Source organism: Ensifer sp. YR511, assembly GCF_900103045.1.
GTDB classification, from domain to species: Bacteria; Pseudomonadota; Alphaproteobacteria; order Rhizobiales; family Rhizobiaceae; genus Ensifer; species Ensifer adhaerens.
In genome coordinates this window covers 1-57671 of record NZ_FNGR01000037.1, presented here as the reverse complement: position 1 = coordinate 57671, position 57671 = coordinate 1, and the positions used below count along the sequence as shown (strand labels likewise).

Below are 57671 nucleotides of genomic sequence, written 5' to 3'. Positions count from 1 at the left end.
AACTTGCGGATTTAGCCAACGCTAAGATGCCCTACGGCATTAAGTGACGCCGCCGCGATCGCCTCGTCGTAACCTGCATCCGCATAACGGATGATGCCGAGCGACGTGTCGTTGGTGATCGCATGCGAAATGCGCTCCGCGGCCGCTTCCGTGCCCTCAGCCACGATAGTCACGCCGGCCGACGTCATGTATCCGGCATAGCCGCCGCCGCCCGAGTGGATGACGACGAGATCGGCCATCGATGAGCACAGCGTCATGGCATTGATCAGCGGCCAATCGGCGATGGCGTCTGATCCGTCCTTCATGTTTTCGGTCATTATGTTGGGATGCGCCATGGCACCGGCATCGAGATGGTCACGCGAAAAGGCAATCGGGCCGGCCAGTTCACCGCTTGCCACCAGTTCGTTGACGGAAAGCGCCAGCTGCGTGCGCTCGCCATGGCCGAGCCAGGCGATGCGGGCCGGTAGGCCTTCGAAGGGCACGTTTTCACGCGCCAGCCTGATCCAGTTGGTGACGATGAAATTGTCCGGGAAGAGTTCTAGCACCAGATCGTCGATACGGGCGATATCGCTCTCCGCGCCCGACAGCGCCATCCAGCGGAACGGACCGATCGCCTTGCAGAACAGCGGCCGTAGATAGGCTTCGGTGAAGATCGGGATGTCGAAGGCGTTCTCGACGCCGCCCTGTTTCGCCTGGGTGCGGATGAGATTGCCGTTGTCGAACACTTCCGCGCCCCTTTCCTGCAGGGTCAGCATGGCTCGGACATGATCGACGATCGAGGCGCGGCTGGCCGCCATCAGCTCTCCCTGGCCTTCTTTCCGCAGGCGGTGGACTTCTTCGAGGCTCATGCCCTTCGGGACATAGCCATAGACGAGGTCATGCGCCGAGGTCTGGTCGGAGACGATGTCGGGCACGATGCCGAGCCTGACGATCTGCGGATAGATTTCGGCGGCATTGCCGACGAGACCGATCGAGACGGCGCGTTTTTCCTGGACGGCCGCGTCGATCATCGACAGCGCGGTCTCAAGATCAGGGGCGACTTCGTCAAGAAAACCGATCTCCTGGCGTTTTGCCACGCGCTCCGGATCGATATCGACCACCAGGATCGCCGCACCCGCCATGCGGCCGGCAAGCGGCTGCGCGCCGCCCATGCCGCCAAGGCCAGCGGTCAGGATGAAGCGGCCGGCAAGCGAGCCGCCGAACCGCTTTTCGGCGATCCGCATGAAAATCTCGTAGGTGCCCTGGATGACGCCCTGACTGCCTATATACTGCCAAGCACCGGCGGTCAGCCCGCCCCAGCAGATCAGGCCCTTTTCTTGAAGGTCGTAATAGTATTCGGCCTTGGCCCACTGCCCGACGATGTTGCAGTTTGCCATGATGACCAGTGGCGCCCTGTCATGGGTCTTGAGGAGGCCGACCGGCTTGCCGGACTGGATGATCAGCGTCTGGTCCTCGTCCATGGTTTTCAGCACCCGGCTAATCGCATCATGGGCAGCCCAGTTGCGGGCCGCCTTGCCGAGGGCCGCATAGACGATCAGGTTTTCCGGATCTTCGCCGACCGAAAGGACGTTTTCGAGGAGTCGTAGCAAAGCCTCTTGCCGCCAGCCCTTGGCGCGCAGCTCGGAGCCGCCGGGGATCGGGAAGTTCGGATGGCGCGGATTGGGCTTGGGCATGTGATCCTCTGATTGACGAGGGCTTCGCCCTCAAGTTTGATCTTAATACTGTTGCTGCAAGAGTCCCGGATCCTCAATCACAACGGAAGAAAATGCAGGACACGAAGCACTGGCACTTCCTGTCTCACGCGAGAGGGACAAAGTGTAGGTTAAAAGGCTTGTTCCAGGACAAGTTTCATCCCAGTGCATAATCCGCAATGCTGATCCCGAGCGCCTTTTCAACGATCGGGTAGACGGACGGGTCCTTAACGCTGGACGACAGCGGAATGATCGTCCTCGGAACATGGAGCAGGAACACCGACATTCCGACCTCGATTTGGCCGACGCTAAGCGGTTCGCCGTTCGGAGACAGCGTCGAAATGACGTCAGGGAATGTTGCTAGCCGCTCACCATCCGCAACGTCCGCTGCCATATATTCGTTCATCACATGGAGGGTAACCGCCTTGTCGCCACGGCCAAGCGTGATCCTGCCGACATCGAACGCTTCCCTCGTATAGGCTACCGACTTGGCGGTAACCTCTGCCTCTGTGAGGATAGTTCCGCCGGTAGTCTTCACGATTGCGTCGATGATTGCGTGGCCACCTTTTGCGTCGGCGGTAATGATCGCTTCGCCGAGTGTCAGCGCCAAGCTGATACCGCCGAGGGCTGCATTATTACGGACGTAGGACGCCCGCAGGGGATTGCGGCACGACGCGATGAAGCCGCCGGACATATCAGAGGCGGTTCGCAGAACCGGCGAGACCTTGGCGGTGGCGCCGCGGATTACGAGTTCCACGTAGCGGTTCTCGGCACGGTTGCCGCCGACGGCGACCTGAATCATCTGTTCCGGCGAATTCGCCATGCCGATCGAGCCCATGTCGCCGGTCGGATGAGCGCGCACATCGCCGACCGCATCCAGAACCTTGGTACCAAGAATGGCGGACGGCAGCCAGCCGTTGAGTGTCGAGGATTTGCCGTTTTGGCCGATCATCAGCGCCGAGACCTGTTCTCCAAGCGCCTCCTGCAGAAGCTGCACGGCCTTCACGTAGTCGATGCCCTGCATTTCCCAGCTGGTGGTCGAAGCCGGCGCACCGATCGCGGCGGCGGTCGCGACCCAGTCGTTGTCGTCGAGCTCATCGATGGTGATCAGTTCCGGGTTGCCAATTCTTACCGCCGCATAACCCAGCAACCGGCCATGATCGGCCCAGCCGCCGCCGCCGGCGGCATAAACGGAACCGCCACGCACTGCTGCCTCGACATCCTTTTCCGTCAGAATCCGACCCATGTTCTTCCTCCTTATTCCTTGTCCAGCTTCAAGACTGTTTCGTAGAGAACCGCGGCACCAAGGGTGATATCGTCGTTTTCTGCCCACTCCTCGGCGGTGTGGCTGCGCCCTTCGCGGCAGGGAATGAAGACCATGGCGGTCGGCGCCGCGCTGTTGAGATAAGCAGCATCATGTCCGGCACCGGAGACCATGCGGCGGCTCGACAAACTGAGCCCAGCCGTGCTCTCTTCCAGAAGCGCCACGACCTTTTCCGACATAAGCGACGGCGGATTATCGGAGATCCGGCGCGGCGCGGTGATCGATACGCCGCACTTCGACACCACCTCAACGCAAAGCGTGGCGACTGCATCGCTGAATGCTTCCATAACGGCCCGATCGATCGCCCGCGCATCGATCAACATGCGCACACGCGATGGCACCACATTGGCAGCGTTCGGCTCCATGACGAACTCACCGACCGTTGCCGCGAAATGGCTCGGGCCGCGCGACAAGTCGGTCGCGGTCCGCTCGATGCCAAGCACGATATGAGACGCCGCGCTTAGCGCATCGAGGCGCAGGCCCATCGGCGTCGTGCCGGCATGGTCCGCCCTGCCCTCGACGAGAATTTCGATGCGGGCAATGCCTGAGATTGCCGTCACCACGCCGATATCGATCCTTTCATTTTCGAGGACCGGCCCCTGCTCGATATGCAGTTCGAGAAAGGCCTTGATATCGTCCCGGCTGCCGATCAACGCCGGATTGCCACCGACAGAACGTATGCCCTCCGCCAGTGTCACGCCTTCAACCTGCCGCTCCAGCCATTCAGACGGGCGAAGGCCTAGCATACCACGGCTTCCGATGCAGGAGACGCCGAAGATCGACACCTCCTCAGCGAGGAAATCGACGATTTCCAGATCGTGCTCAAGTTGGACGCCCGCGTCGTTCAGGGAGCGCGCCACTTCGAGCGCGGCAGCGACGCCTGCAATGCCGTCGAACCGGCCGCCATTCGGTACCGTGTCCGAATGGGAGCCAAGCATGATCGTGCCGTTGCCGGCTTTTCCTTTGCGAAGGCCAACCAGGTTGCCTGCGGCGTCGATCCGCGTCTCCAGGCCCGCTTCCTTGAAGCGCCGGTTGAGATAATGTCGGCCTTTCAAGAACATCGGCGTGAAGGCCCTGCGCGTCCACGGTTTGTCTGGCTCTGTGAGACCGGCCAGCCCGTCGATATCGTCCGCTATGCGGTCTGCCCTGACCTGAAGGTTGCCGGGGAGATTGCGGGTCACGCCGCAAGACCTTGCAGCGAAAGGCTGGGCAGCGGTCGGACGAATTTTCCAGTGCCGGGCTCAGCTAGAACCTTCGAACCGTCATACGCTAGTCGGCCGCGCAGATAGGTGGCGGCGACCTTGTAAGGCAACGTCATGCCGTCATAGGGCGACCAGCCAACGACGTTGTTGCCTGTCTTGGAGGCGTCGAAGACGTGGCTTTCCAGCGTCAGCACAGCGATGTCCGCATGCTTGCCGATCTCCAGCGCGCCCTTGATATGGTCGATGCGGAAATGCCGAGCCGGGTTGAGCGCCATGAGCTTCGCCGCCCAGGTAAGCGACACCCCTCGCTCCAACGCTCCCTTGACGAAGAGCGGTACCATCGCCTCCAGTCCCGGCAGGCCAGAAGCGTTGGCCAGCATGTCCCGATTGGTCTTTCGGTCCAGCGACCAGCTGACGTGGTCGGTGGAGAGAAGCGTGATATTGCCGTTCGCCAGGTGCCGCCAAAGCTTTTCCACCTCGGCGCGTGGGCGGATTGGCGGATTGCATTTGGAGCGGCCGCCGAGGCGCTTTGCACCCGTCTCCTGGTCGAGCGTCAGGTAATGGATCAGGCATTCGACCGTCGCTTGATGCCCCTGCGCCCTATAGGATGCGGCGATCTCGTAACCGCGGCCGAGCGAGCAATGCACCACATGCGCGGGGCAGCCGGTGGCGACGCCGATCTCGTAGATTTCGTTCATCGCAAGCAGCTCGGTGAGCGGCGGGCGCGACATTTCATGCGCGCGGTAGTCGGTGACGCCGGAAGCCTTCACTTTCTCCATCGCCCAGCGGACATATTCGTCGTTTTCGTTGTGCACTCCAGCGATCATTCCGGTCGGCGCGATCGCCGTGAAGCACTCAGCCATCAGCGGCGCGAAAATGCGTGGGAAGCGCTTTGGGTCCGTGCCGAAGGTGGAGAACTTGAAGGCCGCGACACCAGCCTCCACCTGCTCGAGAATCCGCTTTGACCCCTCGGCAGGATCGACCGTGCCGTAGAGCGCGAAATCGACGCGCGCCTGCGATCCGGCATGGGCAGCCTTGCTCTGCACCGCTTCAGCGGAGCAGACTAGATTGCCTTCGTCATACGGCATGTCGACGATGGTGGTGATGCCGCCGGCAGCGGCCGTGCGGGTCGACCAGATGAAGTCTTCCTGGTTTTTCTGGGAGAGCGAATGCACCTGCGCATCTATCGCGCCGGGCAGAATCAAGGCCTCGCCGAGATCGTGGCTTTCCCGCGCAGACGGCGCTTTTCCTTGGCCCACAGCCACGACTAGCCCGTCACGCACGGCGACAAAACCACGTGGTACGATGCGCTCAGCAAGTACCAGGGTTCCTTTCAAAATGAGATCAAAATCTGACATTTAATTCTTTCGGTGGCCGTCTATTAAACCCGCTCGGCAGGTCTGCCTGCTCACCAGCTGATGCCGGGCTTGTTAGTCTAAACCGTTTTCGATGTTCGAGTCAGGCCGTCTGGCTATCAGATCGTCGGGCCGGAGACTTCGGGCTCCGACCCTTACGTGACTAAGCTGAGATAGGTTAGCCTCCGCCAACCAGTCCGTACCGATTGTGGCTGGCGGCATCTTCTTGGTTTGCCCAATCATCTTCCAGTTCGATTGGAAAGACGTGTTCAACGCAAGTGTAGTCTGCGTAACCAAGGCGGGCTAGCGGCTTGATCTTAGGAATATCGAGTTTGCCGTCCTTACCTATAACGCTATCATCTATGTGGATGCCGACCACTTTCCCAACGACGATATAGTGCGATGTCCCAATCGAATCGCCGGGGAGACACATAGTCGAGTAGAACTCACACTCGAACGCAACAGGAGACTCTGCGATGCGTGGTGTCTTAATCTTCCTACTCGGCGCCGTGGTTAGTCCGACAGCATCTACTTCGCTGATATTCCGATCGTAAATCTGGGAGCTGCGGGTGACGTACTGCCGAAGTTCCCAGGTCGCCATATTGTAGACGAACTCGCCTCGCCGTTCGGCATAATCGCTGGAGTCCTTTCGCCGCCAGTCCGGGGGGTGTCGGTTTGCCGAGAACATGACATAGCCCGGGTCAAACCCGACGATATTGAACTGCGAATACGGTGCCAAGTTTATTCTCCCATCATCCATGATGGTTGATATCCAGCCGATTGGTCTTGGCACAACGCAGGATTTGAAGGGATTGTACGGTAATCCATGGTCTTTTAGGATCGGGTCAAAGAACATGCTTCGCCTCCGTCGGGACATCGTTTTTATGTTCATGGCCCAGTATTTCTTGATCGTCATGGACCGGTTTGAGGAAAAGTCCTCCAATCACCAGAGTCAGGGCAAGCACCCCGATGCAGTACCAGAGGCCAGCGTAGATGTTTCCGGAGGCGGCAATGAGTGCGAAGGCTACAGGAGAGGTAAAGCCACCGAACCAGCCGTTCCCGATGTTATAGGCCGTCGAAACTGAACTGTAACGGATCCGCGCGGGGAACATCTCGACGAGTAGCGCCGCCATTGGCCCGTATACCATGGTTGCGAGCACCATCAGCAAAGAAAGAAGGACCACAATCATAGGTTTATTAACCTGTGCTGGGTCTGCTGCGGCAGGATATCCGGCATTTTTGACTACCGCGGCGAGGCCTGCGTAGAAATCTTTCTGCTTCGAAGCGAAGTCCGCAGAAGCAAGCGACTTGCCTTCAAAGCTGGCGACCGATTGTCCGCCAACCTCAACGCGCGCTAAGGTTCCTGTCGGAGCGGCCATATTGTCATAGGGAACGCCACTACGGCTTAGGAACGCCTTGGCGGTATCGCAAGAGGATCGAAAACTTGCGCTGCTCACTGGGTTAAACTGGAAGGAGCAATCCGCGGGATCGGCTATTACGGTTACCGGCGCATTTGCCTGTGCGGCCTCAAGAGCGGGGTTACCGTAGTGAGTCAAGCCGCGAAAAATCGGACCATATCCAACAATCGCCAACGCAAGGCCCGTTAAGATGACTTTCTTTCGGCTGACATGATCCGACAGAGCTCCGAACAAGACGAATAGAGGTGCCGTAACAGCTAGGGCGACTGCCAAGAGGATGTTGGCAGTTGAAAAATCAAGTTTTAATGTTTGTGTAAGAAAGAAGAACGAGTACGTCATCCCCACGTTAATAACAATTGCTTGGCCAGCAGCGAGGCCAAACAGTGCCACCAGAAGGATCTTTAGATTGCGCCATTGGAAGAACATTTCTTTCAATGGCTCACGGGAGACCTCACCTTTGCGCTGCATAGCCAAGAATACGGGGGACTCATGTAGAGTCGTGCGAATCCAGACCGAAATAAGCAGCAGAATGATTGATAATAGGAAAGGTATTCGCCATCCCCAGTCGGCAAAATCCTGCATCCCAACGACCGCCTGCGTCAGGACGATGACCATCATCCCTAGCAATTGGCCTAATGGGCTAGTTATCTGAATCCAGCTTGTATAGAACCCGCGACTACGGGGCGGCGAATGTTCAGCAACATAGATTGCAGCGCCACCGTATTCACCACCAAGAGCAAAACCTTGCAGAAGTCGCAGGCCGACAAGTAGAAACGCGGCAGAAACTCCCCATGTGGCATACCCGGGGAGCAAGCCTATGCAAAACGTCGCCCCACCCATCAAGCTAATGGTTACGAGAAAGGTCCGCTTGCGACCCCAGATGTCGCCAAGGCGTCCAAAAATGACCGCGCCTAGAGGCCGAATAGCTGTTCCCGCCGCAAACGATAGCAACGTCACAATAAATGCGGCGGTCTCGTTGACGCCCGCAAAGAATTGCCTCGCAAGAACCGACGCTAAAAGCGCATAAATAAAGAAGTCATACCATTCAAAAACAGTGCCGAGTGATGCCCCAACAATTACTTTGCGTAGATTAGTTTGGGAGCTTTCAGAAGCCGTTCTAGTCCAAGTCATGTCCCCATCCTTGCTTTTTGTTTGCCTCAACTCACTTTACCCAGAGGCACCCAATCTGTAAGCTCATTAATTCCGAAACTATGCACAAGCGGAACCGAACAATTGCCTCGGATTGGATAGCTCGCTTGGCCCTTATCGGGGAATATTTGTGCTCGAATTCAAGCTACTTCACTATTTCGATGCAGCGTTTCGCGCGCAGAGCTATCACGCGGCAGCAGGCGAACTTGGCATTGCGATTTCTACTCTCAGCGAAAGCATGAGCTCCCTCGAAGACGAGCTGGGTATCACTCTTTTCGAACGGTCAGGAAGAGGGTTGCAAGCCACTGAAATCGCCCCCTGGGTGTTTCGGGAAGCGTTTGGCATTTTGAGCGCTGAGTGGTTTGCAGCGAACTACGCAAGATATGGCAAAGCGCCACTGCGCACTGTCTTACTTCGTCTTGACCAATGCCTTGCCGGCGGAAAGCTATCACATGCCGTCGCACATTCCATTAGGGCCGTTGCTACTGTGGTTCCAGAAGTGTTTTTTGTCGTCGAATGGACAGGCGGGCAACCGAAACCTCGACCCAAAGATATATCTCAAGCCAACATAGTGATCCAAAACTCAGTTGAAATCTATTACGCCGACCGAGATGGGCCAACTTGTCATAGTAATCTAAGTCAAGTGATTGGAAGTGACACACTTGTTCTGCTGGGCCCCACGCCACTTGCCCCCGTCTCCATCACAGCTCAGGAAACATTTCGGGTTCACGACATTCCAGGACTGTCCTCTCGATACCTCGCAAAAAAGCTCAATCGTCGCAGCGACATAAATCACGCGCGACCGCTCGGTCAGGGCATATTGGAAAGTTTAAACCAGTTTCAAACGGACGTTTTCTGTCCGCCAATAATCGTTCCGGCGGAGTACCTTGCTGGTCGCTTCCTCCACTCTCGGGCGTCCGCGAAAGATCTTACGCCTCCGGTAGACCTAGACATCATCGCAACGACAAACCTCGACGACCCGGCCTGCAAAATGTTCGTGAGCAAGCTGAAGGAGGCTCTATCTTCGGACAAGCTATCTTCCACCCCCCCTCCGTCTGTAACAGCGAGGCAGCTTACTTACTTCAGACTTTTAAATGAGAATGGCTCGATCAAAGCCAGCGCGAGCATCGCTGGCATAGCTCCGACAGCTATCACCGCTCAACTTTCAGATTTGCAAAAGAGAATAGACGCTCCGCTCCTCGAACGGCGAGCGAACGGTCTTCAACTTACCGAAGCGGGCCGCAGATTCAGCGACGCAGCCGAGTTGATCCATCACTCGCACCGTAAGCTTGTTCTACATCGCCCGCGAGGCATCAATATACGAAAAGGACGCGTCGAGCTGGGAATCCTTCCGGCGGTAGGGCCGAACAGTTTTTTAATTTCAAAGGTCGCGCAAGCAGTAGAAGCTTGGCGACAATTCTTTCCTGACCAGCAATTGCGGATATCGGAAGAACCAAATGACGCCCTTCGAGCGCGAATTCGTCGAGGCAGTTTACATCTAGCGATAGTAGCCATTAAGTCACGTGATTTGCCGAGATTTGACGTTGGGTCATGGGAAAAATTGGCGCTGGTATATAGACGAGACTCTGGCCTTGCTCGTCCTGAGCTCCCGCTTAACTATGATGATTTAAGCTTCATACCTCTCGTTTTGCCAACGAGGCGATTTGGCCTGAGGCAACTTGTCGAAGCAGCAGGGCTGGGCCGGAAAACGTTTCTGCATCCTGTAGTGGAAGTCGAATCGCTCTCTATGTGTATCGCCATGGTGCGGACGGGGAAGTTAGCGACGATACTGCCGCCTTCCGATGTTGAAGGAGAAGCAGGAGACCTTTGCTCTAGCATTATTGAAAATCCGTCGATAGTTCGGAATATACAGGTCATTTACTCGTCGGACCGACAGCTAACTATTGAGGAGCGTGAACTAGTCGCACTGTTGAAGCATCATCTAAGAGGCTGATTTTTGATTAGCGATGGAAGCATTGTTTGTGGGCGGTGCGCGCGGCGCAGAGGCTTTCGCTGTGCTCGCATCGCTCGGCAACACGGCAAAGCTTAACGGGCGTGGATTCTGAAGTCTCACGGTTCTCATCATCGGCCCGAGGTTATCGACCCATGTCAGTGGATCCCGGAGGTCCTGAAGCTGGCAATGAATCGGCGAGCCTCGCCGAAAAGCCGAAAGACCACCAGCCCAAGTTCACCGGGATCTATGATCTAACCTTCGATGCCATGGACTGGGAAATCTGCTTTCTGATAGGAACCGGCTTCGCCCCCAAGCTCTAGTGGCTCGTCATTCGCGGCCATGCCGTCACCGGCGATATCATCGCGCCTATCCGCAAACTCAGCGAGAGGAAAGGGCCAGGTCCACCCACCCGCGACGATGCTGCTGCCGTCGCCAAAGCGCGCAAAGCAGAAGTTCTGAAACAACCGACGGCTCCTCGCGCATCAACAGACTAATGCCGTGGGCTGCGCGTCTCTATGGTGAGCGTCGGAGCGCTTTTTTTTGCTCGAGGCGTTGGTGTTAGTAAGCGGTTGCACTTGCCTCGTCGGCCTTGCTGGTTCATGAGAAACTCGCGGATTCCGCCATGCCATGTTCGTATGTCGGCGAGAAGCTCCTGGAGTCCCCCTACGCCATCGTCGTGCTGATCAAGGCTGGGCGAGACCGTCCGACCTGTGCAGCGCTAGATGCACTCGGCCTGGATCTCGCCGTCCCAACCTTGGCGCGGGACGGCGCTCGACTCTCGTCGGAATCTCAATCTGGCCCATGAAGTCACCCTTGGCTACGCTCCTAGCTACCGATATTAACAACGTAAGTTCAGGGCATCGGCCAAATCTCAAAGGCTGCTCCGGGTCGCGCACTGGTCGCCATGCCCGCTGAGTGCTCTTCGTCAAGATAGGTCCATCAATAGGAGTTTAATCAGCGGCTCGGAAATTCTCGAACAACGCCGGCAACGGAATCAATCAAATCTCGGGATCATCATCTTCCGCAATCTTGCGCAGAAGGAACAAAAGCGCCACGCGCTCAGCCGGATTAAGGCGCCGCATGGTCTTTTCACTGATAACGTGGCCCTGCGGATACATTTGCTCAACCACCGCTTTGCCCTTAGGCAAAAGCGAAATCACCACTTTGCGGCCATCGGCCTCATCTCTGGAGAGATCGATCAAACCGCGCGCTTTCAGCCTTTCAACGATGCCGCGGATCGTTGCCTGATCGACCGAGGTCGCCTTGACAAGCTCGACCTGCGAACTCGGACCAAGGTCATGCAGGGCACAGAGCGTCACGAATTGGACCGACGTCAGGTCGGGATCACTGGCATTGCTCTGGAAGATCGCGAGATGCCGCTGATAAGCCTTTCGCAGCAGATGTCCAACCTGCTCGGTGACAAGATAATGCTCCGGCCACCTCTCTTCCATCGTGTCTTTGTCGTCAGTCATGGTTGTGACGCTCGCTCTCACTTCAGGTCCTTATTCCTCCAAAACGCTGCAAATCGCAAGCAGGTCGATCTGCAATGTCCGGTCGGCATGAGCGGCGTCCAGCTAGGGCGACGTCTCGCGGCACGCTGCTGACGCGCCGCGAGATAGCAGTCGGCTTACTCGAGGACACGATCTTTCGATTCCGCGTTGATGAGCCAGACGCTGAAGGCGGCGACAACCAGCAGGCCGGAAATCACTCCTAAAGCAAGGCCGAAGTTCGACGTCATCAAAGGTGCCACGATCGAAGGTGCCAGGAGACCGCCGAAACGCGCGACCGACCCGGCCATGCCCATCCCGCTCGCCCGAAGCGTCGTCGGGTAAATCTCGGGCGTGAAGGCGTAGATCGCACCCCATGTGCCGAGCAGCGCGAAGCTGAGCAGCAAAGTCGCTGCCACCACGATCTCTGCCGTCTGCCCCAGCCCGTAGGCGAGCGTTCCGATGGCGCTGAGCAGCAGGAAGCCGATCAATGTGGGTTTTCTCCCCCATTTCTCGACACCATAGGCAGCAAGCGCATAGCCCGGAAGCTGGGCGATCGCCAGAATGACGAGAAAGACCTGGCCACGGACGAAACCGAAACCATCGGCCGCGAGCTTCACCGGCAGATAGACGAACACACCGTAGTAGGACACCGAAATCAGCATCCAGGCGAGCATCAGGAAAATCGTCCGGCGGCGCAGATCGCCGGAAAAAAGTGCACCGATGGACTTCTTTTGCGGCTTCTGCGGCATGAGCGGCGGAATTTCAACTTTCGTGCCGTTCGCGCTGGCAACCCTTTGCAGCACCTGCCTCGCCTGATCGGAACGGCCCTGCTGATTGAGATAGAGAGGCGATTCAGGAACGTAGAAGCGCAGCAGGACGCCGATGAGGGCCGGAAGGCCGGTCACGAAGAAGATCGTTCTCCATGCTTCGCCGCCTTGTGTTCCGGCAACGAGCGCCAGCAGGGCGAGTGCTACCGTGCCGATCGCCCAGAAGCCTTCGAGCAGAACCAGCCAGCGGCCGCGCCGGTCGGACGGAAGGAATTCCGCCATCATCGCATAATCCACCGGAAGCGTTCCGCCGACGCCGAGGCCCGTTAGGAAACGCGCCACTAGGAGCCATTGAAGATCCGGCGCGAAAGCGGAGGCAACCCCACATATCGCATCCAGGATGATGGCGATGAACAGCACAGGCCTGCGACCGATCCGGTCAGCGAGCCGTCCGAAGACGAACGCGCCGATCAGCATTCCGAAAAAAAACAGCGTGCCGGTCTGCAGGGCCTGCGGTACGGTGATGCCGAAACTCTTAGCGATCGACGGTGCGCTAAAGCCGATCGCTAAAACCTGCATGGCATCAGCGGCCCAGACAAGGCCGAAAATGATGAATAGCCGCTTCTGAAAACGGCCAACGCCGGCCGCTCTGATGCCTTCTTCAACTGTAATTGGTTTCTGCATAGTACCCCTCTTTTTTAAAACATGCGGGTCGCTGTTGCTCGAAAGTGGTGGTCTTTGCCACCTTGTATCTCTCGACAGCGAGCGCGCGGGTTTGACACGCCCCGACCGCAATTACGGCGACCGGAGCTATTGAAGTTTCTTCGTCTCCCAGAATATGATCCGGCCGGAGCCGAAGGCTCAGCCGAACTTGTACTGCATTTCCTTGACGGCGATGTCACCGTCAAGAACCATCGGCTCGTCATCCAGAAACAGCGAGCAATTGCGCATCGGAATGTCCAGGTGGCAAGCCGTGTCGTTCGGTCCGCCCAGCTCGTTGTTCGGGCCAGTCGAGAACATGACGTTGCCGTAGAACGAGCGGGCTTCCATGCCCATGCCTCCCGGGAATTCGCCGGGCACCATACGATGCCACTTGGCGTTCTGATTGAGGCCCCAGCCGACATGGCTCATACCCATACCGCGTGGATCCTTGAAACCGTCCATGTAGGATTTGACCAGCTCGGCGTCGAGGCCACCGCGAATGTCGGTAATCCAACCGTTTTCGATCGTATAGAAAATCGGGTCGCGCACGTAGATGTTCTGGGGCAGCAGGATATCGCCGGGAGCAACGACGATCGTACCGTCAACACCGTCATCATCCCCACCGGTGAACACGAAGCCGGATGGCCAGTGATCCCACCGGCCCGGCTCGTCGGTGCACGCATATTCGGTGATGGCGGGATAAGTGTTGAGCTTGTAGGTCACGTCAGTACCATGCGCCGAGGTGATCCGCATTACCTTGGCCTTGGAGAGCAGATCACCGGCAAATTCGACGCGCTCGCGCAGTTCTTTTGTCGGCAGCATGCGGGCGAGCAGCTCCGGCGGTTCCACTGCGGTCAGAATACGCGTGCCGGATGCCTGGATCGCCATCTGTTCCGGGCTGAAGAGCAGAAAGATGCAATCGATCAACATGTCGGCGGCCTTCAAGGCCTCCACCGCTTCCGGCATGGCTGCAAGGCCCGTCTGGCCGACCGCCCATGCACCGGCCGGCGGCACCGGCGGCAAACGCATGTGATACATCTTGGCGCCAAGGCGCATGCCCGCCGCCATGAAGGCATCGGCATAATCGAGGCGCTCGTTGCCCTGGGTCAGGACGATAAGTTTTTCGCCCTCGTGGACGCCCGACATCTTCAACTGATGCAGGCATATTTCCGTGAAGCTGAAGTGATCCATGCTTGTTCCCTTTATTGATTCAAGGCGTGGGTGTTTTGTCCCGTTACGGACAGCCGATCTTGACCTTGGCGATTTCGGCGATCGCTTCTTCCTTTAAGACGACATCGCCATATTTGCTGTCGATGTCGAAGAGGTTGGCATTGTGCGGGTCGGGATGCCGGTCGCCAACGCAATCACGCACGACGATGGGCCGGAACCCGTATTGAACCGCATCGACGGCACTTGCACGGATGCAGCCGCTGGTCGAGCAGCCCGCTATGATTACCGTGTCGATGCCCTGCGCGTGCAGATGCGACGCCAGGCTGGTGCCGAAGAATGCGCTGGCATATTGCTTGACGATAACGAGCTCACCCTGTTCGGGCTGCACCTCATCGCAGAACTCGGCCAGTACATTGCCCTCGACCATCGCCTTCATGACCGGCGACTTTTTCACCCACATGCCGCCATCAGCGCAGTTTTCCGCCAAATAGAGAATGCGGGTATGGATGACGGGAATGCCGGCGGCGCGGGCGGCATTGATCAATTCGGGCGTCTGCGCGACCGCATCGACCACGCCGGGTGCGTAGAGAGGCGCCCCCTCGATCGTATAGGCTTTCAGGAAATCGACAACGAGGAGAGCCGGACTTTGACCGAACCCGATCCGGTTGCCCCATACCCCCTGATAGTTCGTTTCCGCGCTTTGCATCATCGTCTCCCTAGTAGGCCCCGGACAGAAGCGCACCGGCACCCGGCGCGACCGCTTCCAGACCGAGCGATTTCAGCATGCAGTAAGTCGTGGCGACTGCGGCCGTCAGAACCGGCTTACCCGTCATGGCCTCAACCTTGGCAATGACCGGCAAAGACGGCATCTGCACACAGGCCGAGAGCACGATCACATCGACATCGGTGAGGTCGAGCGCTTGCACGATAGCGGGCAGGTTTTCCGGATCATGACGCGCGACGTCGAGATTGTCGGGAATTTCGAGCGCCCGCCAATCCACGACCTCGAAACCTTCTTCGCGGATATAATCGACGACGAGTTCGGTGAGCGGCTTCATATAGGGTGCCACCACAGCGATCTTTTTCGCCTTCATGACCTTCAGCCCTTCGATCAGGGCGCCGGCGCTCGTGACGACCGGGATATCCGTTCCGTTTTCTTGTGTGCGGCCGGTCAGGCGCTTTTCCGACTGGCGATGGTAGCCGAGCCCCATGGCCATGATCGCAACCAGGCAGGCGTAACCCAGCACATCGACACGGGCATCGGAGAGTTCGATGGCGCAACGGTCGGATTCCGCATCCATCGCCGCCAGTTCTTCCTTGACCACCTTCTTCATGCGCATGCGGCTGGAATGGAAGGTGAAGCGTTCCGGGCGGATGGATTGCCGCGCCGTCAGCATGGCCGGGATTTCGGTTTCCATGGTGGTGTTGGAACTGGGTACGATCTGGCCGATACGGTAATATTTCTGCACGGGATGACATCCTCTGCTTCGCGAACAATGGTAAAAGGAAACAGCGGCGGAACACCTGAACCGCCGCTGCCGGTCAACGGGAGAGAAAGTCTCCAAGGGCTGCGAAGAACCCGTCAAAATCATCCCAGGGGATCATGTGTCCAGCGTTAGGCACCCGGACGATCTCCAGTTTCGGATAAAGCGAGAGCGCTTCGTCTTCATCCGCTTGCCCGATCACACCGCCACGGCCTGCCACCATCAACAGGGCGGGTTGCGTCAGCTTCGGCAGATCCGGAAAGATATCGTCGTTATGAAAATCCTCGAACGCGGTGACGATGGCGGGCTCGTAGCAGGTGTGAAGCCATTCGGCCCGCAACTTGAGCTGCTCGTCCGACCATGTCGGGCAAAATGCCTTCATGCCTTCCGCGTCGATGCCTTTCAGCGCGAGCCGGATACTGTCGACATACCATGGCAACTTGCTCGGATAGTCCCGGCGGCCTGGGCCGGAAACGGGCGGATCGATCAGTGCCAGGCGCGAAAAGGCAGACGGAGCAGAGACCGCCGCGCGAACTGCAATCCGCGCACCCATGGAGTGACCGAGCAGTGCCGGCCTAGAAAGCCCGCGCGCCGATGCGAAGCCGACGACATCGGCGGCCATGTCATCCAGACCGTAATCGAGATCCGGCCCGGTCGAAGACAGGCCGCGTCCGCGTACGTCGAGCACGTAGACGTCGTATCGCTCGGCCAGCCGCTCGGCGACGAAACCCCAGGTGATTGCCGGGCTCGTGATGCCCGGGATCAGGATGACGACAGGACCTTTACCGCCATAACGCAGATAGTGCTGGCGGATGCCGTTGGCAAAAACATTCGCCCCGTACAACGCTTTCCCGCTCATGCCGCGTTCTCGCTCTTTAGAGGCTCGGCATAGATGTCGTAGCCATAGACCCAGGACGGATCTTCCTGGTCGAGCAGGAAGGTATTGGCATTGGAAATGGCCTGCACACGCGTTGCCCGATCGCGGCGGTTGGCTTCGTAAAGCTGGAAGGCCGTGTGGAAATCACTGATACCCGTTTCCTTGAGGCAGCGAGTCAGCATGGCGGCATCTTCGATTGCCATTGCAGCACCCTGCGCCATATGCGGCTTCATCGGGTGACAGGCATCGCCGAGAAGCACCAGGCGGCCCTTGCTCCACAGTGGCAGCGGATTGCGGTTGAACAGCGGCCACTTGGTCACCGTGTCGGTGCTTTCGATCAACGCCTGAATGATTGGGTGGTATCCCTCGAAGGCAGAAGCCATCTCCTCGCGGCTGCTGTCGACAAACGCCGAGTCGAATTCCCAGGCCGGATGCGGAACGCCCGTGACATAATAGTATTCGTCACGACTTGCCGTCGTGTAATAGACCATCATATGCCGGTCCGCCCCCCACCACTTGACGCAGTCTTCAAAAGTGAGATCGAATTTCTTCAGCTTGTCGGAGGAAATCAGCGCGCGATGGCCGACCCAGCCGCTGTAATTCGGCTTCTCCTCGCCCAGCAGCGTTTCGCGCACCCGGGAGTTGATGCCGTCGGCGCCGATGACGATATCGGCGCGAACCGACGCTCCGTCTTCGAACTCGATCCGTACATCGGTGCCATCGTCCTCGACGCGCGCCAGCTTCTTGCCGAAATGCAGCGTCCCCGGCTGAAGCGCGTCACACTGGATCGCCTGCAAATCCCCGCGATGAACGGTGCAATAGGTCGCGCCGTAGCCTTCTAGTAGAATCCGCGAACGATAGTCACCTGTGATGCCGTCACGGCTGAACCAATGGGTCGGAGTGCTGCTGATATCGATGACCTTCCTGTCGACGCCGATGCGCTCGAAAATCTTTAGGACATTCGGCCCCATGTGAATGCCCGCACCAAGGCGCGAGAAGCTGGGCGCCTGTTCATATACATTCACGTCAAAACCGGCGCGCTGAAGCAGAGCACCGGCAACGGCGCCGCCGAGGCCTGCGCCGATAATCGCAATCGTTTCTTTTTCCCTGGACATGGCGACCCCTTTAGACCGTCTTCTGACGTGTTGTTCTCGCAATTGGAAGCGTATCATAATTTGTAGTGTATACGCTTTAAATAGCAAGTGCCTCACGTCGATTTTTATCGGATTGGCGCTTTTCAGACCAGAACCTGTCGAGTTCCCCGCTGTTTGCAACGGCAGATTTCGACTTGCCAGCTTGCGGTATGCAGCGTATACGCTTTTTATATAATAATAAGGGGCAGTTGATGCGTGATGTCGGTGACAGTCGCATCGTTATGATTTGCAGGTACCTGCGGGGAGCCTGCGGCATAGCGATCCATCTGATAACAAAAGGCATGGGCTTGATCGTTGTCGCGCGACCGGAGCAGCAGCTTTGACGCCGCCGGCTTCCGTGTCATTGAACGTCAACAACGCCCTCTGGCACGTTGATGCAAAGCCTGAAACACCGCTCCTTTACATTCTGCGGAACGACCTTTCCCTGAACGGCCCGAAATACGGTTGTGGCCTTGGTGAATGCGGCGCTTGCGCTGTTCTGGTAGATGGTCGTTCGGTCCGGTCCTGTACCGTGCCGCTTGGTGCGGTCGGGACACGGCGCGTAACCACGCTCGAGGGGCTGGCGGCGGCCGGAAATCTGCATCCGGTGCAGCGGGCCTTCATAGAGGAAGCGGCGGCGCAATGCGGCTATTGTCTCAATGGCATGATCATCGCCACAGTCGGGCTGCTCGAGCGCAATGCCGAGCCTGATGAAAGCGATATTCGCGAAGCGCTGCGACACCATCTCTGCCGTTGCGGCACCCATATAGAAATATTGGCCGCCGCGCGGCGGGCCGTTGCGTATACACGAACGGAGCGCGCATCCAGTTCGATGACGGGCGGCACGACGGAGGTTTCGCCATGACTATGAACCGTGAAACACCCAAGTCGACCTACATGGCGGCTGCAAATTCGCTGCTTGTCGTCTCCGATGCTGCGCAAGGCGATGCGGCAGAAATTTATATTGCAATCGGCGCGGAAGGGCGGGTCACTGCGTTCAACGGCCATGTCGATCTCGGAACCGGCATCCGGACTGCGCTGGCGCAGATCGTCGCAGAGGAGCTCTGTGTCCCGTTCGAGCAGGTCGACATGGTACTGGGGACAACCTCGGCCGCTCCGAATCAAGGCGCAACCATTGCCAGCGAAACAATCCAGATCACGGCCGTTCCACTCCGGTTTGCAGCGGCGACCGCGCGGCAACACCTCCTTGTTAAAGCGTCCGAGAAGACCGGCACGCCGCTCGGCAAGCTCATTGTGGACGAAGGGGTCATTCGCGCCGATTCCAGTGAAAACTGGAGTTTGAGCTTTGCCGATCTCGTCGCCGGGAAGCATGTGCGCCTGTCGATCGACCTCGAAGCCGAACTCAAACCGGCTTTGGCATATACGATTGTCGGCTCGTCGCGTCCGCGCGTCGACATTCCGGCAAAGGCGACTGGGCGCTGGACCTATGTGCACGACGTGCGCGTGCCGGGAATGCTGCACGGCCGCGTCGTACGTCCGCCCTATGCCGGTTTCGATCATGGCGAGCATGTCGGTAACAGCCTGATTTCCGTGGATGAGACATCTGTTGCAGACATCGAGGGGCTGGTGGGCGTGGTCGCCATCGGCGATTTCGTCGGTGTGGTCGCGACGCGCGAGGAGAACGCCATCGAGGCGGCCAAGCGTCTAAAGGTCGTCTGGCGCGCGGCGCAGCAACGCCCGGACCTCAACGCACCGGAAGCTGCCCTGCGCGCCAACCCCGGGACCCCGCGCAAGCTGGCGGATCGTGGTAATGTCGACATGGCCCTGGCCGGCAGCGCCAAACCGATGAACCGCACCTATATCTGGCCTTACCAGATGCACGGCTCGATCGGGCCTTCCTGTGCCGTGGCCGACTATCGGGACGACGGTCTGACAGTCTGGTCCGGCACGCAAAATCCGTTTCCGATGCGCCGCGATCTCGCGTTGTTGCTGGACATGCCGGAGGAGATGATCCTCGTCGAACGGCTTGAAGCTGCCGGATGCTACGGCCGCAACTGCGCAGACGACGTGACCGCCGATGCGGCCCTCCTGTCGCGCGCGGTGAAGTTGCCGGTCAGGGTGCAATTGAGCCGCGAGCAGGAACATGCTTGGGAGCCCAAGGGAGCCGCGCAAGTCATGGATGTACGGGGCGGGCTCGATCTGGAAGGTGGCCCTTCCGCGTATGATTTCGAAACGCGCTATCCCTCTAACCTCGCCCCCACCCTGCCCCTGATACTGACCGGCAAGGTGCCCCCAGTCTCGAACATCGTGCAGATGGGCGACCGAACCGCGATCCCGCCCTATGCCTATGGTAACCTTCGCGTCACGGTGCACGACATGCCGCCAATCGCCCGGGCCTCATGGTTTCGCGGCGTTTCCGCCATGCCGAACACCTTTGCTCATGAGTGCTATGTGGACGAACTGGCAGCCGCTGCGGGCGTCGATCCGATCGAATACCGGCTGCGCTATCTCCACGATCCCCGTGCGGTCGATCTGGTCACGGCGCTGGCCACGCGGGCAAACTGGGTGCCGCATAACACATGGGGCACGCTTGGCGGCGAAGGCGACCTTTTATATGGCCGCGGCTTTGCCTATGCCGTCTATATCCACGGCCCATTCCCGGGAAAGGCGGCCGCATGGGCTGCGTGGGTCGCCGATGTCGCCGTCAACAGGAAAACCGGCGAGATCGCGGTCACAAAAGTGACCTGCGCCCAGGATTCCGGGATGATGATCAATCCCGATGGCGTCCGCCACCAGATTCACGGCAACGTGATCCAATCCACCAGCCGCGTACTGAAGGAAAAGGTCGAATTCTCCTCGACGGCAGTAACTTCTAGGGAATGGGGCGGCTATTCGCTGATCACGTTCCCAGAAGTCCCCTGCATCGATGTACTGATGATCCCTCGGCAGGACGAGCCGCCGCTCGGCGTTGGTGAGTCTGCATCTGTACCAAGCGCATCGGCTATCGCCAATGCCGTCTATGATGCGACCGGCATCCGTTTTCGCGAATTGCCGCTGACGCCGGATCTGGTGCTCGCCGCCTTGAACGGCGAGAATGACGCAGTAACGCCCGGCGCGCCGGCGAAGAAACGCTCGTTGCGGAATATCGGCCTGTCCACTGCGGGCGCCATCGCTGCCCTTTCGGGCATCGTGACGATGGCCTCGCCATGGCGTCCTGCAATCGGTCCGATCCAGAAGCCGAACATCAACGTCTACAGCGACGCTACGATCGAGCGCGGACGTCTGGCCGCAGCAGCAGGCGCCTGCAATGTCTGCCATGTCGGCCCGGATGGTACCCCTTTCGCCGGTGGGCGGCGTTTCGACACGCCCTTCGGCGTTGTCTATGCTACCAACATCACGCCCGATCCCAAAAACGGCATCGGTGCCTGGTCCTATCCTGCCTTTGAGCGCGCCATGCGCGAGGGTGTGAGCCGCAACGGCCACCATCTTTATCCCGCCCACCCCTATACGTCGTTTGCGGGCGCGGAGGACGCCGACCTTCAGGCGCTCTATGCCTATATAATGACGCAGGGCCCGGTCGCAAAAAAGCCGCCGGAAACAAAGCTTAGGTTCCCCTATAATATCCGCTCCATGATGGCCGGCTGGAACGCGCTGTTCCTGAGGTCCGAACCGTTCCGCTATGTCGAAACGCGAGACGCCCAGTGGAACCGCGGCGCCTATCTCGTCGAGACCCTCGGTCACTGTTCTGCCTGTCATACCAAGCGTAATGTGCTAGGTGCGGAAAAGACCGGGAACGCTCGCCTATCCGGAGGATTAGCCGATGGCTGGGAGGCGCCCGCGCTCAACGCTTTTGCCAAAGGCCCCGTCGGCTGGACGGCAGACGCTTTCTACGATTATCTGCGCACCGGGCACTCGCGTGACCACGGCAGCGCAGCCGGCCCCATGGCGCATGTGGTCGAGGTCATGCAGCCTCTTCCGGACACTGACATTCGCGCCATGGCGACCTATCTCGCCAGTCTAAACGGTACAGATCCTGCCAAGGCGACTGCGCAGAACGAAGCAGCTATTGCCGCCAGCGAAGACGCCAAAACCGCCGCCGCCCGCATTTCGCCGAAGGGCGAACGCATCTTTAACGGTGCGTGCGCGACCTGCCACGCCGGCAATACGATCCTGTCGTCGCTCGCGCTCAACAGCAACCTGCATGCCGATACGCCGGACAACATTCTGCACGTGATATTGAACGGCGTCGAGGCGCCAGCGATCCTTGCTGAAACCACAGGGCGCGAGGCGCCGGAAGTCATGTCCATGCCCGCTTTCAGCGATACGTTAAACGAGAGCCAGATCAACGACCTCGCAGCCTATCTCAGGGCGCGTTTTGCACCGGATAAACCGGCATGGACGGAAACGACCAGCGCGATGCAGCGCGTGACGGCGGCGAGCCACTGAGGGAACAAACGACTTGGAGCTGTTTTAACCGGCATTACGAAACTTGGGTTCTTCGCGAACCCGACCATTTCCGTCAGTTGGGCGGAACTGTGTCCTGAACCGTAGTCCTTATAGAGTCTGCTAGCGACGAGACTGTGTGTTCCCTGCGTCAGCTTTTCGCCGATTTACCGGCCTGCCATCAGTATCGGCAGCGTGAACTTGAAAAACGGATTTTGCGATATAGAGACCAACAACACTGGCATGAACCTCCATGACGACATCGCCGGGGTATCCGACAGAAACTGCCGCGCCCTGGACGAGTTCTTCATTTGGCTGGCAGCCCAGGCCGCGCGCGCCTCGCGCAAGTCCAACCTCGGCCAGGCCATGGTCTATATGCTCAAGCGCCAGGAGCGGCTGCTGTGTTCACCTCGTTAACGAATGCCGCAGTGCTTCTCCGCGCTGCCTGAGATTTGCGACTTATGCCAGCTTGAGGGGGTGGCCTGAAGCTGGCAGTGCAAGTCATTTTCTCGGAGAGAGAACGCGATCCCGAAGAAGGAGGAAAGTCCTCTCTACACAGAACCAGAGCACGGTTGCGGCCGCAAAACTGGTCGCCAGATAGACCACGAAGCCGTAACCGCCCTGAAGGTTCTCTTCTCCAAAGATGAGCCTATCGACATGGAAGACCGACTTGTGGGTCAGATACAGACTGTACGACAAGGTGGCGACGATCACGCCACCCGGCACCCGCCACCCTTTCAGAACAGGCTCCAGATCAAGCAAAGCGCCAAGAATGAGAGCGATCCCGATTGAAATCAGTGGGAAGCCGGCAACCGTGCCCGGCTGCGCCTGAAAGACGAGAAAAAGATTTGTTCCCGCAAGCGGACCACGAATCGAGAACAACACGAGCGCCGCCACGACGAGAGCAACACCAACCGGCAGGGTAACACGCGGAGGCGCGTAACGCTTGCAGAGCTCCGGCTTGAAAAATCTCGCCGCATCAAGGATGACGCCGAACAGCAGGCCATCCAAGCGGGTGTACGTCGGGTAGTATACGTCTTTGAGGTAGACGGCGAAGGCATCCCGCAGCTTGTCGGCATCAACGAGAACGCCGACTTGGCTCTCCCAGATCATGTATCGAAGGATCATTCCCGCAATCATCATCGTACCGGCGACGAGAATCGTCGTACGCATGCCGATCCGACGATGCAGGAGCAATACGAGAAGCGGCAGGACCAGATAGAAATGCTCCTCGACGCACAGCGACCATGCCTGCGTAAAGGCGCGACCCACACGCGGATCGAAGTCGAAATTCACGGTGAAGGTCGCGAAGCTCCAGACCGGTTGCATCGTCGGAGCGTCTCGCAGCACGGGAAAGATTGCATAGAGGCCGAGAACAACGAAAAACGCCGGGAAAATGCGAAAGGCGCGGCGGAGATAAAAGGACTTCAGGTCTACGCCATCGGTCCGCGAGACCTCCTTGAAGAGCTGAGTTCCGATCAGAAACCCGCTCAGAACAAAGAAAATGTCGACTCCGAGCCAGGCATAGGTACGGACGCCGACCAGCGAAGACGGCGTCACCTCGACGGGGAGATGCACGAGCATGACGAGAAGGATTGCAAGGGAGCGCAGAACATCAGGGCCAACCGCCCTGGATTGCACCTTCTCTGTGGTTTGAGATGAGAGACTTCGCGCTGATGGAAAATATGCAGAATCTGAATTGGCAATCGTATTCATTGCGACGATCCATGGCTGTGTCTGAAGGGATTTGGACACGCCTAGGACGTGTTCGTGAAAGTTTTATCATTCCTTTTCCGGTTCGAAATAGGCGGTTTCGGATAGATAAAATTAACCTAAATTTCTCGTAAATTCTGGCAGTGCTCGTCTTGCCCGGTATCTCCCGATGCGCGTGAGGGGGATGCAACGGATCGACGGCGAGGAGAAGACGTCTCCGCAGAGCGTATCGATGGATATTTCAGGAGTGTTCGCTGCCGCACGTAGTGTTCGGGAACCGTGCGTGATGGGATCGGCCGCAACGATCTTCCCGCAACGATGGGGTATTCGCTCAGCAATCGCGAGCGGCTTCAACACGTGCAGAACACCTCCGCCGCGCTCAATGACATCGGACGCTCCGACCGTCGGCGTCCTCAAAGATTCCTGCGTTCGCTGTCGCTCAAGAAGGGTCCGCGCACCCATTTTATAGAATTGTCATACTTCTCAACAACTCGCCTGAGTACGCCGAACTCCTGCTTCAAATGGGCGGCAAACTTTGATGCTGCGGGGTTCGAAAATGGCTTGCGTCTGGACAAAATCCCCAACGCTCGCTCGGGCTGCGGTATCTGCAACGGAATAATGCTTATTTTGCTCTCCCCCCGGTAGGTGAAAGCCACTGAGAGTGGCAGGATTGCGAGCGCATCCGTCTCTATTATGTAGTTTACGACACTAAGAAGCGAACCTCCCGCATAGCGCATCGCTAATTCTTCGATGCCCAAGGTAACGAGAATATTCTGGAGATCGAGGATCAGCGGCGAACCAGGCAAGGGAGCGACCCATGGATAGTTGAGTAGGTCTTCTGTCACTAGATTTCTTTTCCGGACCATAGGGTGCCCCGCGCTGCAGATCAGCACGTTGCGTGCGGGCAGGATGGCCTCGAATATATAGTCGGCTCTCGACTCATTTGATCCGCTCGGCGTGATGGCCAGGTCGATTTGACCCGCATCGAGTTGCGTGGACAGGTCCGGGTAGTTTCCATAGGATTGCTCGACCATGATGCCGCGTTCTTTTCGCTGAAATACACCGATCATCGAGGCCACAACAGCATCCATGAAGAATGGCACGCCGCCGACTTTCACCCTCCCGAAGGATCCGGATTTGAAGCTCCGTATTATCTCCATGGCCTTGCGCGAGGAGACCAGGATCGACCGGCCCTGAACCCCTAGCTGTTCTCCAAGCGGGGTTGGTTGCAGTGGCCTTCGCCCAGGAACAAACAAGGGCTCGCCTATCCGCTTTTCAAGCAACGAAAGCGTTCGAGACACGGATGATTGCGGCATGCCCAGAATAGCCGCTGCCTCCGTTACGCCGCCAGTTTCAATGACGGCGGCAAGTTGCACCAGATGGCTCTCAATAATCTTCATAGCATTTTGCTATAATTGACATCAACAATTGCATCAATGGCCAATTCGGATTGTCTATAGTCTCTTATACGCCGCTGTTCTTAAACGGCTGCGTTCCGAGCGGGGCAGGAGGCACCCCGTTGTCACAAATATCCAGGATTTTTCGGGAGGAATGAAAAAATATGTCACTTATAAACGGGTATCATCATTTAACGCTGAGCACAGACGGCGTACAGGAGGATTATGACTTCTACACCAAGACGCTCGGCCTGCATTCCGTAAAGCGCACAGTCCTCTTCGACGGCACAATACCCATTTATCATCTCTATTATGGTTCGAGGAGTGGCGAGGCCTCGACAATCATTACAACATTCCCCTTCCGTAAGCCTGCCTTCTTTGGCCGGCTTACGGAACAAACCAATCTAAGGTGATCCAGCTGGCTATTCCGGTGGGCGCCGCCGACTATTGGGTACATCGCCTGAACTCGAAGGGGATCGAGGCATCAGAGGCTAGCCGGTTCGGTCTGAAGCGCGTGCTCTTCAATCATCCATGCGGCATTCCGCATGAGCTTGTCGAAAACCCATCGGATAAACGTCCGTCGATCGTGAACGAGGCTCAAAGTGTGTTCGCCGAGCACGGCATCAAGGGCATCTATGGCGCGGCCATCGCGGTATGGGATCGCACGTCTATGGATGACTTCCTCACGGTCGGCATGTCGATGAGGAAGGAAGCCGATAGCGAGGAAGGTCTGATGTTCTCAGTCCCGAATTCCAACGGCCCGGCCAGCATGGTAGAAGTGTTGCACGAGCCAAACGTTTCGCAGGGAACGTGGACGCTCGCTGGAGGTACAATTCACCACCTCGCTCTGAATTCCGGCAACGAGGAGAACCAGTTTAGGCTCAAGGCTCATCTGGAGGGTCTAGGATTCACGGATGTTTCCGATCAGAAGAACCGGAACTATTTCAAGTCCTGTTACGTCCGCTCTCCGGGCGGCGCATTATTTGAGATTGCATGGACAGTGGATGGCGGTTGGGCCGTTGATGAGCCTTCTGACAAGATAGGCAGTACGCTGGTATTTCCGCCGTGGTTCGAGAGCCGCAAGGATGAGATTATTAACGGCCTCGAACCTGCCGTCTTCTGAAACGCATATATGTCACATCATCACGAACCGCTGTTCCTTGGGGCTCCACCCCAAGCCGCGAAGGTGCTTTGCATCTTCGCTCATGGGCGTACCCAGTCGCCTGAAGACATGCTTGATCAGGTGATCACTAAGCTCGATGCACCGAATGTTGCTTTCGCTCTTCCCAGGGCTGCGGCCAACAGCTGGTACAGCGCTCGCGCTACGGACGCATTGACTTCCGAAACACGGATCGAGCTCAATCAATCGCTAGATTACCTTCGCACGGTTGTGGTTGATCTCGTTAGAGCCGGAGGAGGCGAGAAGCCGCTGCTGATCGGCGGTTTCAGCCAGGGTGCCTGCTTGTCACTCGAATACTCGATGAAGTATGGGCCATGGAATGGCGCAATGGCCAATCTAACCGGGTGCAGAGTCGGCACATCCTTTTGCGATCGGCCGTTTGCTGATCTGAACCACATGCCAGTTTATCTAACCGGCGCGGATCGGGACCCTTGGATATCTGTGGACGCATTTGCGTCCGCAGTAGAGACCTTGGGGCGGGGCCGGTCCAGACTACTGTGCGAGCTTTTCCCTGACCGTTCCCACGAAGTCTCCGAGCATGAAGTGGCAATTGTGAATGCACTTCTGGCCGACCTTGCGGAGGTAAGGAAACCTTTCCAAGTGCGGGAACGGAAATCTCGAAGATCCAGTTTCGAGAGTACGGACGTGAATTAATGAAGCGCAGATCCAATATCTAGGACAAGACTTCGGCGGCTGGTGTGTTGGGAGTGAAGCTTATCACCGTGAATGGCGACGCCGGTTGCAATTTTGATCTCTTCATCATCAACACGAGACGCGCCGCCGTAATTCCTGCTGGTTTGAACCCGAGGATTGGCGCAGAGATTACAATAAGTTTCGGCCCCATGGTGCGATCGGCAACAAGTTACCGATCTCGCTGATGAATCCGGGAAGCGTCGCCAGCCCGTTCCCCTGAGATAGGCCGGAAAACTTTGCCCTCAGCTGGTCCAGAAACATGGGGCGGTTCACAATAGGCCGGTGCTCAAGCCGCCGATGGATGAAAGTTCCGTGGCAGGTTCGCCCGACCCCATAGCGTCTGAAAACGGTAACGAAACGCGTACACGAGTCATGGCACTCATGGCCTGCGGGCGACTGACATTCGACCGCAGGGTTTGAGAAGCTTTGTATAGCCTTGGCGTGGGCCTTGCAGAGGCCTTTACACGTATACTCCGCTTCCGCGACGACAGATAGCCCAGCCGCCGCTCGCCGCAATCCTAAAGTCAGATTAGAGGCCCATGCCCCGCAACTCCTGGAGTGGTGGGATAGTTTCGTACATGTGCGGATCCAGGACGTCCCACATGATTCCACAGGTCGGCTTATGCGGGTTTGTCACGTGGATAGTCTGTGTAGGAGTGAAGATCACATCAGCCACAGTATCAAAAACCTCGGGATACAACTTTTCCGTAAGCAACTGGCAGTCATGAACGACCGCCGCAGCCGGCGTATTGACTGTGATCCGACCTAGCTTGAACAGCATACCCCATTCCACGTCAAAGAAGCCGTGGCCTTTCCCAAACCGAACGCCCTCATGATTGATTGCGCCTGTTCCTGTGACCAGGTAGTCAACGGGCTGAATTGTCGAGATCTCTGCAAGTGAAAGTGGCGTTGCTACTCGCTCCATACCGTCAAGCGTCGATGCGTAAACAAAGTCGTCGGAGCTCATAACGTCAGGATCCAGCAACCAGAACCCGCGTTTGATTGAATAGGTCGTCATCAGAACCTTCTTGCCATCGCGAAGGGCCTGCAGTCTGAGGCGCTCGATGCAATTGTCGGGCGCGATGAAAATCAGCTCACTGTTTCGGTAATAGTCGTCGCTAGTAAGGCGTGCACATGCCGCGTCACCGCCTTCGAAATCGGCGATGAATTCGCCAAAATCGTAGTGAAATCGACTGTCTGGCAGAGCAACTTCGCGAAGGCCTGCCCAAACTCGCTCTCGAACGGATGTTTTGTGATCCATAATAATCCCCTTGTTCTGAATCAGCTCAGAATCGACTTTGAAGCAGGTGAGGCAATGCTCGGCACCAGCAACGCAAAGAAGCGATTTGCATCCACTTCACTCGCCGCCTCTACGATCGGTAGATTTGACCATCGGAAATGGTCCCTACGATCGACAACCGTCTGGCCTAAACTGAGAGCGCTGGCGGTCTCAATGCCAACTGCCACCGCTTCATATTTCAACACCGAATCGTCGACAGCAGTTGCCACAGCCAGGGAGTCGATCAACCCGCAATAGGATCCGAAACCTCGCTTCTCCACGAAACCGACCACGCCCAACAGGAATTCGCTTTGCGCATTTAACGACCTCAAAAGAGCCGATCGATGCTCCTGCGACAGCTCAATGGAGGGGTGTGTTGCAACGTCCAGGCCGACTGCCGAGAGATTAAAGCCAGCCTCGAACACAAGCTTCGCGGCCTCTGGGTCGACGTAGATGTTCCATTCACTCGCGGGGTTGTCGCCGGTGGCGCGAGTGCTCCCGTTCGACTGAAAACCATAGGAACCACCTATGATGATCAAGCGCTTCACTTTGCGAGGCAAAAGCGGATCTTTGATGAGGGCCAGAGCAAGGTTGGTCAGAGGCCCCAAAGCCAGGATGACAAGCTCGCCGTTGTAACGATTTGCCTCGCGAATGATCAGGTCAGGGGCGAAAATGTCATCGGGCTCCCGGCTCGACTCAGGCAGATTGAGCTCACCAAGTCCATCGCTGCCGTGCGAAAACGGATCACGTGGATAGGGGCGCACAAGCGGCTTCATCGGACCGGCAGCAACCGCGATATCGCGCCGGTTCGCAAGGTCGAGGATACGGCACGCGTTTTGTGCGCAAATATCCGAGGTCAAGTTTCCAGAGACAGCGGTTACGGCTCGGACGTCAAGGACGCCCGAACCGAGTGCGAATAGGATTGCTACGGAATCATCAATGCCGGGATCGCAATCAATCAGAGTAGGGATCATGCCGCCACACTCCGCTTCGCGCCAGCCGAGTCACGTTTTGCGAGTATCTGAAGACGCTCAGCCCATTGGCGACTGCTGAGCTTATTGGTTGCCTCGACGAGCGCGCCCCATTCCTTGGGTAGCGCGGATGCACCGGCGAAGGCACCGCACACAGCACCGGCCATGGCTGCAACAGTATCTGTGTCGCCGCGAAGATTGCCTGCGATTTCGATAGCTAGCGTGGGATTGCCTCGAGCGAAGTCGGCGATTCCGATGGCTGCGGGAACGGATTCAGTCGTCGGTTCGCCAGCGCCGACAACCTCGGACATCAGCCTTGCCAGTTCAAGCTTGCTCCCCGCTTGGCTCGCCAGTCGTCGCGCCAGTTCGATCCGGGATGCCATGTCGGCAGCATAAATCCAGTTGCCGTGTTCGGCCCCAAGTCGAGCGCCAGCGATCGAGGCGTTCATGACCTCTTCCCATGATTTACCTTCGATGCCGGCCGAGATCGCCGCGGCCAAAGCCAGTGCGCCGGAGATTGCAGGGCTTGTCGCGTGGGTGGGCATGCAGGCGGTGGCGACGAGCTTTGCAAGCTGCTCAAGCGTGAGGCCGGCAATCGCGCCATAGACGCCAATGGGGGAAATGCGCATTGCCGCGCCGTTCGTCACGCCGAAACGGCCGATTTCCGAAACCGGCGCGCCGGCCTGATAAGCCATGAGCGCGCGTTTGGTGCTCGGTCCGACAGCAAGCGAGTTTTCTCCGCCGACACTGACAAACCAGTCATTCAGATGTTTTGCAACAATTTCAGGTGTGAAGCCTTCTTCCAACGCGTCTGTCAGAGCAAGCGCCTGTTCGGTATCATCCGTGATCCGGCCCGCCGGATAGCCTGCGTGATACGGGCTGTTTTCGGGGCCGACATCCATCTGAGAACGCCACAAAGGCGACTTGAGGAATGAGTTTGGCATACCGAATGCGTCACCACAGGCTGTTGCGAGAAGTGCGCCTTCAATCCTATCGAAGATATCGTTTGACAATGTAATCTGCTCCTTTTTTTCGAATGCGGCCCACGAACCCCATCCTTCACACGCGCGCGCGGCTATTTTCGCCGCAAATTTTCCAGCATAATCAATACTTTGACCTAGAAGACGACCGGCGAGAAAAGAACCTCCGAACGTGTCTCCGGCTCCGGTCGTATCGACGACGTTTGCTTTAACAGCCTCAATCTTGGTGACTGCTCCGTTGTGCCGAACCGTCGCTCCACGCTCGCCATCCGTGACAACAGCGGTCTCGCAAGCAATATCGCCGAGCGCTGCGAACTGCTCACCGTCCACGATGACCGTATGCCACTTGTAGGAACGAGCTTGCACCGAGGCGTCGCCGATCAGCGAGATCGGGATGTTACGCTTGCTGGAGGCTTCGACGAGAGTGTCTGCCCAAGGACCCCACACCGGCGAAATGACAGTGTGCGTGACCCCTTCAAGAAGCCGGTCAACACACTCGGGCATGACGGAAAGAAGGCGCGTTGACCAAGCGAGCCGTCCACTTTTTCCGTAGACCAGGAGGCAACGGACGGCTTCGATGTCGAGGAGCGGTGTCTGAGAAATATCGACGCCCATTTCTTGAAGGAGAGCTATGGCCCGGTCGTTCGCCGGCTGAGGATACCAAAGGCGGACATCCGCCCCCTGAACCCTGGCCGCGAGCGAGATCGTTCTGGCAGCGCCTCCTGGCAACCAAATGCCTTTGGAACCTGGATTGATCGATAGAGTGGCAACTTCCGAGGATGAGGGTTGGCGGTCCGCATCAAGTATAAGGTCTTCGTGCGCTGCGCTTCCTGCTACTAGGATCGTCATATTCTCATTTTCCTCTGTACCGTCAGGATAGGTCTATATTATAATACCTCTATCAGCAAGGGGGCTTGTAATCTTTTGGAATACGAGTCACCGAGAAACAGCCAAACCATTGACCGAGGAACGAAAATGGCAAGCAAGCAAGGCGCTCTCGAGCCCGGACTGATCGATGCGGAATCGCCAGTTCCGGTGTACGCGCAGGTTGAGCAAGACATCCGGCGTCAGATTTTGTCCGGCTCATTGGCGAATGGCAGCAGGCTCCCGCGCGAAACGGAACTCGCCACTCTCTACGGCATCAGCCGAATGACGGTCCGACACTCTCTAGAAGGTTTGGCGTCCAGCGGGTTTATACGTCGCACACATGGCATAGGGACGATTGTGGTTGCGCCCAAAGAGCCCGTCACCTTCGAGTTAAGCCTGATGATGAGCTTTACGGAACAACTCCGTCGTCAGGGTTTTGAAACCAAGACAATCATCGACCTCAAGTCGGTGATTGATCCTCCCGAAAAAGTTCGTGCGGCTCTTGGATTGGAACCGGACGAGAAATGCCTGGTCTTCCGGCGAGTGCGCGAAGTCGAAGGACGGCCAATGGCTATTACGACGTCCTGGCTTCCAACTAAGCGGTTCGCTGGCATCGAGAATGTCGACCTAGCGAACGGTTCTTTGTGGGCTGCTCTGGAAGAACACTACAGCATCCATCTTTCCAGAACAGACAACATCGTTGAGCTGGTGACTGTATCGCCTTCCGAAGCTCATCAACTCCACGTCGAACCGGAAAGCCAAGTCATCAGGTTCACAGGCCTTGGATTCGACTCAAAGGAACGAGCAACCGAATACACAGTCGCTCTTTGGTCCGGCCAAGTTAAGTTCCACTTCGCCTCCCATGAACCTGGGGGCAAAGCTCTCAGTGATCGTCCTTCAGTTCGCGAAGCGGTGGAGAGTTAGAAAGCTCTTCGTCCACCAGGCTCCAGTCCAGATTTTCTGGTCTGGGTTTAATCCCGATATCGAGTGTTGCGGTGGGTGTTACGACAATGTCGGCATGAACATGACCCCGGCTCGTGGTTACGAGTTCGTCCGAAATTTGTGTGTCATGGACGACAGCGACGATTGATGTCTCTGCATTGACTAACTCCGCCTCCGCAAATACGCCCCACTCGATATCGAGATAGAAGCTGCCCATGCCAAACCGGCGTCCGGTACGGTCGACGGCCGCGGCTCCAGCGATGATCAGATCGAATGGCCCTCGCGAACGTAGTTCCTTCAAAGTTACGGCCTTGCCAAAGTGCTGCGTTCCGTCCAGCCAGCTAGCATAGCGCTCATGTCCCGGAGGAATTGTCGAGGGCGAAACGACAACGAACCCGTCATGAAGTCCATAGGTCGGCAAGACAAGGTCAATGTTGGCTTCAAGCAGGCGTTGACGTATTGGAATGAGCGCGTTGTCCGGTGTTACGAAGATCCGCCGGCTGGGGACAAGATCGAGGCGTTCCAGAAGGCGCTCGGCTGCAATTTCGTCCCCCACAAACCCGGGAATAAACCGGCTGAAGTCGAGATGGAAATGCGAATCGGGGCGCGCAAACGGGCCCACATTCCGCTCGATCTCGCTTGCAATTCTGTCATGGTTTGGCATTGTTCGATCCTCAAGGATATTTGCCGCGCGTTTCCGCGGCAAATCCGTTCAGAATGTTGGAGCGGTGACCTGGGGTACCAGCCCCCGACGAGATTCCTTCTCAAAGGCTTTTCCGGCCTTCTCCAGCATTTCCTCGGGTGTCTCCTTGCTGAGCCAGACAGATTCCAGATCCTGGATGAAGACGTCTTTCGTCGCGGGAGGGAAGAAGGCGACGATCTTGTATCCGAAATGCCCCTGCTTCACGGCAGCCGTGATATCGGCCATTGCGTCGTAGTAAGATTTGGTGATGCCAGTCGCTGTGGGATCGTTCGGGAAATCATTGAGTGGAATAGACCAATAGCCCGGCCATACCTTTGCGATGTCCGTCGCGAACTTCTTCGACATCATCATATCGAGAACCATCGCTGCGCCGTCCTTGACCTGCGAATTGGCATTGATCGAATAGGTGAACGCGCTGCCAATTGAGTAGATGGGATAAGGCTGCGACGAGTTCATGTTAGGAAATGCCGCGAAACCGAGGTCGTCGGCGCTGTCGTCCTTGAAGTAGTTGACTGCCCACTGATAGCTGAACGAGGGAGCAAAGAAGAAGGGCGACCGCTTCTGCTGCAGAAGCGCGATTGAGGAGTCGAAGTTGAGAGAAAAGTAGTCCTTGCCGCCGAGGTAGCCCGCCTTGTACCAGCGGTCGAGCTCCTTGATCGCGGCATTCATTTCGGGAGAGGACCAGTCTTCCTTGCCGGTCAGCAGTTCATATATGTATTTCGGACCGACTATCTGGTTCAGGAAGATAGAGGCGTAGTTCTCGTTTATCGGCTGCCAACCACTGTTGCCGGTCACTGATGCGTACATGCCCTTTTCCTGGGCCGCCTTCATGATCTTCTCGAGGTCGTCCTTGTTCTTCGGAACGTCCCAGCCGTTTTCCGCTAGAACAGCCTGGTTGTAATACATCCCGTCAGCCATCACCGACGGAGGCAGGCAATAGAGGTGGCCGATCTGTTGGCATGTATCGAGAACCGGTCGCAGAAGCCGTTCGCTCCAACCGTACTTCTTCGCGTAGTCTTCCATCGGTGCGAGCTTACCGGCCTTCGCCAGAGGCGTTACGTCGGATGGGCCTGATGTATAAACCAGATCCGGACCCTGGCCCGCCATCACCGATGTGCGGACGTCGTTATCGACCGACGTGCGATACTCGATCACGAGTTCATATTGATCCTGCGAGGCATTGAATGGTTTGGTGAGTGCTTCATCCAACGCCTGCTGATAGGCGGGCGAAGCCCCCCAAAACCACATTGTGATCTTATCCTTTGAAAAAGCCGGCCCTGCACCTAAGGTGGCGGAGATAACCAGGGCACTTCCAAATATCCGTTTCATGGTTAGTTCCTCTCTTTTGTTGTTTACTGTAATCGCCGTCAGACACGCTGCCCGTTGGGATCGAAAAGCAGCACCCTGTCGGGCTTGGGTTTGAAAGAGATTGTGTCGCCTTGGCGGACACGATCATCGCCTCTGAGTTCGAGGATGATGCGCGCGCCGTTGACCGTAGCGACATGGGCATACGTCACGTTACCAAGGCGCTCGACGACGTCGATCCGCCCCGAGATCGGGAAGTCTACGGAAGTCGTGATGTGTTCGGGACGGAAGCCCATTGTCAGTTTTGCACCGGCGTCCACCGGACCACGGACATTCGTCACCGTGAATGTCGCCGAACCCAGATCCTGAGCAGCAACTGACAAACCGGTGGCGCTTACGGATTCGACGGTGCAATTGACAAAGTTCATCTTGGGCGAGCCAATGAACCCCGCCACGAATGTATTGTCGGGGTTTTCGTAGAGCTCCATCGGGCTTCCGACCTGCTCTATCCTGCCCGCTCGAAGGACCACGATCTTATCGGCAAGCGTCATGGCCTCCACCTGGTCGTGGGTGACATAGACCATTGTCGCACCGAGCTCTTGATGAAGCCTTGCGACCTCCAGACGCATTTGAACGCGGAGTTCCGCATCAAGGTTGGAGAGGGGTTCGTCGAACAGGAAAATTCGAGGTTCCTTGACGATCGCACGGCCGATCGCAACACGCTGGCGCTGGCCGCCTGAAAGTGCCTTGGGCTTGCGCTGCAGATAGGGTGTCAACTGCAAGACCTCGGCGGCCTTTGCCACTTTCGCTTTGCGCTCTGCCTTAGGGAGCCCCGCGATTTTGAGGCCAAAGCCGATATTTTCTTCGACTGTCATGTGGGGATAAAGTGCGTAGCTCTGAAACACCATCGCAACGCCCCGGTCGACCGGGGAAAGGTGTGTTACAGCCTTTCCTCCAATCTCGATTTCGCCACCGGTCGTGTTTTCGAGGCCGGCGATCATTCTCAGCAGTGTCGACTTGCCGCATCCAGAGGGACCGACGAAGACAACAAACTCCCCCGCCTCAGCCGCCAAATCGAGCGGTTCAATCACCAAATGATCGCCATAACTCTTCGTCACTCGGTTGAGACGGAGATCTGCCATTTTCGTCGTTCCTTATTCTTCTTCTGCCAGAGAGTGAACTTCAAAGCCGAGCGCGGGGATGGTGCCTTCCTCAATGAGGAAACCAGCGCCGCCGCTCACGTATTCGGCGTCTTCTGACTTCACGAGCGTTTCGCCGTCGATCGAAAGCTCAAGCTGCTTGCCCTTGGCGGAGAAAACGAACTTGAGTTTCGCGTTTTCCTCATAGGCAAAGGGGACTTCCGCAAGCACGGTGACGTGCTCGTCCTTCCGCTTTATAAGCTTGGCTTTTTGACCTTCAAGGATAGCCGCGTAGTAGCGCCTGTGGCCACGTGATCTCGCGATAAGACCCGCTGATTTATGTAGATCCATGGTGAGACGCGATGACACCTTATAGTCGTCCCAGTCGCGGCTACCCGTCGTGATCGCGCCGTTTTCGAAGGGATGGGAGAGCGCGAACGTAGTGTCCACGTCTGGACGGAAATGCAAAGCAGAGCTGACGAATGATTTCAGCCAGCAAGACGAGGTGTCAAATGGAGAAATACTCGGCGACAGGTCATAGGCAGAGCCCATGACGAAGGCTTCTGGCGAACCGGACCAGTCCATATCAAGAAGGGCGACCCTGCCTGTGAGGCGCTTTTCGGCGTTCAGCTCAAGTCCGATGCGATGTATTGGCAGACCGCGAACATTAGGCACTTTCCAGGTAAGAGCGTTGTCGCCCTTCTTGAGGTTGAACGTTTCTCCCTTGACCTTTGCGAGGTTGCCATCACCATCATAGTGGATGACAAAGAAGTTCAGAAGCGGCGTGTCAGCGTCAAACGCTCGAACCGTGGCTTTCACGGTCTGGGTGCCGTAAATAGACGGGCTGGCAAGCACTTCGAAATAGCTGGTTTCCGATAGCGCACGCGGCTTCGGTTCGATGAACGTCGGGACAGAAACAGACCCGCTCACGCCCTTGGCAAGCGCCTCGTATCGAATTTCGAGACCACTCTCTCCACCGCACGTATTCAGGTTGCCCACAGCCGTGATCGCTTGCCTGCCGTCGTGATGCGGGCACAGCTGAAAGCCCTGCACGGAGCCTGGGTATTCGAATGCGAAACGCGATTTGGGTTGTTCGTATGTCCATCCGTTGAGAGCTGCGGCGGTCCGGCGAACGCGGCGCGTCTCAATAACGGCGTCGCTGAAGCAATCGCCGCCATCAGCACCGACCACGTACATCAGATCGGAGATCGGCCCACGGAAATCGGGACCCTGATCGAACGCCTTCAGACCGAGTCGGATCCCATTCAAGCATGCAAGGTTGCCGGCGTTGCAATCCGTATCCCAGCCAGAGGAGACTGCGATCTTCAGACCGTGCTGAACATCGTCACCGCCGAGAATGAAGGATGCGAGCAACAGGGCGTGGTTCGGCACCATCGGGCAGCAGCCGGGGTAGTGGCGGTAGGAGTGGTTGTCTTCCAGCCATTGGCGGACATCTCTCCAGTGATTGGCCTTGGCGCATTGCTCGCGAACATCACCGACGATCCTCTTGAGCTCATCATGCCGACTATGGCGCAGACCAATATCAAGCAGCTTGTTGATATCTGTCTCGCTGAAAGCAGCGGCCTGCATTGCGGCGAGTAGCACTGCGGCTTCGACTGCAATGCCATCGTGGCTGACGGTGCTGGCCTTGCGCGCCATATCGGCGGCCCGTTCCGGATTTCCCGGGTTCGACATCGCCCAGGTGTCGATGAAAATCTCTGAGCCGATCGCTTCCGCCATCGCGCGGCTATTGAGTTTTGCAGAACCGCTTTCTGGCGCATGGATGCCGTTCTTCAGTCGAAGGTAAGCGGTATGTTCGGTCGAGCGGCCCAGGCCACCCCACCAGAGAACGGTCTTGTCCTCGATGATGTAGTTCAGCCACGTATCGCCGATAGCCTTGGCAGAAATATTCGTCGGAAAACCGTTGTCTTCCAGCGCGCGATAGAACAGAAAAGTACCGGAGATATCATCGTCGGGCACGATCAACGGCCAGTTGACCTTGTCGTTCACGAAGTAGTCGATCTCGCCGAAAGTGTTGCGGATCGCGTCATAGGACCACCCCTCCACGGCTCGGCCGAGATAGACGCCGATAAGTTTGCCGACCACGCCGGCATAGGTTTTTTCAGCAAACCCGTCCTTGTTCAAAATGCTCCTGTTATCGACTGGCATGTTCATCCCTTTACTGCTCCTGCTGTCATTCCGCCGATGAAGAAACGCTGCATCGCCAGGAAGAAGATAATGATGGGAAAGATGATGATGAGCGCGCCGGCCATCATGATTCCGCGATCGGTGACGATCGTCGAATTCATGGAGAGATAGCCGAGGGTCATTGTGAAGTTGGCCTGACCCTGCTGGAAGGTCGAGGTGATCATGAATTCGTTCCAGGCGTTAAAACCGACGAGGATAGCGACTGTAATCAAACCGGGCCGCAGAAGCGGGAGGATGACGTACCAGAAGGTCTTCCAAGAACCTGCACCGTCCATGAAGGCCGCGTCGTCGAGCTCCTGAGGTATCGCGAGGACATATGTGCGTAACAAAAAGACCGCCAGCGGCAGATTGATTGCCGACAAAATGAGACTTGTTGCGAACGGATTTCCAACGATGCCGAGCGCTGCGAAGATGAAATAGAGCGGGAAAATGAACAGCTGGATCGGCACGGTCACGGCGCAGAGGAAATAGATCGAGATAAGCCGCCAGATCTTTCCTTTCCTTCGTGCGAGCGGGAATGCCGCAAGAGACGCCAATCCGACAGTAATGACGATAGTGAACCCGCAAATTGCAATGCTGTTGAACAATCCAGTCGAGAACCGGCCGGTCGTCCAGGCAGTCACGAAATTCGCCATGCTGAAGCTGTCGGGCAGTGCAAGTGGGTTGGCGACGATCTCCGCATGCGATTTGAATGCGTTCATGATCACAAGGCAGAAGGGCGCCAGTGCGACGACCACCGAGATTGAGAGAAACAGGCTTCCCCAGATGCTGTTTGCCGATGGCGCAGTGGATGTAGAATGGCTCATCGCAGCGTCTCTCTGCTCATCCAGACGTAAATGAATGATGCGACCAGCCCGAAGAGGCTCATAAACAGCGCGATCGCCGCCGCTTTGCCGACTTCGAACGTTCGAAACGCTGCGCTATAGGCCAGCGTCGAAAGCATCTCCGTGGAGTGTGCGGGGCCGCCATTTGTCAGCAGATAGACGTAATCGAACGTCAGGAAAGAGAAGATCGTCACCATCGCAACCATCAGCGCGATAGTGGGGAGTATGTTCGGCAGGGTCACATACCGAAAAACCTGCCAGCCATTTGCTCCTTCAAGAAACGCTGCCTCCAGTTGATCCGCCGGCGTCTGGCGCATTGCGGCGAGGAAAACGACCGCGAGATAGCCCCAGAAGTGCCACATATCGACTGACGCGACTGCATAAAGCGCAGTCGAGGGCTCACCTAGAGGGTTGGAAACGGGGATACCTTGCCGGTTGATGAACGACACGACACCCGAAATCGGATCGAATATGATGAACTTCCAGATGCTCGCATTGGCGATCGGAGAAAGGATGTAGGGCGTCAACAAGACGACCTGATAGACCGCCGCGCTCTTCTTACGATTGAGAAGGACAGACGCCGCAATGAGCGCAATCGCCATTGGAACGGTCAGGAAGATGATCGTCCAGGTAATGTTATTGTAAATCGCCTGCCAGAACGTCCGGTCCGAAAGAAGGTACTGAAAGTTTTCGAGCCCAACCCAGTAAGGGTCCGATACGCCGTCCCAGTCGGTAAAAGACGCGGCAAACGTAAGCACTGCGGGCACGATCACAATGGACGCGCTTAGTAGCAGGGCGGGCAGGACAAAAAGAACATATTTAAAGTCGCCGGAACGGCCGTTAGAACGCGCGTGCTTTTGAGTTCGCTTCGTTAACGTAGCGCTTACCGCGACGTTAACTGAAGGAGCTTCTGCATCAGCCATGAAGCTTTTCCTCTGACAATGGGACTGGGGAATCCCATTCCACCTGACACGCATCGGCAAGCTTTACAGCAACGTTTGAGACAGCCGGATCTGGAAGCCCATATTGGCCTATGCACAGCGCCGCGGAAGCAGCGGCGGTTCGCGCAGCAAGTTCCAGATCCCCGGGGTTCAGCGTCCATCCGGCCAGGAAGCCACCACAGAAAGCGTTGCCACCTCCTGTGACATCCCCGACCTTGTAATTTGGCGGGCGGACGAAGAGCCTGGCATTGCCGGATGCGACCATGGCACCGCGTGCGCCCATTCTGAGGACAACTATGCCCGCGCCGGCGTCGATCAGTTCTGAGGTGAGATCTTGTGGAGTGCGCTCTGCTCCCAGCAGACATTCAGCTTCTGCCAGATTGAGCGAGAAGATATCGACGTTGGACAGTTGGGTTTTTATTGCCGACCAATACTTGGCCCCCGCGACATCCCCTTGTAGTTCCCAAAGCGTCTTGCCGAGCTGAGAGCGATACTCACTATAGCTATCCCAAAATTCAGGCCACAGGTCGCGAAAGATGTAGGTTGCGGCCGCGGGGCGAAGGCTCGGCGGGATATCGGCGGGTATGAGTTGAAGGTTCTGAAAATGCTCGGGGCCGAAAGCCGGTGTCTCGGTACGGTCGCCGTCGGGCAGATAACGAAGTGTAGAGCGTATTGTGTTCGCGGTTCGCTTTATTTCCCCATCTGGCAAAAGTCCGTGCTTGCGCAACCAGCCGCCGCTAACCTGGTCGATGTCTTCACCAACGCCCGCGACGATCCCGACTGCCGGCAACCAGAACTTGGCGCCGACAGCAGCCCAAACCGCTGCTCCACCCAGATTGAGGCCCCGGTGTCTTCCGTCCGCTTCCCAGACGTCATCGACTATCACATTTGACAATACTAGCAGAGGAAGACTGGATATCATTTTACCGCTCCCGAGGTTAGGCCTTCCACGAAGCGACGTTGGAAGAGCGAATAGAAAACGAGGACGGGCAAAGTGAGGATGCTTAAAGCGGCAAGGAGCCTCGGCCAGTCGATGGCTTCACGATGAAAGAAATTCAGCAACCCCAAAGGCACGGTCGCGGACGACGGATCCCGCAGAAACACGAAAGCAAGATATAGGTCGTTCCACATTCCCATGGCCTGAATGATTGTCACAGCGAGAAAACCTGGCAGGGTGAGCGGGAGGATCACGTGAACAAGGATTCTCAGTGGGCTCGCTCCCTCCAGAACCGCTGCCTCTTCCAGTTCAACAGGGACGGCGAGGAAATAGGAGCGGAGCAAGAAGACCGACATGCCGAAACCGCCGGCAGCATATATAAAGGCGAGACCAAAGAAGCCGCCTAAGAGACCGAGGGAACGCAGCACAACAAAAAGCGGTATGGTCAGAATATCGGGAGGGATCATCATTGTGGCTAGAATGATCACACTGACAGCATCGCGCCCCGGAAAAGAGAAGCGCGCGAGCGCATACGCTGTGGTCGCCGCTGCAAACAGCAAGATCACAAGACCCAGGGCAACGACGATCAGGCTATTCAGCAGGTAATCTCCGACACGCGCAATCGCGAAAGCGTCCGAATAATTGCTGAACTGCCAGCTCCGCGGCATTCCCCATGGGTTTGTATAAAATTCCTGCCGGGATTTTAGCGATCCGAAAAGTATCCAAACGACCGGCCACATGGCTTGGACGACGGCGAACGCGAGCGCCAAGTGCCCAAGGCTCATCTTCCAGACTGTCTGTGCGGAAAAGGGTCGTGCGGCGCGCCTAAGCATCTTGGCCGCTCCTTCTGTTGAAGAACAGGAAAGTGAAAGAGATTGCAGCGATGATCGCAAAGAGGATGTAGCCCATGGCAGCCGCTCGACCGAAGCGCGAGAACTGAAATGCTTCGTTGTACATATGGGTCACCACCACATCGGTTCCGAAGCCTCCTCGCGTCAAAACCCATACGACGTCGAAGCTGCGCACGAAGGCACCCATCAGAGCGAGAAGGATCGAAACCGAGAGCACAGGTCCAAGCTGGGGCAAGGTGATGTTCCAAAATCTCTGCAATGCATTGGCGCCGTCCATTCGCCCCGCGTCATAGAGTTGCGGTTCGATGGCCTGTATCCCTGCAAGGAACAGCAGCATGTGCAACCCAGCCCAGCGCCAGATCTCGACGGCGGCCACGCTTGCAAGCGCCGTCGCGTCGGAACTTAGCCAGGAGGACTCGAGAGCGCTAAGGCCAATGGCATTCAACATTTCATTGAACAGGCCACCAAAACGGCGGGCCGACAGGAAAAACGTCCAGAATGCCCCGATGACGATGATGTTCATCGTGACCGGCAAGAACAGCAGCGTCCTCGCAACACGTGCCCCTTTTAGGGGCGCGCTCACCAGAACAGCGAGGGCCAACCCCGCGACGTTCTTTCCGATCACGACGATCACCGCGAAGACGACGGTATGCCACAGCGCGCCCAAAAATTCGGGATCGTTGAGAACCGCTTGATATTGCGCCAGCCCATTCCAGGCGCCGACGGTCAAGCCGTCGAACTCGTGTAAGCTGAGCCAAAATCCGTAAATGCTTGGAACGATCAAGAAGACCGAAAGCAACACCATTCCGGGTATCAGCAGAGCATAAGGGGCGTTCACTTGCCTATGCATAACCGTCGCCCTTAGCCTATCAGTTTCCGAACTTGTATCCCGACGAGACCATGCTATCGAGCTTGGCCTGCATTTGAGTTGCCGCTTGTTCGGGGGTGATAGAGCTGCCCATCATTGACTGAACCGACCGTTGGATCGTTTCCGTCAACTCGCGCGGCCAAACCCAGTCGAGGAATTTGTCTGCCGGAAGGTATGCTTGGAGATTCTTGGAGACCTCGTCCGTGGAGCCACTCACGCCGACGTGGGAAGTCGCAATCGGCGCGACCGGAGAAAGGAGCTCCGCCGTTTGCGCGTCCTCGGCAGCGAATTTTATATATTTGGCTGCTAGGTCAGGCTCTTTCGACGTCGAGGAGATGCAGAGGCCACTCTCCGCGCCGCCGAAAGCGACAGGATGACCGGGCTCACCGTCATATTGTGGGAACTTGAAAACACCCCATTCGAAAGGTGCATTTGCCTTAACAGCAGGGAGGTCCCAGGATGCGCCGAAATAGGAGGCCGCACGACCCGAGTAAAACACCGACTTCATGGCATCCTCGTCGAGCTCATTTGATTGAGGATCGACAAGACCATCATCCACCCATTTGCGCGTCAGCTGCAGGGCTTTTAGGCTCGGCGCATCCGTGAACTTCGCCTTCCCCTTGAGTACGTTTTCCACAAATTCAAGCTGCTTGTTGCCGGTGGTTTCAGCCAGTGAGCTCATATAATACAGCGGCCACATCCAGGCATTCTTACCCTGATGTACGACAGGGATGACGTCCATTTCCTTGAACTTGGGGATTACTTTCAAAAAGTCGGCATACGCCTTCGGTGCCTCAAGTCCGGCTTGTTTGAACAGCTCCTTGTTATAAAAAAACGTCGTCACGTTCACCGCCGAAAGGGGAACACCCCAAACCTTGCCGTCTACCGTGAAATTCTCGACCGAACCGGGAGTGAATCGTCCGTTCATCTGCGCAACGAGACTATCTGCTGGCTTGATGAGGCCAAGTCGCGCATAGGATGTGTTTACCGGATTTGCCGCACAAACAATTACATCAATAGGATCACCGGCGAGTTGCGCGTTGCGCAAACGGGAAAGGCCATCCGAAACCGTCCCCCTTGCATCGTGCGAAACCTTCGTCACTTCCGGGAATTCCGCCATGAATTTGGCGTCAAGTTCGTCGGTAATCTTCTTTACGATTTCTTCTGGGGAGCCCGCCGCAAAGGTGTCCCACGTGGAAGGCCCGAAGACATGAAGTTCCTTGGCGCCTGCTGAAGGCGCGATCAAGGCGGTTGTCAAAGCAAGAGCGGCGAATAACGACTGCTGACGCATTTTTCTGTTCCCATTGTTAGGTTTGACGGCGCCTCTCTTTGCGGAGGTCTACATCTATATACCTCTAATGCAGGTCTATTATCCCGGCAAGCGCTATTCTCCGAAAAAGATCAAAAAATACGCTGGGAAATGACTTGCCAAAAAACAAGGCATCAGAGTAAGGTATATAGGATAGTACCTCTGTACTACCGAGGTCAAGATCAAAGAGAAGGAAGGCCTAAATGAGCGAACAGCTTGAGGCATATTTGGGGCAAGCTCGAAGTCTAGCGAACCTTGTCGAGACAGAATCCGATAAGATTGCGACGCGTGCCAGGCTTCTTCTGACGATGGAAGAAGTTTATGGGATCCGACAAATCATCATCACGGGATCAGGGGATTCCTACTTTGCGGCACTCGCCGCGGCTTCATCTATTCGCGCGTGGACAGGACTTCCCACGAACGCGATGGTGTCAATGGAAGCGTCCCGCTACCTAGATCACGGACGCCCTCCCCTTGCGGGGAGAAATCGTGGCCTGCTCGTCGTGGCTATCAGCAATTCTGGCGAAGCAGCCCGTTTGGTGGAAGCAACGACCCGGCTTCGTCATCTCGGAGCTATCACCCTGGCAGTTACCGCGAATAAAGAGAGCCGGCTCGGCCAAGCGGCCGAAAAGCACCTGGAAATTCCGATCCCGGCCACAGCGCCGGCTCCCGGCACGAGAAGTTACGTCGCTTCTCTTCTTGGGGTCTACCATCTCGGGATCCGAATTGCCGAAATGCTCATGTCGATGACGATGGACAAGGCAGAGGGCCTGAGGAGAGAGTTACGACAAACCAGCGCCGCTTTGAAAGAGGCTGCCGCCGCCAGTGAACCGCTGATGTCGAAGCTCAGCCATGCCTGGTCGACGAAAAATCGTATGGACTGCCTGGGCAGCGGCCCGTCGCTGGCGTCCGCTCAGTATGCCGCGGCGAAGCTTGTCGAGGCGGCCGGTATTCATGCAACGCCGCAAGATGCCGAGGAATTCCATCACCTCAACTATTTCGCAGCCGATCCAGAAGACGTCCCAACCATTCTCTTTGCACCCTCGACGGGACTTGCCCGGAACAGATGCCTGGAGCTGATCGAGGCGCTTGATCAACTCGGGCGGCCGATGCTCATCATAACCGACGACAAAGACTACACGGCCGCACACGACGTACTGGTTTTGCCTAAAGTCCAGGAGGCGTTCGCGCCTATCGTTCACGCCGTTCCGGCGGCAATGTTTTCCGCGTTTCTAGCACAGCGCCGTAATGAAGTTCATTACCGAGGCCACACTGGCCCCTGGCGGGGCGCCCAGAATGCAGGCCTCGTCCGCAACAGCAAACTCGAATTGCCGAATTGAGGGATCTATGCTGAAAAATTTCAAGCTTGAGACAGACCGCAGCGGCCTCGTTGACGTGACGTCCTTCGTTGAAGACGCCCTGAAGGAAAGCGGCGTGCAGGATGGTCTGCTTCTGGTTTCGGTTCCGCATTCAACAGCGGCCGTTACCGTCGTTTCTCCTTGGGACGTCCTTGGTCTCGAAGATGTTCACGACGAGATTTGCCGTCTCGTCCCGACGAGGATCGATTTCAAACATCAGTACGACACGCCGCAGGATGCCGCAGGGCACGTCAAGGCGGCGCTCGTGGGGCATTCGAAATCGTTCTTCATCGATCAGGGAAAGCTGGGCCTGGGTCACTCTCAGAAGATTTACTTCTGGGAGTTCGACGGACCGCGAAGCCGTAGCGTGCATGTGAAGGTGATCAAGTCATGACTGAAGATCTAAGCCATCTGCCTGCCGTTTCACGCGAGACGTGGGAAGCCTACAAATACCGCAATAATGTACCGCTCCGCGGACTTCAGATCGACGGCCGGCCGGCCCTGACCGGTATCGATCCGAACAAGGTGGGAGACTACGTGTTTGTTTTTGTCCGTGACCCGCTTTGCGCCTACGACGATGATCCGGCGACACAATTGGCGGCCCGCCTGGAAAACTCCGAACTGGCGGGCAAGACCGGCATGTTCACCACGTGGACCGGTACTTACAAAGGCGCTCGTATCTCGGCTATCAGCGGAGGTAGCGGTGGCCCCGAAGCCGAGCTGTGCATGTTCGAACTGCTTGAATACACGAATGCCGGTACATTCATTCGCGTCGGCGGGTCAGGTGGAACCAACGAGACTGTACGCCCAGGCGATCTCGTTATCGCAAAAGGAATTGTTCGAGATGAAGGACTAAGCGCAGCGTACGTTGGCTCTGGATGGCCAGCAGTTTGCGACCCAGAAGTCGTCATCGCTCTGGCTGAAGCAGCGCGCGCCCAAAATGTGCGTTATCACATCGGATTGACGAGGTCGGTCGATTCGGACCTCATATCGGGTGGTCGCCCCTCTGTTAGAGGTTACCTGCGACCGGACAACCTCAATGCAGTCGATGAATGCCGGAGACTGGGGATCCTGAACGGCGAGCGCGAGGCCTCCGCCATTGTGACGATGGCCACGCTTTTTGGTAAGCGCGGCGGCTCGGTCTGTTCTGTGGCAGACAATATTGCGACCGGCGAGAGATTTCAGGCTGGAGCTGGGCATAGCGCGGCTATTGATGTCGCGCTCGAAGGAATGGCTATTCTCGCCAGGATGGACTCTGAAAGAGACTCGGCGGGAGCCGCACACTGGCTTCCTTCAATGCGCCAGAAGTAACCTGCACCCTTCGGCGCGGCCTTACGAACGTGCAGAAATCAAAAGTTTGGCTCGGCAGATAGTTTGCAAGAGCATTGTGTAAGAAGATGGATAAGGCCAGATTGTCGAAATATCAAAAGCTGGAACGAATGATCGACCAGGGCGTCGGCCGCGAGCCGGCCGACATCGTGCTCAAGGGCGGGCGCTTCTTCGACCTCGTGACTGGTGAACTGGTTGCCTCCGATATCGCCATATCAGGCGGCCGCATCGTCGGCACCTATGGTGATTATCAAGGACGCGAGGAGATCGATATCTCCGGCCGCATCGTCGTGCCCGGCTTCATCGACACGCATCTGCACATCGAATCCTCGCTTGTCACCCCGCATGAGTTCGATCGCTGCGTGCTGCCGCTCGGCATCACCACAGTGATCTGCGACCCGCACGAGATCGCCAACGTGCTCGGCACCGAGGGCATCCAGTTCTTTCTCGATTCCGCCCTCGAGACCATCATGGATATCCGCGTACAGCTATCTTCCTGCGTGCCGGCGACGCATCTGGAGACCGCGGGCGCCGACCTGCCGATCGAAAAGTTGCTGCCGTTCCGCGATCATCCGAAAGTGATCGGCCTTGCCGAGTTCATGAATTTCCCCGGCGTCATCCACAAGGATCCGGTGTGCCTCGCCAAGCTCGAAGCATTCCAGGGCGGGCATATCGACGGCCACGCGCCACTGCTGCGTGGCAAGGACCTCAACGGTTATCTCGCGGCCGGCATCCGTACGGAGCATGAATGCACCACGGCGCAAGAGGCGATGGAGAAGATCCGCAAGGGCATGCACATCCTGGTGCGAGAAGGCTCGGTCTCCAAGGACCTGCACGCGCTGATGCCGATCATCACCGAACGACTGTCGCCCTATCTGGCGCTCTGCACCGACGACCGAAATCCGCTCGATATCGCCGAGCAGGGCCACCTCGACCATATGATCCGCACCGCTATTGCCGCAGGTGTCGAGCCGCTGGCGATCTATCGCGCCGCCTCGATCTCGGCTGCGCGAGCCTTCGGCCTTCGCGACCGCGGCCTTGTCGCTCCCGGCTGGCGCGCTGACCTCGTCGTCGTCGACAGTCTCGAAAGCTGCCGGGCGCAGATGGTGTTTTCGGACGGGCGCCGCGTGACGGACGATTTGTTTGCCACCCGCAAGCCGGTCGCGCCCGTCGGGCTCGATAGCGTGAAGGCCGGCCATGTCAATGCCAGCGACTTCAGCGTGCCCTACTCCGACAACGATACATCGGTCCTCGGCGTGCTGCCGGGCAAGATCATCACCGAGCATCGCCGCTACCGGCTGCCTGCTGAGGGCAACGAAACCGGCGTCGACCTCGGCCGCGACATCATCAAGGTGGCGGTGATCGAGCGGCACGGCGTCAACGGCAATCATGCAAACGGCTTCGTCCAGGGCTTTGGCCTGAAGAAGGGCGCGATCGCCTCGACGGTCGGCCATGACAGCCACAACATCTGCGTCGTCGGCGTCAATGTCGAGGATATGGCGATTGCCGCCAACCGCCTCGGTGAGATCAAGGGCGGCTTCGTCGTCGTCGAGGGTGGCAAGGTCACCGGCGAAATCGCGCTTCCAGTCGCCGGCCTGATGAGCCTGGAACCGCACGAATCCGTGCGCGATACGCTGCATCACCTGCGCCAGGCGGCCTTTGCGCTAGGCGCGACACTGGAAGAGCCCTTCCTGCAGCTCGCCTTCCTGCCGCTGCCGGTAATCCCGCACCTGAAGATATCCGACCGCGGGCTTGTCGACGTCGACAAATTCATGCTGATCGGTTGAAGACCGCTCCGTCTCAGATGACCGGGCGCCTAACACTACGGCGATGATCTGTTCGAAGCTCCAACAAACTCCGCCGCTCAGTCCGCCGTACGTGACCGATTTTTGAAGCGCAGTGCTTTATCCCAACATCAAACGGTCGAGACCTCGCGTTGCCACAACGCCGGCACGATGGTTCCGTTGATCTCAGCGGAAGGCCTCCCCTAAAATCCATGTCAGCTACGGTGGACCGTCTGAGGGGACCGCTGGCCGACGGCGGTTGCGGGTGCTCTTGTTCACAAACTAACAATCTATTTAATCTTCAATTTTGCTGACAAATGAATAAACGAATTTAGGAAGACATAAACAAACGAACACTACACCATCCATATCCTGCCAGCTGACGTGATCAGATCACGAGCTCCTCGGCAATACTCACCTCCTAGCCGGCGATAGGCGCCGTCACTTCACAACCGGCTATTCGCATTGCCGGGCCAAGTCCGCCAAGCAATCACGCTATCGCATCTTAATGAGCAATAAAGCCAGCTGACGGCGGCGTTCCGTTTTCTTCCGGCTTGCCAAGCAACGTGCCCTTATCGCAGGATCCGATTGGTGCTGGGCAAAGCGATGAGCAATTTCGCCCTCGCCGAGTGGCCGCGTCAGCTGGCTGCGCAATCACGCCATCGCACCATGTGGTCCACCTTCCCTATCAGTCCAGATCAGCCCACGATCTTGTGTCATAAAACCGCCGAATGCGGCGTTCCATCTTGGCAAAGCAACGTGGCCTCATACCAAGATCCGATTGGTGCTCGGCAAAGGCCAAGCGGCTGGCCACAGGTAACGTCGCCGGCCTACTCCACCGCAGCGTCAGCTGCGCACACTATCCGCCAATGGCGAAAAGCGAGCTATCACGCCATCTCCTACAGGATGACGCGACCGCCTTGTGTCATAAAACCACCGACTGCGGCGTTCCATTTTGGCAAAACAACCTGGCCGCATCACAAGATCCGATTGGTGCTCGGCAAAGGCCAAGCGGCTGGCCACAGGCATCGCCGTGCTACCCCACCGCAGCGTCAGTTGCGCACACTATCGGCCAATGGCGAAAAGCGAGCTATCACGCCATCTCTTACAGGATGACGCGGCCGCTCTTGGCATTGCTCATCCTCAGGTCACCGGGTGATCAGCGACCCGGACTGCCCTCACTCGACTATAAGAACCTTCCTCTCTTTCCTCAGTTAAACGGCATACTCAACGCAATCATCGCACTCAGCACACCACAAACTTCCCTCTGCTCAATCATCATGTCCAATATCCCTTTCAATGCGCCCGCCTATGCGGCCAGTGACCTCACGCACATTAGCGACCCCCTTCACCTCAGGGCTGCCGTTGCCAACCAGATCGCGAATTTTGCCCATTTCACCACCAACACTCTCATTCCGGCCCAGCTTGCTTGGGCCCGCCAGATCCTAGCCAATCCTGACGCGAATGACGTCGCTCACGAGCAGGCCAACTACACCATCGCCCACCAGAAGGTAGCGTTCGCCCCGTACGAGCTAAACAACAATCGTCGCGACATAATCCACCTCCTCGACGATCCCCTCTTTACCTATATGTCCCCGCAACGCGTGGAGGAGCATTTGCAGAATGGCGGATTACGTGTCAGCTATGGCGCCGAAGTGCTGGCGAAGCATCAGAAGGGTGAGTTCCCTCGTGGAGCCTACGGCACCCCCATCGCTCCTTGGACCCAGTCCGTCGGCACCAAAGTTATGGCGCGCTTTTTCTTTGATACGGAATACTCGCTCCCCTCCCACGATAACGCCCGCGCCCCAATCGACACCAGTCGTTGGATCGTCTTTTGCAGGACTACGGGCATGTCTCCCAAGGGTGAACTCCACTTCCCCCGTTTCCACGGTTCCTCTCAGGACTTCAAGCACTATGCGCTTGCAACGCCCAATCACCAATCGGGTGACTACGTTCGCTTCTACATCGTGGCCCACGGAAAGACGTTGATCCCACCCGAGACGCAGGAATGGGAGGCACTCCGTGCCAACTCTGACGACGAAGGCGGTGTTCCAGTTCGCGATGAGCAACTTAACCCTGTCAGCGCCACTGTCGGCGGTGTCACCAACGTGCCCAAGATCGTCCGCGAGATTTGAGGAATTGGTTTTTTTTAGATAGGCCCATCTATGTCTGAGTTTGGTAGCTGGTCTTGTTATTACTAGGTTTTAGCTTCTCAATTTATTTGATTGAGAGTTCTTTGCGAATAAACTTTGCGAATAAACATGTTGTCTGTGTCCTAAATAAGCGCCTTTAAGTGAAGTGATGAGTAAGCGCCCTGATTAGATAAGCGCCAAAGATAAGAGAGACGCCCGGAGATAACTTAAGCGCCCAGGATATAGGCACGTGGAGTCAACTGCAGCGCCCTCAGCCCAGCAGGGGCCTCGAGCTTGCGAAGGAGGGGAGCAAAATGGGCACCAAGCGTAATCGAAGGCGGAGGGCGCTGCAGTTGACTACACGTGCCTATATCCTGCCAGTGCAAAGTAATCGTCTGATAACGCGCAAAAAGGCCCCCATTGACCTGCCAATGAACTTTCATCCGGCTGTGGAGTGCCGCATTTGATGAATTCCCTTTGAGATGCCATTTTCAGCACTGAATGCGGGTGGATTTCGTTGTGTCGGCGTCGGGAATGGGTGAGATTCGTATGTAGTCACGTTTGAGGTTTTGACGAAAGCCTCCGACATACCATTTGATTGAGGGCTGGCGACCGGCGTGAAGCACGGGACCAGATTGAGGGCTTGAGCAAACAGTCCGCGCGGCTTGGACTTGCCCTTCAGACGCTCGGATAGTGTTGGGAGCTATCGTCGGCCGAAACCGTATGCTCGATCGGTGCAAACGCAGCTACGAGAGCCTCCAAAATGGTGGTTAGGGCACCGGAGAGCGCCCTGCCCTTCTGCCAAATCGCGACGTAGTGATAGAGCGCCGACGGCGAAAAAGGTCTCGTTTCAATGCCGAACGCAGCATACTCGCGAGCAATGACCTCGTTCGTGATGGAAACACCGACACCGGCCGCCACAAAGCCGGCTTCATGACCATGGTCGTCATACTCTACCGCGATGTTGGGTTCGCTACCGCGAAACCTCAGAGCATTTATGTTCATCTGATGCATCGCGAATTTAGGATCGATATCGATGATCGCTTCTCCCACGAGATCCTGCGCAACGATGCAGGAGCGCGACGAGAAGCGGTGACCGCGTTGAAAAATGCAAACATTTCCCGCGGTCGCAAGCGGCGACCATTCGAACAGGCGTGGGTCCAGGGGAAGGCGCGCTATTCCGATATCAGCCTTTCCGGACAGTATGTAATCCCGAACTTCGTCGTTGCTTCCTGATAGTGCTCGCAGGCTGGACGCGGTCCTTGCTCGCGTCGCCGCAATGACTTTCGGCAACGTCATGAAACCGAAGACCGCGGGTGACACAATGACAACCGGCATTCGCTCCTCGCTCTTCAATTCAACGATCGACGCCTCCAGGCGTTCAAGAGATGTCAGCGCGGTATCGACTTCCCGCAAGAATTCCCATGCATCCCGCGAGGGCGTCATGCGGTTCGACGATCGTTCAAACAGAGAGAGCCCAAGTGCGCTTTCAAGCTGTTTGATCTGCTGACTGACCGCGGGCTGGCTGATCCCGATCAAGGTCGCGGCCTTCCTGGTGGATCCAGTTCGCAGCACCTCCCGGAATATGTGCAGTTGCCGGAGCTTCAATGAGCCTTGCAGAATTTCCATTCTCGGACCCCTTTATTTCTAGTCAATTGGCTCGTTTATGACGCCCTCGCGATAAGTTACGCTTATGCATAAATAAAGTAAATTATAGATTGCCGCCTATGAAAGGTGTTCTATACTTCGAATAATCAGCAATATAATCCTTGAGTACCCAGTATATATTCTACAACCTTAAGTGCGTTATCGTGGGCCCCCGCAGAAGAACTCTGGTCGGCGCGGCGGCTTACGTGCTCAACACCAACAAACGGAGTCTGGTGATGGCCGGGTTTGTCTTTCAGTTTATTGGAGCTTTCGGCGTTACCGTCGGACTTGCTCTTATAAGTGGCGTCATCGGTACCGCAATTGGCTTGGTTGCTGCTGTTGTAAAGGTCACGGACAGGCGGCGGTTTGGATCGATTGTTTCCGCCTATACGACGATCGTGCGCGGCGTGCCTGAACTCCTTGTGATCCTGCTCATCTACTTCGGTGGAACCTCGCTTGTGAGCGCCCTGGCAGGCCGATATGTCGAGGTGAATGCGTTTACGGCAGGCGTCGTCGCACTTTCGGTGGTGTTTGGCGGTTATGCGACCGAAGTGTTTCGGGGAGCGATCGTGGCTGTGCCAGTAGGCCAGACCGAAGCTGCTAAGTCCCTTGGACTAAGCGCCTGGCAGAGATGGATGTTTGTCGTCGCACCGCAAATGATGCGAATGGCCCTGCCAGCATACGGCAACCTCTGGATATCGCTGTTCAAGGACACGGCGCTGGTTTCGGTGGTCGGCCTGTCGGACATCATGCGGATTGCCTTCCTGGGGGCCGGTTCGCTGCGAGCGCCGCTGACTTTCTACCTCGCAGCATCCGCCCTCTACCTGTCCCTGACCACCTTCACGCTTCTGTCGCTTCGGGTTGCCGAGGATCGCTATCCCGCGTTTGGCCGATAGATGGAGAGGCCAATGAACATCACCTTGATGCTGGACGCGTTCGGCGTCCTTTCCTCCGGCATTGGCCTCACTTTGATCCTGACGGTCTTGTCCCTTACCGCCGGCTTCCTTCTGTCCGTGCCTTTGGCCTTCATTCGCGCATTCGGAACTCCCGTGCAGTCCTGGGCAGTGCTCGTGTACACGTATGTCTTTCGTGGAACGCCCATGCTGGTCCAGCTTTTCCTCCTTTACTATGGGCTCGCCCAGCTTGAGGCCGTGCGCAACAGCATCTTCTGGGTGGTTCTTCGGGATCCCTTCTGGTGCGCCTTGCTGACATTTTCCTTAAACAGCGCGGCGCACACGACGGAGATTTTATGCCGGGGTCTCCAATCCGTGCCGAAGGGCATTGTCGAGGCCGCGGCCGCTCTAGGCTTGCGACCCCTGCAAATTGCTCGTCTTGTCACTTTCCCGATCGCCTTCAGGATCACGCTTCCAGCCTACGGCAACGAGGTGGTTGGAATGATCAAGGGGACATCGCTTGCAAGTACGGTAACCTTGCTGGAAGTGACGGGAATGGCCAGACAGATGGTTTCGGATACCTTCGCGCCTTACGAGATCTTCCTGGTCGCCGGGGCCATCTACCTCTCGCTCACCTTCGTCGCCGTGAAAATGACCGAATACGTTGAGCGGAGGCTTTCGACCGCCGGGCGCGGCGCCGCTCCCCGCGAGCAATCGCCTCGCTCGACATTGCAAGATCACGAGGCCTCTTCTTCGGCGCACTAGCGCGCCCGCTCAACACTTTCCCATTCCAACCCTACAGAAAGGTGGTGCTGCATGCGCATGCCCCTCGCTATTGCTCTTTGCTTCTCCTTGCTCGTGTCCGCGCAGCCGCTGCGCGCGGACGACAAAAGAACAATCACCATTGCTGCAGAGGGCGCGTCGCCCCCTTGGACAGGCACGGATGAAAATGGTCAACTCTACGGCTTCGATATTGATGTCGGGCGCGATCTCTGCCGGCGAATGAAGATCGAATGTGCCTTCGTTGCGCAGGACTGGGATGGGATCATTCCCGCTCTGACCGTTGGAAAGTTCGACGTGATCATGTCGGGCATGTCGATTACGGAAAAGCGAAAACAATCCATCGCTTTTTCCGAACCATATGCCGGCGGTTTCAACCAGTTCATCATGCGCAAGGACCTTGGGCTCGGCGCTGGCGACCGTTCGCAGCGGCTCAACCTCTCGGTCATCGGCGAGAAGGAAAAGGCGCTTATCGAACACCTTCGATCTGCGCTGTCCGGGAAAGCGATCGGCGTCCTTCGTTCCTCGAACTCCGAGGCCGTCCTCAAGGAACTGTTCGGGGATGTCGTGACCCTCCGTAGCTACGACAGTCAGGATAACATGCAACTCGACCTGACCGCCGGCCGGATTGAAGGCGGACTTGCGGATTACTTTACCTGGCGGGACTTTCTGAAGACCCCGGACGGATCGGCTGCGGCCTTTTTTGGTCCGGAACTGAGCGGCGGTCTTTGGGGTCCGGGCGTTGGCGCCGGAGTGCGCAGGGACGAAGAGGCGCTCCTCGCCGCGTTGAATGGGGCGATCGACGCTGCAATCGCGGATGGCACGCTGCGTTCGCTGAGCCTGAAATGGTTTGACGCCGATATCGCCCCTGCGGGGATGAAATAATCAGGCGGCCTCACTTTGTCCCAACCTGGCGCCGAACGCATCGTTGGCGTCAGGGCACAAAAACACTCGAGGTAAATAAATCATGTCAGTTTTCTCCGTGGTCGTGACGGGCCAATCGTTGATTACCAGGGATGTCCGCCAGGCACGTGACGATCGCTTCGATGAGGTCCTTCGCTTCCTCCAGCAAGGTGACGTCGCGTTCACAAACTTTGAATCGACGGTCCTCGGCCGCCACGGTGGTTGGCCGACCAAGGGTAAGTACTTCGGCTATTCGAGACCGGACGTCCTCGACGCCCTGAAAGTGATCGGCTTCAATGCACTGGCACTCTCCAACAACCACGCATTCGATCTCGGCCCCAGCGGCGTCCTGTCCACATTGGACGAGGTCAAGGCGCAAGGCTTTCTTTATGCCGGGATTGGTGCCGACATGACGGAAGCCGCTGAAGTCGGCCATCGACGTCTCGGAGATCGGGACGTTGCCCTGCTTGCCCTCGACGCAGGCCCGGGTCCCGCCAACATGTACGCGGGAAATCGAACCGCCTTTCGTCCGGCCCGACCGGGCGTGAACGCGCTGAAGACCGTTCGCAAGATCGGCGTGCCAATTGGCCAGATGCAGGCCCTGCGGGCTCTGGCAAGGGAGCTGCAAATGTCCGACCTTGAGCGCGCCAACTACGCGCAACCGGAGGATCCCCCGGAGATCGACGACAAAAGCGAGATCGACCTCTATGGGACAATATTCAAGCAAGCGGAAACCTGCGGCCGCCTCGTCGAGGTCGATTTGCAAAGCGCCAGTGAGCATCTGGCCGCGATCCGGGAATCCGCCGCGCTAGGCGATTTCGTCATCGCCTACCTGCACCATCACCATTGGGAACCAAACTGGCAGCAGGTCCCGAGCTGGGTACAGGGATTTGCCCGCATGTGCGTCGATGCAGGTGCGGGGTTGTTCGTCAGCCATGGTGCGCCCGTACTCCAGGCAATCGAGATCTACAGGCGCGCACCTATCTTCTACGGCCTCGGCAATTTCCTCTTTCACACCGAACCGGATGAAAGCGAATGGAGCCCGCCGGAGGTCTGGCAGAGCGTCGTTGCCGCATGCCGCTATGAAGGTGACGATCTCGTCGCTATCGACCTGCTTCCGATTGTCATCAACGGCCAGGTGCGCGTTGATGGGCACGAAACGGCTTCAGGGCTGGTTCCGCTTGCCGCGACCGGCGACACCGCCCGCCATATTCTTGAACAACTGGCGGAACGAAGCCGCCCGTTCGGCGTCGAGGTCGCGATTGCGGACGGCTTCGGTCGGATCGTGCCACGCGATTGATACCAAAGCCCGCCGCCGTTTTCGGGCGATCTCGCGTCAGGCCGTCGCCGCAGCTTCGCTCTCTTCTGCCTCCTCTTCAGCCATAAGGACCAGTTCCTCGCTGAGCGTGGAGATCAGGGCTGAGACACGGCCGCGCAGTCGTGGATGAAGGTTCATCATGCCTTCGATCAGGCGGCGGCCCTCGGAGCTCGCTATAAAAGTAATGCGCTCGTCGATCGGCAACAGCGGGGCATTGCCGCTGGCGCTTTCGTTCCCGGGTAACCCCTCGAAGAAGCGTCCGACGGGCACGCCCAGGCACGACGCTATCTCGTATAGCATCGATGCGCTGACGCGGTTCTTCGCGTTCTCGTACTTCTGGAGCTGCTGGAAGCTGATGCCGACTGCCTTGGCGAGCTGGACCTGCGAGACGTCCGACTGAAGGCGAATCGTTGCAAGCTGCCTGCCGACATGCTGGTCCGCCGGATGCGGCCCGAACTGGATATTGCGCTTCGCGTTTGCCTGAAAAGGGCGCCTGGAGTCTGCTGTGATCTTGCGATGCTGCATGGCTGCTCCCCGAATTGAGAGTTTGTCGCGGTGCGCCCCCGCGAAACTCACTAAACTTCCGAATGATCGGGGAGTTCGAAACTGTCCGTGACAGCCCTGTGGCCTTTAGTTCCGGGGAACCTGGACATACGCCACAGGCTCCCCGACCCGAAAGGTCAGAGAGTTCGATGCTGAAACGACCAGCATCAGTCGCACGGAGGGGTTTCGACGCCCCGAGGCAACGCGTACTGCCTCACGCCCAGAGATAGTTGAGGTTGCGCGCAAATTCCAGCCATTTGTGATGAAACAATGAACGATCCGGTGGGCGGTGTCGCGCCAATCCTCTTCATCGGGTGGAGACACACGCGTTGGTCGATTAAGAGCTCGCCGGCTTGCGAGCACCCTCCCCACTCATATCCCGATCGGTTCATCACAAGGATGGCTGGCGCGCATCAGCCGCCTGAGCTTTGCAGGAGGGAAGCTTACCGAGGAACATACTTCTCTATTGTAACCGGTGTTGTGCTCCCACATTGTTGTCCTGTTCGCCATGATCTCCAGACCCACCCTTCGGCCGTTTCTGAAACATATCCATTTGCTTTCAGCTTTTCGAAAGCTGAGGAATAGGCCGCTGCCGGACTGAAGAGATGGCGCGTGATCGGAATCTCAGGATTCTCCGCATCCGGAAACTCAGAAAACAAATATACAAATGCTTCGATGCAAAGGTCTAGAGCGCGTCCATTTTACTCGGGGTCATATCCACATGCCTTGAAGTAATTGGCGCACTCGTGGGGTTTGAAGAGCGCGACGATCTCGCCGACCGTATCCCAGAGTGCTTCAACGGTGCGCTTTGCTCTGGCTCGCAGGAGGGCCTTGAGCTTTGAGAAGGCCTTTTCGATGGGGTTGAAGTCAGGGCTGTAAGGCGGGAGGTAAAGGAGCTGACATCCCGCACTTTCGATAGCCTGCCGCACGCCGTCGGCTTTGTGTGCAGGCAGGTTGTCCATCACAATAATGTCGCCGGGCGTCAGCGTTGGAACGAGAACCTGTTCGAAATAGGCGCGGAAGATGATACCGTTCCACGCGCCATCAAGGACCATCGGCGCGGTCATGCCGGACAGCCTGAGCGCACCGGTGAAGGTCGTGGTCTTCCAGTGCCCATGCGGCACAGCAGAACGGCAACGCTCTCCGCAAAGAGAACGACCGCGCAACCGGGACATTTTGGTGCTCAAGCCGGTCTCATCAATAAAGACAAGCCTGGCAGGATCGAGATCGAGTTGACCGTCGAACCAGTCCTGGCGACGCTTCAGGAGATCGGGGCGTTCTTGCTCCAGTGCATGTGCGGTCTTTTTTTGAAAGTCCAACCGCGCTTGCGCAGCCAGACGTCGAGAGCACTGCGGCCAATACAAACGGCCTTGTCTTCAGCCAAGCGTAGAACCATTTCGTTGAGTGTGACGTCCTTTGCCTCTCCGATCATGCCCACGATAAAATCCTCATGAGCATCCAGACGAGAGCCGCCGCGCCGACCTTGTTTCGATGGCGTCATTTGGCCCTGCCTCGCGCTGGCGATCCACGCGATGGCCGTTGAAATTCCAATCCCGAACCGGGCCGCCGCTGATCGTGCCGACATGCCATCTCGAGACGCAGCCAGAACTAGGCTACGAAGATCCTCACTGAAAGCGCGGGTCATATCACCTCCGACCAAATGTGAGCGTCCGGCGAAGGCATTTTCGCTTGATCGAGAGGCCGATATTATAGGCCGCGTTTCATCTCGTCTGCCATAACGCGTTCGACCACATCGG

General features: G+C 57.3%; 48 protein-coding genes and 3 pseudogenes. 19 read left to right on the top strand and 32 right to left on the bottom strand.

Annotated features, from left to right (window positions below):
• Positions 1–11: 11 nt before the first annotated feature.
• The 6 genes from BLU15_RS33445 to BLU15_RS33420 form a co-directional block, all read right to left on the bottom strand.
• Positions 12–1673 (bottom strand): urocanate hydratase, encoded by a 1662-nt coding sequence (locus tag BLU15_RS33445; RefSeq protein WP_090301372.1) that lies wholly within the window; start codon positions 1671–1673, stop codon positions 12–14.
• Between the two features lie 175 nt (positions 1674–1848).
• Complete coding sequence (locus BLU15_RS33440; RefSeq protein ID WP_090301370.1) at positions 1849–2937, bottom strand: DUF917 domain-containing protein; 1089 nt, start codon at positions 2935–2937, stop codon at positions 1849–1851.
• An 11-nt stretch (positions 2938–2948) separates the two neighbouring features.
• The gene (locus BLU15_RS33435) at positions 2949–4196 is read right to left on the bottom strand and encodes a Zn-dependent hydrolase (RefSeq protein WP_090301369.1); all 1248 of its coding nucleotides are present in this window, start codon (positions 4194–4196) and stop codon (positions 2949–2951) included.
• On the bottom strand, positions 4193–5575 hold the full coding sequence (locus tag BLU15_RS33430) for a dihydroorotase (RefSeq protein ID WP_090301367.1): 1383 nt from the start codon (positions 5573–5575) through the stop codon (positions 4193–4195). The genes BLU15_RS33435 and BLU15_RS33430 overlap by 4 nt, the downstream gene beginning before the upstream one ends.
• A 175-nt stretch (positions 5576–5750) precedes the next feature.
• Complete coding sequence (locus BLU15_RS33425; RefSeq protein WP_090301365.1) at positions 5751–6428, bottom strand: flavin reductase family protein; 678 nt, start codon at positions 6426–6428, stop codon at positions 5751–5753.
• Positions 6418–8121, bottom strand: coding sequence for an MFS transporter (locus BLU15_RS33420; protein ID WP_090301363.1), 1704 nt, complete (start codon positions 8119–8121; stop codon positions 6418–6420). The genes BLU15_RS33425 and BLU15_RS33420 overlap by 11 nt, the downstream gene beginning before the upstream one ends.
• Positions 8122–8269: 148 nt before the next feature.
• Here BLU15_RS33420 and BLU15_RS33415 point away from each other — a divergent pair, with 148 nt between their 5' ends.
• Together BLU15_RS33415 and BLU15_RS33410 are read left to right on the top strand one after the other, a co-directional pair.
• The gene (locus tag BLU15_RS33415; protein ID WP_176960437.1) at positions 8270–10093 is read left to right on the top strand and encodes a LysR family transcriptional regulator; all 1824 of its coding nucleotides are present in this window, start codon (positions 8270–8272) and stop codon (positions 10091–10093) included.
• A 115-nt stretch (positions 10094–10208) separates the two neighbouring features.
• A pseudogene (locus tag BLU15_RS33410) lies at positions 10209–10587 on the top strand (hypothetical protein); the annotation flags it as partial.
• Between the two features lie 504 nt (positions 10588–11091).
• Here the strand turns inward: BLU15_RS33410 and BLU15_RS33405 are convergent.
• The 7 genes from BLU15_RS33405 to BLU15_RS33375 form a co-directional block, all read right to left on the bottom strand.
• Positions 11092–11565, bottom strand: a complete 474-nt coding sequence (locus BLU15_RS33405) for a MarR family winged helix-turn-helix transcriptional regulator (protein WP_090301361.1) — start codon at positions 11563–11565, stop codon at positions 11092–11094.
• Between the two features lie 155 nt (positions 11566–11720).
• Complete coding sequence (locus BLU15_RS33400) at positions 11721–13034, bottom strand: MFS transporter (RefSeq protein ID WP_090301359.1); 1314 nt, start codon at positions 13032–13034, stop codon at positions 11721–11723.
• A 177-nt stretch (positions 13035–13211) separates the two neighbouring features.
• Positions 13212–14243 carry a 2,5-dihydroxypyridine 5,6-dioxygenase NicX family protein gene (locus tag BLU15_RS33395; RefSeq protein WP_090301358.1) on the bottom strand — a complete coding sequence of 344 codons (1032 nt, stop codon included), beginning with the start codon at positions 14241–14243 and terminating at the stop codon, positions 13212–13214.
• 43 nt (positions 14244–14286) lie between these two features.
• Positions 14287–14928, bottom strand: coding sequence for an N-carbamoylsarcosine amidohydrolase (locus tag BLU15_RS33390; protein ID WP_090301356.1), 642 nt, complete (start codon positions 14926–14928; stop codon positions 14287–14289).
• A 10-nt stretch (positions 14929–14938) separates the two neighbouring features.
• On the bottom strand, positions 14939–15691 hold the full coding sequence (locus tag BLU15_RS33385) for a maleate cis-trans isomerase family protein (protein WP_090301354.1): 753 nt from the start codon (positions 15689–15691) through the stop codon (positions 14939–14941).
• 73 nt (positions 15692–15764) lie between these two features.
• Positions 15765–16565, bottom strand: coding sequence for an alpha/beta fold hydrolase (locus tag BLU15_RS33380; protein WP_090301352.1), 801 nt, complete (start codon positions 16563–16565; stop codon positions 15765–15767).
• Positions 16562–17698, bottom strand: a complete 1137-nt coding sequence (locus tag BLU15_RS33375) for an FAD-dependent monooxygenase (protein WP_090301350.1) — start codon at positions 17696–17698, stop codon at positions 16562–16564. The genes BLU15_RS33380 and BLU15_RS33375 overlap by 4 nt, the downstream gene beginning before the upstream one ends.
• Positions 17699–18056: 358 nt before the next feature.
• Between BLU15_RS33375 and BLU15_RS33370 the strand changes: the two genes are divergently transcribed.
• From BLU15_RS33370 to BLU15_RS39720, 3 genes are all read left to right on the top strand, one after another.
• Complete coding sequence (locus tag BLU15_RS33370; RefSeq protein WP_090301348.1) at positions 18057–18581, top strand: (2Fe-2S)-binding protein; 525 nt, start codon at positions 18057–18059, stop codon at positions 18579–18581.
• Positions 18578–22123 (top strand): molybdopterin cofactor-binding domain-containing protein, encoded by a 3546-nt coding sequence (locus BLU15_RS33365; protein ID WP_090301346.1) that lies wholly within the window; start codon positions 18578–18580, stop codon positions 22121–22123. Before BLU15_RS33370 ends, BLU15_RS33365 begins: the two co-directional genes overlap by 4 nt.
• A gap of 198 nt (positions 22124–22321) precedes the next feature.
• Positions 22322–22537, top strand: a complete 216-nt coding sequence (locus BLU15_RS39720; RefSeq protein WP_176960433.1) for a hypothetical protein — start codon at positions 22322–22324, stop codon at positions 22535–22537.
• 84 nt (positions 22538–22621) lie between these two features.
• On the opposite strand, the gene BLU15_RS33360 is transcribed toward BLU15_RS39720, so the two are convergent.
• Both BLU15_RS33360 and BLU15_RS33355 read right to left on the bottom strand, forming a co-directional pair.
• On the bottom strand, positions 22622–23836 hold the full coding sequence (locus BLU15_RS33360) for an acyltransferase family protein (RefSeq protein ID WP_090301344.1): 1215 nt from the start codon (positions 23834–23836) through the stop codon (positions 22622–22624).
• A 410-nt stretch (positions 23837–24246) separates the two neighbouring features.
• Positions 24247–25233 (bottom strand): LysR family transcriptional regulator, encoded by a 987-nt coding sequence (locus tag BLU15_RS33355; protein ID WP_090301342.1) that lies wholly within the window; start codon positions 25231–25233, stop codon positions 24247–24249.
• Between the two features lie 406 nt (positions 25234–25639).
• Between BLU15_RS33355 and BLU15_RS33350 the strand changes: the two genes are divergently transcribed.
• The 3 genes and pseudogenes from BLU15_RS33350 to BLU15_RS39220 form a co-directional block, all read left to right on the top strand.
• Positions 25640–26353 carry a VOC family protein gene (locus BLU15_RS33350; protein ID WP_244546895.1) on the top strand — a complete coding sequence of 238 codons (714 nt, stop codon included), beginning with the start codon at positions 25640–25642 and terminating at the stop codon, positions 26351–26353.
• 9 nt (positions 26354–26362) lie between these two features.
• Positions 26363–27064 (top strand): alpha/beta hydrolase, encoded by a 702-nt coding sequence (locus tag BLU15_RS33345; protein ID WP_090301340.1) that lies wholly within the window; start codon positions 26363–26365, stop codon positions 27062–27064.
• Positions 27065–27215: 151 nt separating this feature from the next.
• Positions 27216–27323 (top strand): annotated as a pseudogene (locus BLU15_RS39220) (integrase core domain-containing protein); the annotation flags it as partial.
• 309 nt (positions 27324–27632) lie between these two features.
• On the opposite strand, the gene BLU15_RS33340 reads toward BLU15_RS39220, so the two are convergent.
• Genes BLU15_RS33340 through BLU15_RS33330 form a run of 3 tightly spaced genes read right to left on the bottom strand, consistent with a single transcriptional unit; the run spans position 27633 to position 31182 of the window.
• Entirely contained in the window at positions 27633–28364 is a 732-nt protein-coding gene (locus BLU15_RS33340) for a 5-formyltetrahydrofolate cyclo-ligase (protein ID WP_090301338.1), read from the bottom strand.
• Between the two features lie 20 nt (positions 28365–28384).
• Complete coding sequence (locus BLU15_RS33335) at positions 28385–29356, bottom strand: nucleoside hydrolase (protein WP_090301336.1); 972 nt, start codon at positions 29354–29356, stop codon at positions 28385–28387.
• Positions 29353–31182 (bottom strand): PfkB family carbohydrate kinase, encoded by a 1830-nt coding sequence (locus BLU15_RS33330; protein ID WP_090301334.1) that lies wholly within the window; start codon positions 31180–31182, stop codon positions 29353–29355. Before BLU15_RS33330 ends, BLU15_RS33335 begins: the two co-directional genes overlap by 4 nt.
• A 126-nt stretch (positions 31183–31308) precedes the next feature.
• Between BLU15_RS33330 and BLU15_RS33325 the strand changes: the two genes are divergently transcribed.
• Positions 31309–32124 (top strand): GntR family transcriptional regulator, encoded by an 816-nt coding sequence (locus BLU15_RS33325; RefSeq protein ID WP_090301332.1) that lies wholly within the window; start codon positions 31309–31311, stop codon positions 32122–32124.
• Here the strand turns inward: BLU15_RS33325 and BLU15_RS33320 are convergent.
• Genes BLU15_RS33320 through BLU15_RS33300 form a run of 5 tightly spaced genes read right to left on the bottom strand, consistent with a single transcriptional unit; the run spans position 32084 to position 38084 of the window.
• Complete coding sequence (locus tag BLU15_RS33320; RefSeq protein ID WP_090301331.1) at positions 32084–32806, bottom strand: 5-formyltetrahydrofolate cyclo-ligase; 723 nt, start codon at positions 32804–32806, stop codon at positions 32084–32086. The genes BLU15_RS33325 and BLU15_RS33320 overlap by 41 nt on opposite strands.
• A gap of 48 nt (positions 32807–32854) precedes the next feature.
• On the bottom strand, positions 32855–34174 hold the full coding sequence (locus tag BLU15_RS33315) for an ABC transporter substrate-binding protein (protein WP_090301329.1): 1320 nt from the start codon (positions 34172–34174) through the stop codon (positions 32855–32857).
• A 38-nt stretch (positions 34175–34212) separates the two neighbouring features.
• Complete coding sequence (locus BLU15_RS33310) at positions 34213–35292, bottom strand: ABC transporter ATP-binding protein (RefSeq protein ID WP_090301327.1); 1080 nt, start codon at positions 35290–35292, stop codon at positions 34213–34215.
• Positions 35293–35304: 12 nt separating this feature from the next.
• Complete coding sequence (locus tag BLU15_RS33305) at positions 35305–37464, bottom strand: ADP-ribosylglycohydrolase family protein (protein WP_244546894.1); 2160 nt, start codon at positions 37462–37464, stop codon at positions 35305–35307.
• Complete coding sequence (locus tag BLU15_RS33300; protein WP_244546893.1) at positions 37461–38084, bottom strand: carbohydrate ABC transporter permease; 624 nt, start codon at positions 38082–38084, stop codon at positions 37461–37463. Before BLU15_RS33300 ends, BLU15_RS33305 begins: the two co-directional genes overlap by 4 nt.
• Here BLU15_RS33300 and BLU15_RS40380 point away from each other — a divergent pair.
• A complete protein-coding gene (locus tag BLU15_RS40380; RefSeq protein ID WP_244546892.1) occupies positions 38071–38337 on the top strand; it encodes a hypothetical protein in 267 nt (88 codons plus the stop codon). The two genes, BLU15_RS33300 and BLU15_RS40380, sit on opposite strands and share 14 nt — an antisense overlap.
• Here BLU15_RS40380 and BLU15_RS33295 read toward each other — a convergent pair.
• The 5 genes from BLU15_RS33295 to BLU15_RS33275 all read right to left on the bottom strand — a co-directional run bounded on the left by BLU15_RS33295 (position 38300) and on the right by BLU15_RS33275 (position 43209).
• Positions 38300–39244, bottom strand: coding sequence for a carbohydrate ABC transporter permease (locus BLU15_RS33295; RefSeq protein ID WP_090301323.1), 945 nt, complete (start codon positions 39242–39244; stop codon positions 38300–38302). The genes BLU15_RS40380 and BLU15_RS33295 overlap by 38 nt on opposite strands.
• Positions 39237–40184 carry a carbohydrate kinase family protein gene (locus BLU15_RS33290; protein ID WP_090301320.1) on the bottom strand — a complete coding sequence of 316 codons (948 nt, stop codon included), beginning with the start codon at positions 40182–40184 and terminating at the stop codon, positions 39237–39239. The genes BLU15_RS33295 and BLU15_RS33290 overlap by 8 nt, the downstream gene beginning before the upstream one ends.
• Positions 40181–41032, bottom strand: coding sequence for a carbohydrate ABC transporter permease (locus BLU15_RS33285; protein ID WP_090301318.1), 852 nt, complete (start codon positions 41030–41032; stop codon positions 40181–40183). The genes BLU15_RS33290 and BLU15_RS33285 overlap by 4 nt, the downstream gene beginning before the upstream one ends.
• Entirely contained in the window at positions 41025–41855 is an 831-nt protein-coding gene (locus BLU15_RS33280; RefSeq protein WP_176960436.1) for a carbohydrate ABC transporter permease, read from the bottom strand. The genes BLU15_RS33285 and BLU15_RS33280 overlap by 8 nt, the downstream gene beginning before the upstream one ends.
• Before the next feature lie 64 nt (positions 41856–41919).
• Positions 41920–43209: an ABC transporter substrate-binding protein gene (locus BLU15_RS33275; RefSeq protein WP_090301313.1), complete on the bottom strand. Its 1290-nt coding sequence runs from the start codon at positions 43207–43209 to the stop codon at positions 41920–41922.
• Between the two features lie 221 nt (positions 43210–43430).
• On the opposite strand from BLU15_RS33275, the gene BLU15_RS33270 reads away from it, so the two are divergent.
• The 5 genes from BLU15_RS33270 to BLU15_RS33250 all read left to right on the top strand — a co-directional run bounded on the left by BLU15_RS33270 (position 43431) and on the right by BLU15_RS33250 (position 49833).
• A complete protein-coding gene (locus BLU15_RS33270; protein WP_090301311.1) occupies positions 43431–44567 on the top strand; it encodes an SIS domain-containing protein in 1137 nt (378 codons plus the stop codon).
• Positions 44568–44574: 7 nt separating this feature from the next.
• The gene (locus BLU15_RS33265; RefSeq protein WP_090301310.1) at positions 44575–44979 is read left to right on the top strand and encodes a secondary thiamine-phosphate synthase enzyme YjbQ; all 405 of its coding nucleotides are present in this window, start codon (positions 44575–44577) and stop codon (positions 44977–44979) included.
• On the top strand, positions 44976–45896 hold the full coding sequence (locus BLU15_RS33260) for a nucleoside phosphorylase (protein WP_090301308.1): 921 nt from the start codon (positions 44976–44978) through the stop codon (positions 45894–45896). Before BLU15_RS33265 ends, BLU15_RS33260 begins: the two co-directional genes overlap by 4 nt.
• 128 nt (positions 45897–46024) lie before the next feature.
• Positions 46025–47701 carry an adenine deaminase gene (gene ade / locus BLU15_RS33255; RefSeq protein WP_371590276.1) on the top strand — a complete coding sequence of 559 codons (1677 nt, stop codon included), beginning with the start codon at positions 46025–46027 and terminating at the stop codon, positions 47699–47701.
• Positions 47702–48825: 1124 nt separating this feature from the next.
• Positions 48826–49833, top strand: coding sequence for a RolB family protein (locus tag BLU15_RS33250; RefSeq protein WP_176960435.1), 1008 nt, complete (start codon positions 48826–48828; stop codon positions 49831–49833).
• A gap of 459 nt (positions 49834–50292) precedes the next feature.
• Here BLU15_RS33250 and BLU15_RS33245 read toward each other — a convergent pair.
• A pseudogene (locus BLU15_RS33245) lies at positions 50293–50482 on the bottom strand (IS3 family transposase); the annotation flags it as partial.
• A 26-nt stretch (positions 50483–50508) separates the two neighbouring features.
• Complete coding sequence (locus BLU15_RS33240; protein ID WP_090301301.1) at positions 50509–51459, bottom strand: LysR family transcriptional regulator; 951 nt, start codon at positions 51457–51459, stop codon at positions 50509–50511.
• 254 nt (positions 51460–51713) lie between these two features.
• Here BLU15_RS33240 and BLU15_RS33235 point away from each other — a divergent pair, with 254 nt between their 5' ends.
• The 4 genes from BLU15_RS33235 to BLU15_RS33220 all read left to right on the top strand — a co-directional run bounded on the left by BLU15_RS33235 (position 51714) and on the right by BLU15_RS33220 (position 55353).
• Positions 51714–52373, top strand: a complete 660-nt coding sequence (locus BLU15_RS33235) for an ABC transporter permease (protein ID WP_090301299.1) — start codon at positions 51714–51716, stop codon at positions 52371–52373.
• Positions 52374–52385: 12 nt separating this feature from the next.
• Positions 52386–53135, top strand: a complete 750-nt coding sequence (locus BLU15_RS33230; RefSeq protein ID WP_090301297.1) for an ABC transporter permease — start codon at positions 52386–52388, stop codon at positions 53133–53135.
• 57 nt (positions 53136–53192) lie between these two features.
• Entirely contained in the window at positions 53193–54035 is an 843-nt protein-coding gene (locus BLU15_RS33225) for a transporter substrate-binding domain-containing protein (RefSeq protein WP_244546897.1), read from the top strand.
• Positions 54036–54114: 79 nt separating this feature from the next.
• Complete coding sequence (locus BLU15_RS33220) at positions 54115–55353, top strand: CapA family protein (protein WP_090301293.1); 1239 nt, start codon at positions 54115–54117, stop codon at positions 55351–55353.
• Between the two features lie 36 nt (positions 55354–55389).
• Here the strand turns inward: BLU15_RS33220 and BLU15_RS33215 are convergent, their stop codons facing one another.
• Complete coding sequence (locus tag BLU15_RS33215) at positions 55390–55896, bottom strand: helix-turn-helix domain-containing protein (RefSeq protein WP_090301290.1); 507 nt, start codon at positions 55894–55896, stop codon at positions 55390–55392.
• Between the two features lie 719 nt (positions 55897–56615).
• A protein-coding gene (locus BLU15_RS33210; protein WP_176960434.1) for an IS630 family transposase occupies positions 56616–57559 on the bottom strand; the annotation gives its coding sequence in 2 pieces (ribosomal slippage) (positions 56616–57235 and positions 57235–57559; 945 coding nt in all).
• Positions 57560–57671: the final 112 nt, after the last annotated feature.

Bases quoted from the DNA above. Each gene is read 5' to 3' on its own strand.
- BLU15_RS33270 (WP_090301311.1), top strand. From the start codon at position 43,431: ATGAGCGAACAGCTTGAGGCATATTTGGGGCAAGCTCGAAGTCTAGCG.
- BLU15_RS33325 (WP_090301332.1), top strand. From the start codon at position 31,309: ATGGCAAGCAAGCAAGGCGCTCTCGAGCCCGGACTGATCGATGCGGAA.
- BLU15_RS33405 (WP_090301361.1), bottom strand. From the start codon at position 11,565: ATGACTGACGACAAAGACACGATGGAAGAGAGGTGGCCGGAGCATTAT.
- BLU15_RS33395 (WP_090301358.1), bottom strand. From the start codon at position 14,243: ATGGATCACTTCAGCTTCACGGAAATATGCCTGCATCAGTTGAAGATG.
- BLU15_RS33315 (WP_090301329.1), bottom strand. From the start codon at position 34,174: ATGAAACGGATATTTGGAAGTGCCCTGGTTATCTCCGCCACCTTAGGT.
- BLU15_RS33430 (WP_090301367.1), bottom strand. From the start codon at position 5,575: ATGTCAGATTTTGATCTCATTTTGAAAGGAACCCTGGTACTTGCTGAG.
- BLU15_RS33335 (WP_090301336.1), bottom strand. From the start codon at position 29,356: ATGATCCCTACTCTGATTGATTGCGATCCCGGCATTGATGATTCCGTA.
- BLU15_RS33285 (WP_090301318.1), bottom strand. From the start codon at position 41,032: ATGCTTAGGCGCGCCGCACGACCCTTTTCCGCACAGACAGTCTGGAAG.
- BLU15_RS33240 (WP_090301301.1), bottom strand. From the start codon at position 51,459: ATGGAAATTCTGCAAGGCTCATTGAAGCTCCGGCAACTGCACATATTC.
- BLU15_RS33320 (WP_090301331.1), bottom strand. From the start codon at position 32,806: ATGCCAAACCATGACAGAATTGCAAGCGAGATCGAGCGGAATGTGGGC.
- BLU15_RS33420 (WP_090301363.1), bottom strand. From the start codon at position 8,121: ATGACTTGGACTAGAACGGCTTCTGAAAGCTCCCAAACTAATCTACGC.
- ade (WP_371590276.1), top strand. From the start codon at position 46,025: ATGATCGACCAGGGCGTCGGCCGCGAGCCGGCCGACATCGTGCTCAAG.
- BLU15_RS33295 (WP_090301323.1), bottom strand. From the start codon at position 39,244: ATGGCTGATGCAGAAGCTCCTTCAGTTAACGTCGCGGTAAGCGCTACG.
- BLU15_RS33265 (WP_090301310.1), top strand. From the start codon at position 44,575: ATGCTGAAAAATTTCAAGCTTGAGACAGACCGCAGCGGCCTCGTTGAC.
- BLU15_RS33230 (WP_090301297.1), top strand. From the start codon at position 52,386: ATGAACATCACCTTGATGCTGGACGCGTTCGGCGTCCTTTCCTCCGGC.
- BLU15_RS33390 (WP_090301356.1), bottom strand. From the start codon at position 14,928: ATGCAAAGCGCGGAAACGAACTATCAGGGGGTATGGGGCAACCGGATC.
- BLU15_RS33445 (WP_090301372.1), bottom strand. From the start codon at position 1,673: ATGCCCAAGCCCAATCCGCGCCATCCGAACTTCCCGATCCCCGGCGGC.
- BLU15_RS33260 (WP_090301308.1), top strand. From the start codon at position 44,976: ATGACTGAAGATCTAAGCCATCTGCCTGCCGTTTCACGCGAGACGTGG.
- BLU15_RS33440 (WP_090301370.1), bottom strand. From the start codon at position 2,937: ATGGGTCGGATTCTGACGGAAAAGGATGTCGAGGCAGCAGTGCGTGGC.
- BLU15_RS33275 (WP_090301313.1), bottom strand. From the start codon at position 43,209: ATGCGTCAGCAGTCGTTATTCGCCGCTCTTGCTTTGACAACCGCCTTG.
- BLU15_RS33235 (WP_090301299.1), top strand. From the start codon at position 51,714: ATGGCCGGGTTTGTCTTTCAGTTTATTGGAGCTTTCGGCGTTACCGTC.
- BLU15_RS40380 (WP_244546892.1), top strand. From the start codon at position 38,071: ATGCTGTTGAACAATCCAGTCGAGAACCGGCCGGTCGTCCAGGCAGTC.
- BLU15_RS33305 (WP_244546894.1), bottom strand. From the start codon at position 37,464: ATGAACATGCCAGTCGATAACAGGAGCATTTTGAACAAGGACGGGTTT.
- BLU15_RS33355 (WP_090301342.1), bottom strand. From the start codon at position 25,233: ATGAAGATTATTGAGAGCCATCTGGTGCAACTTGCCGCCGTCATTGAA.
- BLU15_RS33400 (WP_090301359.1), bottom strand. From the start codon at position 13,034: ATGCAGAAACCAATTACAGTTGAAGAAGGCATCAGAGCGGCCGGCGTT.
- BLU15_RS33280 (WP_176960436.1), bottom strand. From the start codon at position 41,855: ATGGTGTTGCTTTCGGTCTTCTTGATCGTTCCAAGCATTTACGGATTT.
- BLU15_RS33375 (WP_090301350.1), bottom strand. From the start codon at position 17,698: ATGTCCAGGGAAAAAGAAACGATTGCGATTATCGGCGCAGGCCTCGGC.
- BLU15_RS33365 (WP_090301346.1), top strand. From the start codon at position 18,578: ATGACTATGAACCGTGAAACACCCAAGTCGACCTACATGGCGGCTGCA.
- BLU15_RS33310 (WP_090301327.1), bottom strand. From the start codon at position 35,292: ATGGCAGATCTCCGTCTCAACCGAGTGACGAAGAGTTATGGCGATCAT.
- BLU15_RS33225 (WP_244546897.1), top strand. From the start codon at position 53,193: ATGCCCCTCGCTATTGCTCTTTGCTTCTCCTTGCTCGTGTCCGCGCAG.
- BLU15_RS33425 (WP_090301365.1), bottom strand. From the start codon at position 6,428: ATGTTCTTTGACCCGATCCTAAAAGACCATGGATTACCGTACAATCCC.
- BLU15_RS33215 (WP_090301290.1), bottom strand. From the start codon at position 55,896: ATGCAGCATCGCAAGATCACAGCAGACTCCAGGCGCCCTTTTCAGGCA.
- BLU15_RS33360 (WP_090301344.1), bottom strand. From the start codon at position 23,836: ATGAATACGATTGCCAATTCAGATTCTGCATATTTTCCATCAGCGCGA.
- BLU15_RS33340 (WP_090301338.1), bottom strand. From the start codon at position 28,364: ATGGATCACAAAACATCCGTTCGAGAGCGAGTTTGGGCAGGCCTTCGC.
- BLU15_RS33330 (WP_090301334.1), bottom strand. From the start codon at position 31,182: ATGACGATCCTAGTAGCAGGAAGCGCAGCGCACGAAGACCTTATACTT.
- BLU15_RS33380 (WP_090301352.1), bottom strand. From the start codon at position 16,565: ATGAGCGGGAAAGCGTTGTACGGGGCGAATGTTTTTGCCAACGGCATC.
- BLU15_RS33290 (WP_090301320.1), bottom strand. From the start codon at position 40,184: ATGATATCCAGTCTTCCTCTGCTAGTATTGTCAAATGTGATAGTCGAT.
- BLU15_RS33345 (WP_090301340.1), top strand. From the start codon at position 26,363: ATGTCACATCATCACGAACCGCTGTTCCTTGGGGCTCCACCCCAAGCC.